General features: G+C 72.9%; 42 protein-coding genes. 14 read left to right on the forward strand and 28 right to left on the reverse strand.

Features of this window, described 5'->3' with window-relative positions; all coding sequences use genetic code 11:
• Nucleotides 1-75 precede the first annotated feature (75 nt).
• Nucleotides 76-978, forward strand: coding sequence for an ankyrin repeat domain-containing protein (locus ACFRFC_RS16730; protein WP_382685803.1), 903 nt, complete (start codon nt 76-78; stop codon nt 976-978).
• Between the two features lie 55 nt (nt 979-1033).
• On the opposite strand, the gene ACFRFC_RS16735 is transcribed toward ACFRFC_RS16730, so the two are convergent.
• The 3 genes from ACFRFC_RS16735 to ACFRFC_RS16745 form a co-directional block, all read right to left on the reverse strand.
• The gene (locus tag ACFRFC_RS16735) at nt 1034-2512 is read right to left on the reverse strand and encodes a GAF domain-containing protein (RefSeq protein ID WP_382685805.1); all 1479 of its coding nucleotides are present in this window, start codon (nt 2510-2512) and stop codon (nt 1034-1036) included.
• The gene (locus ACFRFC_RS16740) at nt 2509-3546 is read right to left on the reverse strand and encodes a rod shape-determining protein (protein WP_382685808.1); all 1038 of its coding nucleotides are present in this window, start codon (nt 3544-3546) and stop codon (nt 2509-2511) included. The genes ACFRFC_RS16735 and ACFRFC_RS16740 overlap by 4 nt, the downstream gene beginning before the upstream one ends.
• Before the next feature lie 463 nt (nt 3547-4009).
• Nucleotides 4010-4552, reverse strand: coding sequence for an ATP-binding protein (locus ACFRFC_RS16745; RefSeq protein WP_382685810.1), 543 nt, complete (start codon nt 4550-4552; stop codon nt 4010-4012).
• Between the two features lie 294 nt (nt 4553-4846).
• On the opposite strand from ACFRFC_RS16745, the gene ACFRFC_RS16750 reads away from it, so the two are divergent.
• Nucleotides 4847-5716 (forward strand): helix-turn-helix domain-containing protein, encoded by an 870-nt coding sequence (locus ACFRFC_RS16750; protein WP_382685813.1) that lies wholly within the window; start codon nt 4847-4849, stop codon nt 5714-5716.
• Between the two features lie 24 nt (nt 5717-5740).
• A complete protein-coding gene (locus tag ACFRFC_RS16755) occupies nt 5741-5920 on the forward strand; it encodes a DUF397 domain-containing protein (protein WP_382685815.1) in 180 nt (59 codons plus the stop codon).
• Nucleotides 5921-5991: 71 nt separating this feature from the next.
• On the opposite strand, the gene ACFRFC_RS16760 is transcribed toward ACFRFC_RS16755, so the two are convergent.
• On the reverse strand, nt 5992-7473 hold the full coding sequence (locus ACFRFC_RS16760; protein WP_382685818.1) for an acyl-CoA synthetase: 1482 nt from the start codon (nt 7471-7473) through the stop codon (nt 5992-5994).
• A gap of 483 nt (nt 7474-7956) precedes the next feature.
• Nucleotides 7957-9066 (reverse strand): MerR family transcriptional regulator, encoded by a 1110-nt coding sequence (locus ACFRFC_RS16765; protein ID WP_382686419.1) that lies wholly within the window; start codon nt 9064-9066, stop codon nt 7957-7959.
• Between the two features lie 170 nt (nt 9067-9236).
• On the opposite strand from ACFRFC_RS16765, the gene ACFRFC_RS16770 reads away from it, so the two are divergent.
• Nucleotides 9237-10118, forward strand: coding sequence for a RimK family alpha-L-glutamate ligase (locus ACFRFC_RS16770; protein ID WP_382685821.1), 882 nt, complete (start codon nt 9237-9239; stop codon nt 10116-10118).
• A 115-nt stretch (nt 10119-10233) separates the two neighbouring features.
• Here the strand turns inward: ACFRFC_RS16770 and ACFRFC_RS16775 are convergent, their stop codons facing one another.
• From ACFRFC_RS16775 to ACFRFC_RS16815, 9 genes are all read right to left on the reverse strand, one after another.
• Nucleotides 10234-10872, reverse strand: a complete 639-nt coding sequence (locus ACFRFC_RS16775; protein ID WP_382685822.1) for a hypothetical protein — start codon at nt 10870-10872, stop codon at nt 10234-10236.
• Nucleotides 10835-11671 carry an FkbM family methyltransferase gene (locus ACFRFC_RS16780; protein WP_382686422.1) on the reverse strand — a complete coding sequence of 279 codons (837 nt, stop codon included), beginning with the start codon at nt 11669-11671 and terminating at the stop codon, nt 10835-10837. The genes ACFRFC_RS16775 and ACFRFC_RS16780 overlap by 38 nt, the downstream gene beginning before the upstream one ends.
• An 80-nt stretch (nt 11672-11751) precedes the next feature.
• Nucleotides 11752-11967, reverse strand: coding sequence for a Trm112 family protein (locus ACFRFC_RS16785; RefSeq protein WP_382685825.1), 216 nt, complete (start codon nt 11965-11967; stop codon nt 11752-11754).
• Nucleotides 11964-12878, reverse strand: coding sequence for a hypothetical protein (locus ACFRFC_RS16790; RefSeq protein WP_382686425.1), 915 nt, complete (start codon nt 12876-12878; stop codon nt 11964-11966). The genes ACFRFC_RS16785 and ACFRFC_RS16790 overlap by 4 nt, the downstream gene beginning before the upstream one ends.
• 14 nt (nt 12879-12892) lie before the next feature.
• A complete protein-coding gene (locus ACFRFC_RS16795) occupies nt 12893-13627 on the reverse strand; it encodes a class I SAM-dependent methyltransferase (RefSeq protein WP_382685828.1) in 735 nt (244 codons plus the stop codon).
• Nucleotides 13624-14958, reverse strand: coding sequence for a condensation protein (locus ACFRFC_RS16800; protein WP_382685831.1), 1335 nt, complete (start codon nt 14956-14958; stop codon nt 13624-13626). The genes ACFRFC_RS16795 and ACFRFC_RS16800 overlap by 4 nt, the downstream gene beginning before the upstream one ends.
• Nucleotides 14955-19100: an alpha-(1->3)-arabinofuranosyltransferase family protein gene (locus tag ACFRFC_RS16805; protein ID WP_382685834.1), complete on the reverse strand. Its 4146-nt coding sequence runs from the start codon at nt 19098-19100 to the stop codon at nt 14955-14957. The genes ACFRFC_RS16800 and ACFRFC_RS16805 overlap by 4 nt, the downstream gene beginning before the upstream one ends.
• The gene (locus ACFRFC_RS16810; protein ID WP_382685837.1) at nt 19097-19897 is read right to left on the reverse strand and encodes a class I SAM-dependent methyltransferase; all 801 of its coding nucleotides are present in this window, start codon (nt 19895-19897) and stop codon (nt 19097-19099) included. Before ACFRFC_RS16810 ends, ACFRFC_RS16805 begins: the two co-directional genes overlap by 4 nt.
• A 31-nt stretch (nt 19898-19928) precedes the next feature.
• Nucleotides 19929-21101, reverse strand: a complete 1173-nt coding sequence (locus tag ACFRFC_RS16815; RefSeq protein WP_382685839.1) for a glycosyltransferase family 4 protein — start codon at nt 21099-21101, stop codon at nt 19929-19931.
• Between the two features lie 313 nt (nt 21102-21414).
• Here ACFRFC_RS16815 and ACFRFC_RS16820 point away from each other — a divergent pair, with 313 nt between their 5' ends.
• Complete coding sequence (locus ACFRFC_RS16820) at nt 21415-21567, forward strand: hypothetical protein (protein WP_382685841.1); 153 nt, start codon at nt 21415-21417, stop codon at nt 21565-21567.
• A 3-nt stretch (nt 21568-21570) separates the two neighbouring features.
• The gene (locus ACFRFC_RS16825) at nt 21571-22809 is read left to right on the forward strand and encodes a PucR family transcriptional regulator (protein WP_382685844.1); all 1239 of its coding nucleotides are present in this window, start codon (nt 21571-21573) and stop codon (nt 22807-22809) included.
• 330 nt (nt 22810-23139) lie between these two features.
• On the opposite strand, the gene ACFRFC_RS16830 is transcribed toward ACFRFC_RS16825, so the two are convergent.
• From ACFRFC_RS16830 to ACFRFC_RS16850, 5 genes are all read right to left on the reverse strand, one after another.
• Nucleotides 23140-24543, reverse strand: a complete 1404-nt coding sequence (locus ACFRFC_RS16830) for an NAD(P)/FAD-dependent oxidoreductase (RefSeq protein ID WP_382686428.1) — start codon at nt 24541-24543, stop codon at nt 23140-23142.
• Nucleotides 24544-24636: 93 nt separating this feature from the next.
• Entirely contained in the window at nt 24637-25824 is a 1188-nt protein-coding gene (locus ACFRFC_RS16835; protein WP_382685847.1) for an MAB_1171c family putative transporter, read from the reverse strand.
• A complete protein-coding gene (locus ACFRFC_RS16840) occupies nt 25821-27101 on the reverse strand; it encodes an MAB_1171c family putative transporter (protein ID WP_382685850.1) in 1281 nt (426 codons plus the stop codon). The genes ACFRFC_RS16835 and ACFRFC_RS16840 overlap by 4 nt, the downstream gene beginning before the upstream one ends.
• Entirely contained in the window at nt 27098-27601 is a 504-nt protein-coding gene (locus tag ACFRFC_RS16845; protein WP_382685852.1) for a toxin, read from the reverse strand. The genes ACFRFC_RS16840 and ACFRFC_RS16845 overlap by 4 nt, the downstream gene beginning before the upstream one ends.
• A gap of 50 nt (nt 27602-27651) precedes the next feature.
• The gene (locus tag ACFRFC_RS16850) at nt 27652-28020 is read right to left on the reverse strand and encodes a hypothetical protein (protein ID WP_382685854.1); all 369 of its coding nucleotides are present in this window, start codon (nt 28018-28020) and stop codon (nt 27652-27654) included.
• A 545-nt stretch (nt 28021-28565) separates the two neighbouring features.
• Between ACFRFC_RS16850 and ACFRFC_RS16855 the strand changes: the two genes are divergently transcribed.
• Nucleotides 28566-29024, forward strand: coding sequence for an RrF2 family transcriptional regulator (locus ACFRFC_RS16855; protein WP_382685857.1), 459 nt, complete (start codon nt 28566-28568; stop codon nt 29022-29024).
• Between the two features lie 91 nt (nt 29025-29115).
• Nucleotides 29116-30042 (forward strand): UTP--glucose-1-phosphate uridylyltransferase, encoded by a 927-nt coding sequence (locus ACFRFC_RS16860; protein WP_382685860.1) that lies wholly within the window; start codon nt 29116-29118, stop codon nt 30040-30042.
• 37 nt (nt 30043-30079) lie between these two features.
• On the opposite strand, the gene ACFRFC_RS16865 is transcribed toward ACFRFC_RS16860, so the two are convergent.
• Nucleotides 30080-30883 (reverse strand): hypothetical protein, encoded by an 804-nt coding sequence (locus ACFRFC_RS16865; RefSeq protein WP_382685862.1) that lies wholly within the window; start codon nt 30881-30883, stop codon nt 30080-30082.
• Nucleotides 30884-31137: 254 nt separating this feature from the next.
• Here ACFRFC_RS16865 and ACFRFC_RS16870 point away from each other — a divergent pair, with 254 nt between their 5' ends.
• Complete coding sequence (locus tag ACFRFC_RS16870; RefSeq protein WP_382685865.1) at nt 31138-32055, forward strand: sulfite exporter TauE/SafE family protein; 918 nt, start codon at nt 31138-31140, stop codon at nt 32053-32055.
• Nucleotides 32056-32108: 53 nt separating this feature from the next.
• On the opposite strand, the gene ACFRFC_RS16875 is transcribed toward ACFRFC_RS16870, so the two are convergent.
• The gene (locus ACFRFC_RS16875) at nt 32109-32291 is read right to left on the reverse strand and encodes a DUF397 domain-containing protein (RefSeq protein ID WP_382685867.1); all 183 of its coding nucleotides are present in this window, start codon (nt 32289-32291) and stop codon (nt 32109-32111) included.
• A complete protein-coding gene (locus tag ACFRFC_RS16880) occupies nt 32288-33073 on the reverse strand; it encodes a Scr1 family TA system antitoxin-like transcriptional regulator (protein ID WP_382685869.1) in 786 nt (261 codons plus the stop codon). The genes ACFRFC_RS16875 and ACFRFC_RS16880 overlap by 4 nt, the downstream gene beginning before the upstream one ends.
• 221 nt (nt 33074-33294) lie before the next feature.
• Here ACFRFC_RS16880 and ACFRFC_RS16885 point away from each other — a divergent pair, with 221 nt between their 5' ends.
• Nucleotides 33295-33843 (forward strand): ATP-binding protein, encoded by a 549-nt coding sequence (locus tag ACFRFC_RS16885; RefSeq protein ID WP_382685871.1) that lies wholly within the window; start codon nt 33295-33297, stop codon nt 33841-33843.
• Nucleotides 33782-34204, forward strand: a complete 423-nt coding sequence (locus tag ACFRFC_RS16890) for an ankyrin repeat domain-containing protein (RefSeq protein ID WP_382685873.1) — start codon at nt 33782-33784, stop codon at nt 34202-34204. The genes ACFRFC_RS16885 and ACFRFC_RS16890 overlap by 62 nt, the downstream gene beginning before the upstream one ends.
• Nucleotides 34205-34254: 50 nt before the next feature.
• On the opposite strand, the gene tgmC is transcribed toward ACFRFC_RS16890, so the two are convergent.
• The 3 genes from tgmC to tgmA are packed head-to-tail and all read right to left on the reverse strand — an operon-like array spanning nt 34255 to nt 36693.
• Nucleotides 34255-35451: an ATP-grasp peptide maturase system methyltransferase gene (gene tgmC / locus ACFRFC_RS16895; protein WP_382685875.1), complete on the reverse strand. Its 1197-nt coding sequence runs from the start codon at nt 35449-35451 to the stop codon at nt 34255-34257.
• Complete coding sequence (tgmB, locus tag ACFRFC_RS16900) at nt 35448-36404, reverse strand: ATP-grasp ribosomal peptide maturase (protein ID WP_382685878.1); 957 nt, start codon at nt 36402-36404, stop codon at nt 35448-35450. Before tgmB ends, tgmC begins: the two co-directional genes overlap by 4 nt.
• A gap of 25 nt (nt 36405-36429) precedes the next feature.
• Entirely contained in the window at nt 36430-36693 is a 264-nt protein-coding gene (gene tgmA / locus ACFRFC_RS16905; protein WP_382685880.1) for a putative ATP-grasp-modified RiPP, read from the reverse strand.
• 412 nt (nt 36694-37105) lie between these two features.
• On the opposite strand from tgmA, the gene ACFRFC_RS16910 reads away from it, so the two are divergent.
• Nucleotides 37106-37690 (forward strand): hypothetical protein, encoded by a 585-nt coding sequence (locus ACFRFC_RS16910; RefSeq protein ID WP_382685882.1) that lies wholly within the window; start codon nt 37106-37108, stop codon nt 37688-37690.
• Between the two features lie 36 nt (nt 37691-37726).
• Here the strand turns inward: ACFRFC_RS16910 and ACFRFC_RS16915 are convergent, their stop codons facing one another.
• The 3 genes from ACFRFC_RS16915 to ACFRFC_RS16925 all read right to left on the reverse strand — a co-directional run bounded on the left by ACFRFC_RS16915 (nt 37727) and on the right by ACFRFC_RS16925 (nt 41773).
• On the reverse strand, nt 37727-38848 hold the full coding sequence (locus ACFRFC_RS16915; RefSeq protein WP_382685884.1) for a glycosyltransferase: 1122 nt from the start codon (nt 38846-38848) through the stop codon (nt 37727-37729).
• A gap of 31 nt (nt 38849-38879) precedes the next feature.
• Entirely contained in the window at nt 38880-40142 is a 1263-nt protein-coding gene (locus ACFRFC_RS16920) for a nucleotide sugar dehydrogenase (RefSeq protein WP_382686431.1), read from the reverse strand.
• Nucleotides 40143-40309: 167 nt separating this feature from the next.
• Entirely contained in the window at nt 40310-41773 is a 1464-nt protein-coding gene (locus ACFRFC_RS16925) for a glycosyltransferase (RefSeq protein ID WP_382685886.1), read from the reverse strand.
• Nucleotides 41774-41913: 140 nt separating this feature from the next.
• Between ACFRFC_RS16925 and wecB the strand changes: the two genes are divergently transcribed.
• Both wecB and ACFRFC_RS16935 read left to right on the forward strand, forming a co-directional pair.
• The gene (wecB, locus tag ACFRFC_RS16930) at nt 41914-43002 is read left to right on the forward strand and encodes a non-hydrolyzing UDP-N-acetylglucosamine 2-epimerase (RefSeq protein ID WP_382685889.1); all 1089 of its coding nucleotides are present in this window, start codon (nt 41914-41916) and stop codon (nt 43000-43002) included.
• Nucleotides 43003-43276: 274 nt separating this feature from the next.
• A complete protein-coding gene (locus ACFRFC_RS16935) occupies nt 43277-44035 on the forward strand; it encodes a class I SAM-dependent methyltransferase (RefSeq protein ID WP_382685892.1) in 759 nt (252 codons plus the stop codon).
• The last annotated feature ends 217 nt before the right edge of the window (nt 44036-44252 follow it).

Below are 44252 nucleotides of genomic sequence, written 5' to 3' on the forward strand. Positions count from 1 at the left end.
GCAGGGGCTCGCATTCACCCCCGGCCTGAAGGCCGGGGCACCCTGCGAGGACACATGGTGGGAAGCTGGGTCTCCATGACGACCCTGAACTCCCTCGATCCGCTGGCCGTCGCCGTCACCGAGGCGATCCGCACCGGTGATCTGGCGGCGCTGCGGGCTCTGCTCGACGACCATCCCGGCCTCGCGTCCACCGGAATCGCCGAGTCGCAGGACGCGGAGCGCGCCGGGACCCGCAGTCTGCTGCACATCGCCACCGACTGGCCCGGCCACTACCCGCGCGGCCCCGAGGTCGTCGTTACGCTGGTGGCGGCCGGCGCCGATCCCGGCGCCCGGTTCGTCGGCGCCCACGCCGAGACCCCGCTGCACTGGGCGGCCAGCAACAACGACGTCACGGCGATCGACGCGCTGCTCGCCGCCGGGGCCGACATCGAGGCGTCCGGCGCGGTGCTCGGCGGTGGCTCACCGCTCGCCGACGCCTGCGGCTTCGGGCAGTGGCGGGCCGCCCGGCGGCTCGTCGAACGCGGGGCGCGGGTCGGACTGGACGAGGCCGCCGCGCTGGGGCTGCTGGAGCGGGTCGAGGAGTACGTCGGTGGGCAGGCGCCCGCCGCCGATGACATCGACCGCGCCTTCTGGAGCGCCTGCCAGGGCGGGCAGCTCGCCGTCGCCCGCTATCTGCGCGGACTGGGCGCCGACCTCGACCGGGTCGGCCACGCAGGGATGGCCCCGCTGGACGTCGCACGGTCCCAGGATGCCGACGAGGTGGTGGCCTGGCTGGTGGGGGAGGGGGCCAGGAGAGCGAGGCGGGGTGGCCGGAGGGGTGCCGGGAGGCCCGAGGGAGGGGGAGAGGGAGAGCGAGAGGGAGAGGGTGCCGATGGGGTTGCTGCCGGAGGGGTTGCTGAGGACGCTGGCGACTCGGCCTTCGGCACGGCTTCCGACTCGGCTTCCGGTACGGCCTCGGACGGGGTGACGGAGGCGTAGGGACTCGGCGCCGGGCCCGTTCCCTCGGGCGCCGGGCCGGGTACGTAGGGCCTCCTCACAGCGGGGACTGCCAGGTGACCTCCGTTCCCCTGCCCCGGCCCCCACCCCCGCTGCCGCCGTCACCGTCGTCGCGCACCACCAGGCGGACGACCTCTCTGCCGTCCGGCAGGGGGGTCGTCGTGTCGATGGTGATCTCCACGCGGGTGACGGCGGGGCGGTGGACCGCGGCGGTCAGGGCGCGGTGCAGCGTGGTGAGGAGGTGGGCGGCGGTGGGGGCGGGGACCCGGGAGTCGATCGGGCCGGTGAAGCGGACGGACGGCTGGAAGCCGAGGCGGGCCGCCGCGGTCGCCGTCTCCCTGAGGACCTTGCCGCGCAGGGTCGTGGGGGCCTCGGTCGGGGGCTGCTGGAGGGCGTAGATGGTGGTGCGGACCTCCTGGATGGTGGACTGGAGTTCGTCCACCGCGCGGCCCAGGGTGTCGTGGACCCCGGCCGCGGCCGTCCGGCGCTGGGTGGACTCCAGCATCATCGCCGTCGCGAACAGCCGCTGGACCACGAGATCGTGCAGGTCACGGGCGATCCGGTCACGGTCCTCGTAGACGGCGAGGCGCTCCTGGCGGTGCCGGGTGTCGGCGAGGACCAGGGCGAGGGCGGCCTGGGAGGCGAACTGGGTGGCCAGCAGCCGTTCGATGTCCGTGTACGGGCGGTCCCCGCGCCGGCGGGGCAGGGCGAGGGTGCCGATGAGCCGGCCGCCCGCCTGCAACGGGAGCATCATGCTGGGGCCGAAGCGGTGCCGGACATGGGTGGTCATCCGGGGGTCGGTCGCCGAGTCGTCGATGAACACCGGTTCGCCGCCCAGGAGCTGGACCAGGACCGGGCTGCCCGGCGCGATGGTCGTCCCCACGATGTCGCCGGGGTCGGCCGGGGTGGACGCGATGACGATCTCCATGCCGCCCGCGGGCGTGGGCTGGAGGATCACGCCCGCGGCGGCGTCGGCGAGCAGCCGGGCCCGTTCGGCGACCGTGCGCAGGGCGTCGGCGCTCTCGCCGGTGAGCAGCGCGGTGGTGACGGCCGCCGAGCCCTCGATCCAGCGCTCGCGCTGCCGGACCGCCTCGTACAGCCGGGCGTTGCCGATCGCGATCCCGGCCTGTACGGCGAGCAGCCCCAGCAACTCCCGGTCGCCGGGGGTGAAGTCGCCGCCGTCGCGTTTGCCGGTGAGGCGGAGGCGGCCGAAGAGGCGGGTGTCCACGTGGATGGGGACGTCCAGTGTGGTGCGGCGGGTCGAGGGGGTGGCCGCCGGTCCCGTCGTGTGGATCTCGCGCAGGCCGTCGCGGGACGGGTCGGTCATGTCCAGGGACGCGTACCGGGCGCCGGTCACCTCGGCGGCGCCGTCCACGATGTGCTGGAGGGTGGTGCGGAGGGCGAGGTCGGCGCCGACGCCGAGGATCGCGTCCAGGAGACCGTCGGGAAAGAGGTCCGCGGGAGCGGGCGGCGGCGCGGGGGGCCGCCGTGCGCCGGGGGCCTGCGGCACGCTCATCGCCCCAGCGGGTTCAGCTCCAGCGGCTGGATCCGGCCCTCCAGCATGGCGCCGAGGCCCTGTACGGCGCAGATGTCGGGGCGTTCGGCGATGTGCACCGGCATGCCGGTGGCCTGGCGCAGCATCTGGTCCAGGCCGGGCAGCAGGGCCGAGCCGCCGACCATCATGATGCCCCGGTCGGCGAGGTCGGCCACCAGGTCCGGCGGGCAGTCCCGGAGCACCTTGCCGATGCCGTCGAGGATGGCGGTGAGCGGGGTCTGGATGGCGTCCCGGACGGCGGCGGTGTCCACCCGGACGCTGCGGGCGAGGCCGGTGGCGACATCGCGGCCGTGGATCTCGGTGGAGGCCGGGCCCTGCGCGGTGAGGCCGTTGCCGGACAGGGCGATCTGGAGCGGCCGTACGGACTGGCTGGGCAGCATCAGTTCGTGGGCGTGCCGCAGGTGCTGCACGATCGCCTGGTCCACGGCCTCGCCGCCGACCGGGATCCGCTCGGCGTTGACGATCGAGCCGAGGCAGAGCACGGCGACCTGGGTGGCCGCCGACCCGCACACCAGGACCATGGTCGCCTCGGGCTGTTCGACGGGCAGTCCGCAGCCGACGGCGGCGGCGATGAGGGTGTCGACCAGTTCGACGCGGCGGGCGCCGAGCCCGACCAGGGTCTCGATGGTGGCGCGCTGGGCGAGCGGGTCGGAGCCGTGCGGGGTGCAGGCCGCCGCGCGCAGCCGGGGCTTGCGGCGCAGGGCGCGGCGGACCTTGTCGCCGATGAGGTGGCGGAGCATCCGCTGGGCCATCTCGATGTCGACCACCGTGCCGCCGGAGACCGGGCGGACCACGCGGATGTAGTGCGGGGTGCGGCCGGTCATCTTCTCGGCCAGCTCACCGACCGCGATCAGCGCGCCGGTGCGGGTGTTCACGGCGGCGGCCGACGGCTGGTCGACCACGAGCCCGTCGCCCTTGACATAGACCCGGGTCCGCGCCGCGCCCAGATCGACGGCGAAGTGGCAGCGGCGCAGTGCCTCCAGGCTGGCGGTCATGGCGGATCCTCCCGAGAGCACGGACCGGGCCGACCGGGTGGCGGGCCTCTGGTGGCATCGTGCGTGGGGGGAGGGGGGTGGCGCCTTTTGTGGGGGGCCGGGTGGGGGGCCACTGAATGGGTTATTTGTAGTATTTTGCCGGTCGTATGGGAGTGTCGGCGAGCGCGGGACCGCCTTGAGGGACTCACGTGGCGCAGCTGGCCCGCTCGACTCGCGTGCGCCGGGGTGAACGCGGGCGGCGCCGCCCCCCTGGGACGGGGGGACGGCGCCGCGCGGGACTCTTCGTACCGTCAGACCAGCCAGCCGACGAAGTGGATGAGGCCGGCGAGGATGTCGGTGAGAAGGTTCATGATCGTGGTTCTCCTTGCGGTGACGCATGAATGGGGGACCGCGCTCAACTACGGTATGCATCCCGTCGCTTGCGCACCGTAAGTATCGTCAACCGCAGGAGCCACACACCACCTCACGGGTGACGATCACCTGTTCCAGGGAACAACCGCTCGCTTGTACGGTCCTGGCCGCAGTCCCGGCCCCGGTCCACTCCGGGCAGAGCGAGACGGCACCACGTACGCTCGCCCGCGCCGTCGACTCCCCAGGTCCCGCCGTGCTCGGCGGCGATGGCCGCGACCAGTCCGAGCCCGCGCCCCGACTCCGAGGAGCCGTCGCTCGGCCGGAGCGTGGCGGCTCCCGGCATTCCGTCGGTCACGGTGATGCACAGATAGCTGTCCCGCGTGACCATGGCCACGCGGACCTCCGGGGTGCCGGTGTGCAGCACGGCGTTGGTCGCCAACTCGGAGAGGACCAGGACCGCGTCGTCCAGTACGGCTTCCAGTCCCCACCAGCGGAGTCGCGCGGCGGCGATCCGGCGCAGGGCGCCCACGCGGCTCGCGTCCTCGGGGCGGGGGCGGGCTCCGGGGCCACGCGGCTGGATCTGGATGCGTTCGTTCATCAGGTCCGTGTCGCGGAGCGGGAACGTGCGGGGCGTTCGTACGGCAGCCGTCGTCATCACGTCCTTCGGGGAAGGCGGGGGAGGGCCGGGGGTGGCCGGTGATTGGCTCAACAAGGCTGTCGGGTGGGAGAGTTACCGCGCAAGCTGAAGTGAATATTTCACCCGATCCGGCATAGTCACTCGTTCGTGTGACGGCCTTTGAGGACGGGACTGAAGGTGTCAGACTCGGAACTCACGCCAGGCCGGGACGGACTGTCAGGTCAACGCACGCGACTCGTAGGTGAGTTCAGCGGGCTGTCGACTGAGCGGACCGGGCCCGGGGCACAATCAGATGGACTCGAAAACGGAGGCATGGTGGCCGCTCCAACAGGACCGACGGTCAGGCGGGTAAGGCTCGGACAGGAGCTGGAACGCCTGCGAAAGAAGGCGGGCTTCAGCAATCTCAAGGACGCGGTCAACGGGCTGAGCATCTCCGACTCTCAGCTCTACCGGGTGGAGAGGGGGACCTCCTCGTTCCGCAAGTCCTCCGACCTCGTATTACTGCTCAAGCAGTACGGCATCACCAATGAGGAGGATGTCGAGTTCCTGGTCGACATCCATCGCGAGGGCCTCAGCCGTGGCTGGTGGTCGACCTACTCCCGAAACCTTCCGTCCGGCCTCGCGATGTACATCGGGCTGGAGGACGGGGCGAAGTCGATAAGGGCCTGGCAACCCGATGTCGTCTTCGGCCTGTTCCAGACCGAGGGTTATGCCCGCGCGTTGTTCCAGGCGGGCAAGCTCGTGGAAGAGCAGACCACTGAGTTCGTCGAGCGTGGCATCGCCGTTCGAATGGAGCGCCAGGAGATTCTCACACGGGACAACCCTGTCGAGATTCGAGCAATTCTCGATGAAGCTGTCCTACGCCGGACCGTGGGCAGCCGGGAGATCATGCTCCGGCAGTTCGACCGTCTCATCGAGGTGGCCGCATTGCCCAACGTGACGCTTCAGGTGCTGCCGGTCAACGCCCCCACGTATCGGACACACACCGACTTCACCATCATGGAGTTCGCCGATCCCATTCCGACCACGGTCCAGACCGACATGGTTGACGGCACTTCCAACCTCACCGATAAGGACACTGAGGTCTGGATGTTCGCCCGCCGGTTCGACGCGTTGAGGGACGGCGCGCTTCCGGTCGGGGAGACGCCGAAATTCTTGCACCAACTATCACGAGAGATCTGAAGAATGACCTCGAACAAACATGCCTTGGACATTGCCCCCGAAGGAGCCTGGTTCACGTCGTCGTACAGCAGCAACGGCGGTAACTGCGTGAAGATAGCCCACCTCACCACCGCCACCGCCGTCTGCGACTCCAAGCAGTCCAACGGCCCGGCGTTCGCCATCCGGCCGAACGCATGGACGGCGTTCCTCGCCTCCGTAGCCTGACGCCCCCCGGGAACGGACGAGGCCCCGCGCGGACGACCTGCCGCGCGGGGCCTCGCACGCATCAGCCCCCGTCAGCCATCGCCCAGCGCCCGCTTCATGATCTTCCCCATGTCGTTGCGCGGCAGCGCGTCGAGGTACCGCACCACGCGGGGGCGCTTGTGCGGGGCGAGCCGCCGGGCCACGTGGTCGGCCAACTCGACGTCGGTGGGCGGGGATTCGGGGTCCGTCGGGACGATCCAGGCGACGATCCGCTCGCCGAGGTCGGCGTCCGGCTCCCCGGTGACGGCCGCCTCGCGGACCCCGGGGTGTTCCAGGAGCGCGTTCTCGATCTCGCCGGCGCCGATCTTGTAACCGCCGGACTTGATCAGGTCGGTGGCCTTGCGGCCGACGATCCGGACATAGCCGTCGGGGTCACGGACCGCCATGTCCCCGGTGCGGAAGAAGCCGTCGGCCGTGAAGGCGGCGGCCGTGGCGTCGGGGCGGTTGAGGTACTCGGTGAAGAGATTCGCGCCGCGCACCTGGATCTCGCCGACCGTCTCCCCGTCGTACGCCGTGATCGGTGAGCCGTCCTCCTCCACCAGCCGCAACTCCACCCCCGGCAGCGGCACCCCGACCGTCCCCGCCCGCGCCTCCCCGTCCGCCCGCACGCTGGTGTTCATCAGCGTCTCCGTCATGCCGTAGCGCTCGATCACCCGGCGGCCGGTCGCGGCGGCGATCCGCTCATGGTCGTGCACCGGCAGCGCGGCCGAGCCGGACACCAGCAGCCGCGCCCCGGCCAGCGCCTTCGCCAACTCGGGTTCGGCGGGCAGCGCTTCGGCGATCCGGTGGTACATCGTCGGGACCGCGAACAGCATCGTCGCCCCGCCGTTCAGCTCCCGCGCCACGCCCTCGGTGTCGAACCGGCCCAGATGCCGCACCGACCCGCCCCGCCGCAACGGCCCGAGCACGCCCAGCACCAGCCCGTGCACATGGAACAGCGGCAGCCCGTGCACGAGTACGTCCGCGTCCGTCCACCCCCACGCGTCGGCCAGCGCGTCCAGGGTGGTGGCCACGGCCCGGCGGGGCAGCACCGCGCCCTTGGGCGGGCCGGTGGTGCCCGAGGTGTAGACGACCAGCGCGGGCGCGTCGGCGCCGGCGTCGTCGGCGGGGACCGGGCCCGTCGCGTGCACGTCCACCTCGATACGGGGGAGCGCGGCGAGCGGGGCGGGCAGTTCGGTGCCGGGCGCGGTCAGTACGGCGTCCGGGGCGCTGTCGGCCAGGATGTGCCCCAGCTCCTTCTCACCCGACCTCGGGTTCAGCGGCACGGCGGCGACCCCGGCGGTCAGTACGCCGACCGTCGCGACGGCCGTCTCCAGCTCCGGCGTCGCCCAGACGGCCACCCGCCGGGCCCCGCGCACCCGCCCGGCGACGGCCCCGGCCGCTCCGGCGAGCCCGCCGTACGTCAGGGAACGCGCGCCGAACCGCACGGCGGGCCGCTCGGCGGGCGCGCGGCGCAGGGCCGGGAAAAGTGCCGGAGAGGGGGCCAGGGAAGGTGCAGGGGAGGGTGAGGACACGGGGTGTACTCCTTGGATCGGTCAGACGGTCATCGGTCGTCGGTGTGGCGCAACGTTCCCACGAGGGTGGCCAGATACGGCGCCAGGCGTAGCTCTGCCGTGTGCAGCGCGGGGTGGGTGAGCCAGTGAGCCGGGCCGTGGCCAGCAGGTCGGCCACCGGCGCCGGATCGTCCCCGGGTGTCTTGCCCTGGCCGCCCCCGTCGAGCACCAGCAGGGCGTACGGGGCCCGCTCGGCGATCCGCTGCCAGTCGCCGGTGAGGACGGTGACCTCGGGCCGGTCCACGAACACCTCGGCCGCCACCCGGGCCCGTACGGGATCCCGCTCCACGCTCACCAGCCGCACCCCGGCCGGGGCCCCCACACCAGCCACGCGAGCCCCACGCCGCAGCCCGTCTCCGTCTCCCGATCGCCCGTCATCGACATGGGGCGATCCTGCCCCGGCGGGCCCGCCCCCAGCCCCGTGGGTCACGCCGCAGGCCCGCGTCAGGCCGTTGCCGCCGGTGTCACCTCCGCCACCACACAGCTGACGTTGTCCGGGCCGCCCGCCGCGTTCGCCGCGCCGACCAGGGCGTCGACGGCCGCCTCGGGGGTCCCGGCCGCCGCCAGCGTCGTACGGATCACGGCGTCCGGGACGACCGCCGGGAGGCCGTCCGAGCAGAGCAGGTAGCGGTCGCCGGGGTGGGCGTCGTGCAGGTGGAGGTCGGGGGTGGGGTGGCCGGTGCCGGTCAGGGCGTTGAGGAGCAGGGTGCGCTGGGGGTGGCTGGTGGCCTCCTCCGGGGTCAGCCGGCCCTCGTCGATCATCGACTGGACCACCGTGTGGTCGTGGGTGATACGGAACAGGCCGCCGTCGCGCAGCAGATACGCGCGGGAGTCACCGATGTGGACCAGGGCGAGGTGCGAGCCGGTCCAGAGGAGTGCGGTGAGGGTGGTGCCGGCCTCCTCCCTGCCCTCGGCACCCCCGGTGCCGGCCTCCTCCGCCCCGGTGCCGGCGTCCTGCACAGCCAGCGCCGCGTCCCGCACGGCCGCCTCCAGCAGGTTCAGCACCTCACCCGCCGGGACCTCGGTCTCCCCCAGCGCCTCCAGCGCCTTGAACGTCTCCACGGCCGCCGTGCTCGCCCGGCCGCCGTCCGGGCCGAAGCCGTCGGCCACCGCGAGCAGCCGGGTGCCCGCGTAGGCGGTGTCCTGGTTGACCGGGCGCACCCGGCCCCGGTCGGAGTGGGCGGCGTAGCGCAGGGTGAGGGGCGTCGTCATGGCGGGGGCCTTCCGCGGTCGTGTTGTCAGGTGGTCCACGAGGAATCCGGCGAGGTCGCGGCGCTCGGCCGTCTCCGCCTCCACCCGGGCCCAGTAGGCGCGGATCTCCCCGGCCGCGGTGGCGGGCGGCAGCGTGCACACCTCGCGGATCCGGGCCAGCGGCATCCCCAGGCGGCGCAGCCACGCCACCAGCCTGGCCTGTTCGAGCTGGCCGGGCGCGTAGTAGCGGTAGCCGTTGTCCGGGTCGACGCGCGCCGGACGCAACAGCGCCAGCTCGTCGTACAGCCGCAGCGCCTTCGGCGACAGCCGGGACGCCCTGGCGAAGGCGCCGATCGTCAGCATGTGTTCCACCTGGAAACCTCCTCCGGTTCCGGCACCGATGCTCGGGCTTGACCGAAGGTGAAGGTCAAGCGGGCCGCCGGGGTTCGCGTTCGATTGTTAGCCTGACCGCTGTCCGATCATCGGGTACGGGCCGTGCGCGCGAGCGGCGGCCGTGGGGAGAGCGAGTCGCCGTGAGCCGTGTAGCCCTGGTCACCTGCCGTCCCGGCCCCGAGGTGGTGGCCGATCCCGATCTCCCGGTGCTGCTGGCGGCCCTGCGGGACGCGGGCGCCCGCGCCGAGGCGGTGGTCTGGGACGACCCGGACGCAGACTGGGCCGCCTTCGACCTCGCCGTGATCCGCTCGACCTGGGACTACAGCTGGCGGGCGACCGAGTTCCTGGCCTGGGCCGCCCGCTGCGGCAGGCTCACCCACCTCGCCAACCCGGCCGACGTGATCCGCTGGAACGCCGACAAGCGTTACCTCGGCGACCTGGCGGCGGCGGGCGTCCCCACGGTCCCGACCCGGTACGTGGCCCCCGGGGAGCCCTACGGGCCCGCCGAACTGCCCGCCGACCATGAGTACGTCGTCAAGCCGACCTCCGGCGCGGGCGCCCGCCTCGCCGCCCGCTACACCCCCGACGAGCACGCCACCGCCGTACGGCAATTGGAGCGGATGCACGCCGAGGGCTTCACCGCGATGATCCAGCCGTACGTCCGCGCCATCGACGCCACCGGCGAACGCGCCCTCCAGTTCTTCGGCGGGCGGCTGCTGCACGGCATCCGCAAGGGCCCGGTGCTCGCGCCGGGCACCCCGTACGACGCCCGCAAGACCGCCCACCCGGGGGTACGTGCCTGGCAGCCCACCGACGCCGAACTGGCCGTCGCCGACCGCGCCCTGACCGCCGTACCCGACGCCCCCGACCTGCTGTACGCCCGCGTCGACCTGGTCGACGGCGAGGACGGGCAGCCGTGCGTGATGGAACTGGAGCTGGTCGAGCCCCATATGTTTCTGGACCTGCATCCGGCGTCGGTGGGGCGGGTGGCGGAGGCGGTGCTGAGGGCGGCGGGGGGTTGAGGCCGACCGGGGTGGGTTACGCGGATGCGCTGGGTGCCTCAGCCGGTCACCACCGTCCGTGTCTCACCCCCGTCACCACCGTCCGTGTCTCACCCTCGTTACCACCGCCCCTGCCTCACCCCGTCACCGCCACCCGCTGCAACAACCCCCACGTGAACTCCGCCACCACCTCCCGCCGTACCCCCTCCGTGTCCGGGGCCGTGAAGGCGAGGCCCCAGCGGGTGGGCGCGCTGCCCTCCAGGGGGCGGGCCGGGGCGAAGGCGCGGGCGGCCTCGTCGACCGTGCAGGACCAGGGGGTGAGGTCCGCCAGGTGGTGGAGGGGCGGGGCGGGCGCGTCCGGGGCGCGGACCAGCCATTCGTTCCACACCGCCCGGTTCGGGCCGACCAGCACCTCGAACCGCAGGTCCGGCCAGAGCGGCAGCGGCCACTGCCACGCCTCGCAGTCCAGGTCGCCGATGCGGCGGGCGGCCGTCGACGCGGGGGCGCCGAGCACCGAGCGGTAGCGGGACGCGGCCGAGCCGGAGCCGGAGCCAGAGCGCGACGCGGTCGAGCGGGAGCGCGGCGAGCGGACCATCGCCTGCCAGCGCTTGTTCGCCGCGCGCATCCCGGCGAGCGAGACGCCCAGGTGCCGCCGGGCGTCCTCCACCAGGTCCGGATTGTGGTCGGCCATCCGGCGCAGCAGCACCAGCTGGAAATCGAGCGGGGTGAAACGGCCGTCAGCGCCGGGCGTGGAATCCAAGGACATACAGACCATCGTGGCGTACGCCGCCCCGGCCCGACCTGCGCCCCGGCGGCCGGCCGCCCGTCCCCGGCCTGCGGCCCTGCGGCAGGAACAGCACCGAGTTCACATAGCGGGCGCGACCCCGCAGCGGCAGCACCCGGCGCAGCAGGCCCTCGGACGCCAGATGGGCCGCGCCCTCCTGATGGCTCTCCAGGGGGAAGGCGTCGAGCGGGACCCACCGGTCCGCCGGGAGCACCCACCCGGTGTAGCCCAGCGTGCCGAGGTACGTCACCACCGGGCCCACCGGCTGGATCCGGGCCTCCAGCTCCACGAAGAGGGCCGGACGGTCCCGGGTCAGCAGCGTGGTCGCGCCCCGCAGCACCGCCAGTTCGCTGCCGTCCACGTCGATCTTCACGAACCCGACGTCCCTCAGGCCCAGATCGTCCAGCGCGACACAGCGCACCGGCACCGCGCGGGCGTGGATGTCCCGCCGGACCAGCGAGGACACCCCGCGGTCACCGGCGTCGTCGGCGGGCAGCCAGAGCCGGGCCGTGCCCGGACCGTCCGAGGCGGCGGCCTGGATCACCCGGACGTTCGGCGGGGCGGTGCGCGCCAGCAGCCGGGCCAGCCGTGGCACCGGCTCCACCGTCACCACCCGCCGCGCCAGACCGCTCAGCCGCCGCGTCCAGGGGCCGTACCAGCCGCCCACATCCACCGCCGTACCGCAGCCGGGCGGGCACAGGTCGGTGATCCGGGCCAGCTCCGGCTCGAAGCGCGGGTACACCGCCCGCGCGGTGGCCGCCACCAGCCGGTCCGGGAGGTACGACGCCATCCGGTGGGCCAGGGTCCGGGGCGGGGCGACGGGGGACGCGGTCCCGGCGAGGCCCGTGACGTCCCGGGCCCCGGGCCCGCTCACGGCGCCATCCGCTTCAGCAGCGTCTCGTGCTCGTCCTGCGGGACCTGCTCCCCGGACGACGGCAGCAACTGCGGCACCCCGTCCACGATCGGATAGCGGCGCCGCAGCCGGGGGTTGTACAGCGACTCGCCCCCGTCTCCCGCGAGCAGATGCAGCGGTCCCTTGTCGAGCGGGCAGGCGAGGATCCTCAGCAGCGGGTCGTCCGGCTTCATGGGTCGGTCAGCTCCTTGTCCGTCTTTTCGCCCAGGGGCGGTCGGGGGGCGGCGTCATGCGTGGGCATCATCAGCAGCACAGCGACCGCCAGACAGGTCCCGGCGATCCGCAGCCCGAGCCGGGCCGGATCGGCGGGCAGCGCCTCACCGAACGCCAGGGTGCCGAGCACGGCCGTGTACAGCGCGGTCACCGTCGTGCACACCGGCACGATCAGCGAGGCCCGGCAGCGCTGGAGCGCGGCCTGCGACATGATCAGGCCGAACGCGCCGGTGAACAGCAGCAGATACGGGTAGGGGGAGCCCAGCACCCCGGTGAGCGCCGCGCCGGGCCCGTCCGCCGTGAGGTACCCGGAGACGCCCTTGATGGCGAGCGAGCTGACCCCGTAGAGCAGCCCGACCGCGACCCCGTACGCCACGCCGGTCGTGGGCCGCCGGTGCCGGTGACCGGCGCCGCGCTCGGCCGACCGGTACAGCCACACCCCGGCCGCCAGCGACGGCACGCACACCAGCAGCACCAGCGGATAGGAGGCGCCCCGGCCCACCGTGTCGGCGCTCTCGTCCAGCGACAGCACCACCATCAGCAGCGCGAGCAGGATCGCCGCGAGCGCGTACCGCTCCCGGCCGCTGGTCTCCTCGCCGAGCAGCCGCGACGACAGCAGCACCAGCAGCACCAGACCGGCGACGAAGATGCCCTGCGCGGCGGCGATCGGCAGCGTCCGGTACACCAGCAACTGCGCCCCGAAACCCGCCGCCAGCGCCAGCGAGCCCGCGATCCACAGCGGGCTGCCCAGCACCAGCCGCAGCAGCCGCGCAGGGCGCCGCACACTCACCTCCGGCAACGCCCCCAGTGCCCGCTTCTCCAGCACGAACCCGGCGCTGTACAGCACGTTCGCCAGCAGGGCCGCCGCCACCCCCCACCACATGCTCAACGCCGGCGGGCGTGCAGCAGCAGGATCGACGCCAGCGGCGGCCGGGCACACGCCAGCCGGTCCAGCGGGCGCAGCACCCGAGGCACCCCGTGGAAGGGCGCCCCCGCCAGCCGTACGACGTCGAAGCCCGCCGCCGTGACGAACTCCCGCAGCGCACGGGCCGTGTACAGCCGCAGATGCCCGACCACCTCCGAGCCCGGCCGCCCGTGGATCGCGCGCAGACTCACCTCGGAGAACACCGGCTGCACCCCGGCCAGCAGCAGCCCCCGGTTGTACCAGGCGGCCAGATTCGGGGTGGACAGCATCAGATGGCCGCCGGGGCGCAGCACCCGCCGGATCTCGTCCAGCGCCGCGTCCGGGTCGACCAGATGCTCGACCACCTCACTGAACAGCACCGCGTCCGCCGCCCCGGCCCGCAACGGCAGCCCGCCGCCGGTGAGTTCCCCGCGGATCACCTGCGGCAGCCGGGTCCGGGCCCGTACCAGCGCGTCCTGTGACCAGTCGACGCCGATCAGCCGGTGGCCGCGCAGCAGGGGGGCGGCGGTGGCGGCTGCCGTGCCGTCGCCGCAGCCGATGTCCAGGACGGTCCGGTCGGTCGTCCCGGCCAGGGCCGCCGCCAGCATGCGGGCCTGGCGCAGTGAGCGGGCGGCGCCGGAGGCCACCGGCACCGCCGGGTTCTCGTAGAAGTCGCGCAGGTCGGGTGGGGTGGTGACGGGCGCGGTGGTGCTCATGGGCCGGCCTCCGTCGTATGCAGGTGGTGCGCGAAGAGGTCCCGCAGCCGGTCGCCGTCGTCGGGGCCGAGCAGGGCGCGCGACCAGCGCAGGGCCAGATGCAGCCGGCCCGCCGTGGACGCCGTGGTGACGGTCAGGCCGCGTGGCATCCGGGCCGGCGCCGAGAACCACACGGCGTGCGCCCGGCCCGCCTCCGCGCCGAAGTCCAGCGGGTACGGGATTCTGCCAATGTTGCTGAGCAGGGTGGTGGACGTCCAGGGGGCGGCGGCCCGGCGGAGCGTGCGGGTGAGCGCGGCCCGCCAGGCGACGGGGGCGACCGGGGCGGTCAGCAGGGTGGCGCCGTGGCCCAGTTGGGGGCTGGGGAGGGCCTTGAGGGCGCGGGTTCTGGTGGCCGTGCGGTGGAGGAGGGCGGGGATGTCGTCGGTCTTCAACTCGTCCGGGGAGAAAGGGACTTCGACCAGTCGGGTGCCGTTGCCGATCGGCATGGTGGGGTCGCGGGGGCGGTCGTCCACGGGCATGGTGATGCGCAGGGGGCGCGGGGGCGCTCCGTGTTCGCGGTTCCAGTGGGCGAGGGTGCGGGCCGTGGTGACCATCAGCTGGTCGTTGACGGTGTAGGGGGCGTCCTTGGGGCGGCGGGGGAGGGGGAGTTCGGTGACGAGCAGGCCGTTGCCGGGGGAGGTGTCGGGGGTGCCTTGGGCCACGCGGGCCGGGCGGGACCAGGTGGCGGGGGTGTCGGGGGTGGGGGGTGGGGGTTGATGGGGGCGGGTCGGGGGTGCGGTGGGGGTGTTGTCCTTGCCGCCGTACAGCTCCGCTGCCGTCGCCAGGATGCGGAGGCAGGCGGGGCCGTCGAGGGCGGTGTGGTTGAGGGTGAGGATCAGGGCCGTGGGTGCGGGGGTGGTGGGGAGTGCTTGCCCGCGCTTGCGGGGTGCCGCTGGGCCCACCCGTGCCGCCCCAGCGGCACGACTGCCCGCAGCTAGGAGAGGTACGACTTCCAGGCGCACCGGGGGTGACTTCGACAAGGGTGGGGCCTTGGCCAGGGATCTGGCTCGCGCGTCCCGCAGAGCGCCTTCCCCTGGGTCGGTGAACCGCACCACCTCCACCTCCGGTTCCCCCGTCAGTTCCCACTCGTAGCGGCGGCGGTACCACGGCCCGGGAGCCTCCCGCATCAGGACGCGGGGGTGGCGTTGCAGGGCCTCGGTGAACGCCTTGCGCAGGCGGGGTGGGTCGATGGGGCCCGGGAGGTGGACCTCGATGTGGACAGTCTCCGGCTCCTCCTCCTGGAGGCAGTGCCGGGCGATCTCATCCACCACGGGGAAGGGGATCCTCGTCATGGACGGTCCCCCGTCAGCCGCTTCGGTTGCCCGTCCCGCACCCGTTCCCGCACGCTCACCAGCGCCGCGAACAGGCCGATCAGCGTGAGGAGTTGGGCGACGGGACCGAAGGAGCCCGAGCCGTCGCCGACCGGCTGACCCGCGCCGGTCGCCGCCGTGATGCCCGCGAGGGCGAGGGAGCCGAAGGCGATCGGGACGAGGAGCCGGTGTCGCCAGTGGGCCAGCAGGGCGAGCGCCGGGACGAGCAGCGCCAACCAGCCCGCGATGACCACCGCGACCAGCGTCAGCGCCACCGTCCCCAGCCACACCCCAGGCGGCGGCGGAGTCTCCTGCGGGGCGTCGGTGCTGGGCTCGCGGCGCCGCCACAGCGCCAGGCCCACCAGACCTGCGAGCCCCACCCCGCTGCCGATCAGGGCGGCGTCGTACGTCGTGGCGGGACTGTAGGACAGCGTGAGGGTGCCGCCCTCGCCGGCCGGGATCAGCCAGCCCTGCTGCCAGCCGTCGAGCCGGACGGGGGTCAGTTCACGCCCGTTCAGGGTGGCCTGCCAGCCGTCATTGAAGTTCTCGTACGTCGTCACGTACGAGGCGTCGCCCGCACCGACGCTCAGTTCGCGCTGGTCGCCGAGCCAGTCCCGTACCTCCAGCGCACGGTCGGCGGTGGCCGGCGCGGTCACCGTGCCCCGGGTGAGGGTGAGGTCGGTCAGGAGCAGCGGGCCCGCGTCGCCGGACTCCACCTGGTGGTCGCCCGCCGCGAGGTCGAGGCGGTTGTCGTCGGCGCCGCACAGCGTCACCGGGATGCGGCGCCGCTCGGTCAGGTCCCGGACCAGGCCCTCGACGCTGGTCTCGTACAGGGTGCCGTCGATCGCGACGACGGGGCCGGAGCCGCAGGGCAGGGCGAAGGTGCGGTCGGGGTCGGGCTGCGGGGTGCGGTAGCTGTCCAGGGCCGGGATGTATGCCTCGGTCAGGCCGACCGGGAGGCGCAGATCCTCGTCCACCAGGGGGTTGTGGAGGGTGATCGGCGCGGTGTCGGTGATGGTGATGTCCAGCCGGTCGGTGGTGATCGGCGGGAAGCGGACCCAGCCGTTCTTGTCCACGGCGGCGGTGGTCGCGCCGCCGGGCGAGTCGATGGTGACCTCGGTGGGGCGGGTGGTCAGGCCGCCCGCCCCGGCCAGCACCAGTTCATCGATCGGCTGCAAGCCTTCCCAGCTCAGGTGGATCGTCGGGGTGTCGCCCGCGATCCAGGCCGTGGTCAGATCGCCGTCGGTCAGATTGCGGGCGGACAGGCCGACGCCGAGCCGGGCGGTGGAGTCGGCGGTGGCGGTGATCCGCTGGGCCTGGTCGGGGGCGATGTCGTAGAGCATCCGGTCGAGTTCGGCGCCGGGCACGGCGACCGCGCTCGCCTCGATCTCGTAGGTGCCGTCCGTGCCGGTGGTGAAGGCGCGGTGCAGGCCCGCTTCGGAACCGGTCGGGGACATGCCGGCCGGGTCGGCGACCCGGTGCAGGGAGACGACCTCGCTCGCCGCGTCGCTGTCCGCCGAGTCCGCCGGGAGCGCCAGCATCCGGGTCACCGTCACCTCAGGGAGGGTGATCTCGGCGAACCCGGCGCCGAGCAGCCCCGGCCGCCGCTCCACGGAGTCCAGGATGGTCAGCTTCATCCAACTGGTCGCCCCGGCGGGCGCCTTGACGGACTGCGCGGCCCCATTGGGCTGGAGATAGCTGGTCTCCGACCCCCGCTCGGTCTCCACCCGCACCCGCGTGGGAGCCGACCGCACACTCTCCTGCGGCAGCGGCGTCACCCGGAACGACGACGGCATGTCGTACTCCTCGGCGAACCCGATCCGCAGCCACTCCCCGTCCGGGGTGTCCGCCGAACCCTCGGTCCAGGCGGTGTCGGGGTTCCCGTCGAAGGCGTTCACCGGGTCGAACTGCGGCAGATGGAAGAACCAGCTCCCGTACGACGAGGCGGTCACCGACTCCGCGCCCCGCAGCTCGGCCACCGTCTGATGGTCGATGCCGGTCAGCGGCAGGATCTGGTGCGGTGCCTCGCCCGCGTCCTGATAGGCGTCCGGCGCGTTGCGCTCGTCACGGGTGTACGTGTACGAGGTGTTGGCGCTGACCAGCCCGAACCGGGTGTCCGCGCGCCGCAGCCCGTCCCCGCTGATCTGCAACGGGGGTGAGCCGAGCCCCGGATGCCCGTCGCCGGTCAGCACGCTCGCCCGGCCACGCAGGTCGGACGCCAGCGGCAGCAGCGCTTCCGGGCCGCCGGAGACCTGGGCCGTGTCGGCGACCGGCGCCAGCCCGGCCTGCCCCGGCCGGGGCACGCCCGGATCGGCGGGCCGGTAGATCTCCACCGCCCGCTGTACCGGATACAGCCCCTCGACCTGCAACGGTGTGTCCTCGGCGATCCGCCCGCCGGTCATCATCGGCCCGTACCCGGCGACCCGCTCGTACCCGGACTGCTCAAGGGTCCGCTTCACGGTGGTGGTCGGGGTGTAGCCGACCTGGTCCGGATCGAGATCGTTGCGGACGACGACGTAATAGACCCCGGCGCGGCTCAGATAGTCGGCCAGCCCCGGCACCTCCACCCCCGTCTGGAGCGCCTGTTCCACCGCGTCCATGGCGCGCCGGTTGCCGGGCTGCCCGAACGGCACATAGTCCCGCTGGCCCCACCGGGATCCGGCGAGCACGTCCAGCGGCTGGTCGATGGTCGAGCCCCAGGTGTAGACGCCGTGCGCGGTCGCCGGGACCACGAGGGCGCGCGAGTCGGGCGACCACTCCTCCAGCCGGTCGGCCACCGTCTGCCAGTACGCGGGAACCTCCTGGAACGAACCCTGGTTGAGGATCGACCCGTTGAGATACGGCCACACCAGCCCCGGCAGCACCAGTACCGCCGCGATCAGCGGCGCGAGGCGGCGTCCGCGCACCGGACGGGCCCCGCTCGGCTCGGCGGCCACCGCCACCAGGTGCGCGAGCCCCAGGACCAGCGCGAGGGCCACGCCCGTCTGGAACTTGTAGATATTGCGGAACGGCGCCAGCCACCCGTCCAGCCAGTCCTGCACACTCCCGTGGAAGAGGCCGCCGAACGTGCCGCCGTACCCGGCGAGCAGCACCAGCACACACACCAGCACGGTCAGCACCAGCCAGCGCCGCTCGGGCACATCCCGCCGGGCCAGCCCGGCGAGCCCCAGCCCGGCGGCCAGCGCCGAACAGACGATCACCACCACCGCCGACGCCACCACCCACCCGGCCGGCAACCACGCCTCACCGAAGTGCAGATACGCCACCCAGTTCCCGGCGCCGCGCAGTGCCTCCGTCGCCGCCATGGTGTCGGTCGTGGTCCGCGCGCTCTCCACGTACGGCAGGAAGTTCTCGCCGTAGGCGCCGAGCAGCAGCAGCGGGATCCACCACCATGCCGTCGCCACGATCACCCCGGGCACCCACCAGGCGATCAGCCTGCGCTGCCGGGGCCCGCGCGGCCGGGTCAGCAGATAGAGACCGACCGGCACCAGGGACGCCAGCGTCGAGGCCGCGTTGACCCCACCCATGAACGGCACGAACAGTACCGACCGCAGCGCCGCGACCCGGGCGCTGTAGCGCGGGTCGGCCAGCGGCAGCAGCACCCACGGCAGGAACGCGCCGGGCAGCGCGGCGGCCGACGTGGAGCCGATGACGATGGTGAACACCGGCCACAGCGCGTACGCGAGGGCCGCGAGCAGCCGCGAGGCCCCGTTGCCGACACCCAGCCGCTCGGCCAGCCGCAGGGCACCCCAGAACGCCACCGACACGATGACGGACATCCACAGCCGCTCGGCCAGCCACACGGGCAGCTCCACGGCACGGGCCAGCCAGTGGAACGGCAGCATCGGCCACAGATAGCCCACGTACTGGTCCTGGATGCCGCCGAAGCCGCTGCGGTCGTGCCACAACTGCCCCAGATCGGACAGGAACTGCCCTGGATCGACCGTCACCCCGAGCTTGGTGTCGAAGGTCTGCCGTCCCGGCTTCACCGCCAGGAACAACACCAGGACCACGGCCCAGAATCCCAGCAGCCAGCGCCGCGACCGGGGGCCCTCGGGAGGGCCCGCGCTGTTCGCGGTGGTGGGGGTGGCTGCCGGGGGAGGAGCCTGGACCGTGGTCGTCATGGGGGACACCGCCGGAGGATGAGGAGGAGATTCCAGGTGGCTATCTCACGGAGACCGGGGACCTTGACGATCCACTCCGTGAGGAAGGGCCAGTAGCGGGAGCGGGCCGAGACGACCGTCAGATCGTCGCGGGCGCGCACCTGCCGCAGGGTCGTGCCGATGTGCACGGCGAACAGGTTCTCGCCGAGGGTGTGCTTGGCGGCCTTGCCGGTACGCCGCCGGTACCGCGCGCGGGCCCGCTCGGCACCGAGGTAGTGCCAGGGCGCCCACTCGTGACCGCCCCACGGGGACAGCCAGTTGGTGAACGACACATAGACCAGCCCGCCGGGCCGGGTCACCCGGGCCAGCTCACTGAGAAACGTCTGGGGATCGGCGACATGCTCCAGCACGTTCGAGGTGAAGGTCACGTCCGCGACCCCGTCCCCGAGCGGCAGCAGATACCCGTCGGCGATCACGGATCCGGGCGGCGGCTCGGCCCCCAGCTCACCGACGTCGGGTTCGAAGAGATAGGCATCCGCCCCACGCCGCCGAAACTCCTCGGTGAAGTACCCGCTGCCACCACCGACATCGACGACGACGCGTCCGGCGACGGCTCCGTAATGCGCCTCGACTTGATCGACGGCGTCACGGGCGAGCAGCGAGTAGCACTTCTCGGGCTCCTCCTGCTCACGAAGAAAGGCCCGGAACAGGGCGAGGGAGCGGGCGAGGGACGGGTCCTTGAAACGCGGCTGGGCTGGATTGGCGTCTGAGGGGCGCGGGGCCGTGACATTTGCGGCTCCGCCGCGTGGGCGCGACAAGCCACAACGCACCCGCACTCGAAACACATCGTCACCCCCCCACCGCATAGCCGCCCCTCCCCAACCGATACGCCTCCCCGGCAACCGCCCGAAACCCCCGAACAGTCCGCCCCCACCGAAACCCCGAGGCCAGCGAAACCCCCGCACCCCCCATAGCCGCACGCCGCTCCGCCGACAAGGCCAACGAACACCAAGCCGCGGCGAACGAGGACTCCCCCCGAGCCAAAACCCCCGTCTCCCCATCCACGACGGAGTCCCGAAGCCCCGGCACATCGAACGCGACCGTCGGCGTCCGCCGAGCCGCCGCCTCGGTCACCACCAGCCCCCACCCCTCCACGGCGGACGGATGCAGCAGCAGCCAGGCCGCGCACAGCAGCCGGTGCTTCTCGGCCTCGGAGACATGCCCGGTGAACTCGACACCGGGCCCGGCGAGCCGTTCCAGCCGCTCGCGTTCGGGCCCGTCGCCGACGATCAGCAGCCGCCCGCCGGTGACCGGGCGCACCCGTTCCCACAGCCGCAGCAGCAGATCGATGCGCTTGTACTCGACGAGCCGTCCGACGGCCACGAACAGCGGCTCGGGGGAACGCGCGGTGCGCGGCCCGGGTTCCGCGACGCCGTTGTGCACGACCCGGATGCGGTCGTGGGCCACGCCGAGCGCGTGCAGCGCCTGGGCGGTGGACGGGGACACGGCGACCAGCAGACTGTTGTGCCGTACCGCTCCGCTCAGCGCCCAGTGCTCCAGCCGCCGGCCCAGTCGGGCGGCCGGGGCCAGGGGGCCGCCGAACCGCATGCCCCACAGATCGCTGTGCACATGGTTGACCAGGCACATGGTCGGCCCGCGATGCCAGAGGGGGGCGAGGTAGGGCATGCCGTTGCAGACCTCCACCAGCAGATCGGTCTCGCCGACCTCGCGGGCGAACACGGACCGGGCGCGCAGGTAGTGGCCGTAGGCGCCGCCCGCCGACACCGTCCGGTAGGCGGCCGGCGGGGAGGCGGGCCCGCCGCACACCAGGGTGACCTGGTGGCCGAGGCGGGTCAGCCCGTCGGCGAGCCGGTCGACCAGCAGCTCGGAGCCGCCGGCGGCCGGATTGCCGAGGTCGCGATGGGCGAGGAAGGTGATGCGCCGCGGCACCGCGAGCGGGGCCATGGTGTGCTGCGGCCGGGAGAGGGTGGCACGCGGCGGGGACGGCACGTGCTGGGGCATGGGAGCTCCAACTCGTCAGGGTGCGGAACTCGGTGGGGGAACGCGACAGGGGGCGGAATCGGGGGATACGGGACGTGTCTTCTGGGAGTCGACTGTGAACGGAGTGTGCGGGGGTGGGGTGGCACAGTTTTCGCTTACGCGTTCCGTACGGCTACTCACGGAGGTGACAATTTCGGGGTCCGGGGGAGCTGACGTCACGTCATTTCATGAGTGTCGGGAGGTATGGCCCCTTGACGGCACGTGCACACGCATCAACACTGACTCCGACAGGCAGGGGTGGGACGACCTCAGGACCAGAGAGGCTGACCCTGCGATGTCCAGACTGCTCGCCGCATCACTGACCGTCGTGGCCGCCGCCGCGCTAGCCGTGGCCGCCGCGTTCGGCGTCGTCGCGCTGCTCGAAGCCACGCCCGAGCAACCGAACACACCACTGATCACCTACGAGCAAGCAGGTCAGGGGAGCTGAGCCGTGACCACCCGCCCGGCTGTCGCCCCCGCCCTCACCCCCCGCTCCGCCTGGCACGACGTACCGCGCTTGCAGGTGCGCAGGTTCGCGTCGATCGCCCTGGCCGAGGCCCCCGGCCTGGCCGAGGACATCATGCGGGAGATCCGCCGCGAGTACCCGCATCTGCCCGTCGTGCTGGACGAGAACGGCGAGCCGATGGCGCTGGTCGGCATCCGCCGCGCCATCGAGGTGTTCGTCCAGCACCTGGAGAAGTCCGAGGGCCGCCCCACGGTCCCGCCCGGCGTCTTCCACGACTTCGGCCGGGGCGAGGGCCTGGGCGGGCGCAGCCTGGACTCGCTCCAGGCCATCTACCGCATGGGCGTACGTCTGGCCTGGCGCCGTTTCGCCGACATCGGGCAGCGCGTGGAGATCCCGCCACCGGCGATGTACGAGCTGGTGGACGCGGGGTACGAGTATCTCGACGGCCTGGTCGACCAGTCGGTACGGGGGTACGCCGAGGCCGCGGCGCGGCAGGCCGGGGAACGACTGCGTCTCCAGCGCCGCCTGATGGAACTCCTCCTCGTCGAACGCCACCGGGGTGACCCGGCCGAGGCGCTCGCGGAGCGGGCCGCGCAGATCGGGTGGCCGCTGCCGCGGAGGGTGGCCGTCGGGGTGCTGCTGCGCCCGGCGCGGGAGGCGGTGGCGCCGGCCGTCGGTCAGGGGGTGCTGCTGGACATGGAGTACGAGCAGCCGCGCATGGTGGTGCCCGAGCCGGGTGCCGCCGGCCGCCATGAGCTGCTGCACCGGGCGCTCGCCGGGTGGGCGGGGGCGATCGGGCCGCCGGTCGCGCTGGCCGACGCGGCGAAGTCGCTGCGCTGGGCGGAGGCGGCGGTACGGCTGATGGAGCGGGGGTTGCTGCCGGCCGGGGAGGTGGTGTTCTGCACCGAGCACACCGAGGCCCTGGTCCTGCTCCAGCCCGAGGAACTGATCGACGACCTAGCCCTGCGGGCGCTGGCCCCCCTGGTGCACTGCGGCCCGACCCACGGCCGCCGCCTGGCGGAAACCCTGCTGGCCTGGCTGGAGACCCGGGGCGGCGCCCCCGAGGTCGCGTCCCGCCTGGGCGTCCACCCCCAGACCGTCCGCTACCGCCTGCGCCAGATCCGCGAACTGTGGGGCGACGAGATAGACAACCCGGACCGCCGCTTCGAACTGGAGCTGGTCCTGCGGGCGCAGCGGCTGAGAGGCCGACTCGGCGAGTCGTAGCTGCCGCCGGCTTGGGGGCGGTGGTGGTGGGTGGCTGCGGTGGTGGAGCGGCTGGGGGCGGGTGGGGGCTGGTCGCGCAGTTCCCCGCGCCCCTGAGGGCGTTGCCGCGCCGCCACTCCCACGCTAGCCCGCGAGCAGTCGTCCCGCCCTCCCCGTCAATCCGCGGGCAGTCGCCCCGCCCGCCCTCGTCGATCCGCGGGCAATCGTGCCGCCAAGGGCGGCACGGGTGGGCTCGGGCGGCACCCTGTTCTCGCCGGGCTGCGCATCGTCCCCCCGGTCACCCGAACCCACCCGCACGCTCAAGGACCCGCAACCCCAACGCCCGTACCCTCAATGCCCCGCACCCTCATCCCCCGCCCCGGCAACCCCCGTACGGTCCAGCCCGCGCAGTACCCCCCGCTCCTCCGGAGTCAACGGCGGTCCCGCCAGGGGTGGCAGGGGGGAGCCCAGCGTCGCTGCCAGTACCGCGCCCGGTCGGAGCAGGCGGGTCGGGCCCGCCGTCAGGCTGGTGACATCCCACAGTGCGGACGCCGCGACGTAGGACCCCGTCGCCGCCCCCGTCAGGCGGCGCGAGTACGCCGCTGTCAGGCGGTCGGTGAAGCCGGGGCCGCCGCCGCGTGCCTCGGGGTACCAGACGTCCTGGCTGACGGCCATCGTCCAGGCGGCGTCCACCGTCCGGGCCAGCCTCCGCTGGACCCGCCGCGCCAGTTCCGGCGCCGCCAGTCCCGTACGCCGTACCTCCTGGGACAGGACCCGCGCGCCGAACGCGGCGACCGACATGCCCTGTCCGTACGCCGGGTTGAAGGTGGCGACCGCGTCGCCGAGGGCCACGAAACCCTCGGGCCAGCGCCGCGCCTTCTCCAGGTACCGCCGCACATTGCTGGTGCTGTGGCCGATACGGACGTCCGTGAGCGGCTCGGCGCCGGAGATCAGCCGGCCGACGATGGGGTCGGGCAGGTCGAGCGTGTACCGGAGGAAACCCTCCGGGTCGGCGGGCGGCTCACCGCCCCGGGTACCGGCGAGGCTCACCATCCAGCGGTCCCCCTCGATCGGCAGCACCATCGCGCTGCGGCCGGGCCGGGACGCGTACGGGTCGGCTTGCACCATCGTGAGCGGGAAGCGCTCCGCGCCGGGCGGCGTCCGGTAGATGCGCGTCGCGTTGACCAGCCCGGCGTCCACCGTCCGCTCGGTGATCCCGGAGATCCCGATCACTTCGAGCCAGTGCAGCACCCGCGACCCACGTCCGCTCGCGTCGACCACCAGGTCCGCCCCGAGGTCCTCGCCGGCCTCGCCGGACCCATTGGAATCCGACCCCGACACCCGGACGCCCGTCACCCGCCCCCCGTCGCCCAGCAGGCCCTCCACCCGTCCCCGGCGGATCTCCACTCGGGTGCTCTCCACCACCGTCTGCCGTACCGTCCAGTCCAGCAGCGCCCGGGTGCAGGTGATCATGTGCGGCCCGTCGTGCCGCCAGCGTCTGAGCCAGCCGTGCGGGGTGAGCGCCACCATGCCTCTGCCCAGCGATATCTCGTGGGCGCCCGCGGCGAGCAGCGCCTTGCGCAGCCGCCCGCCCGGCACCAGTTCCTCCATCGCGGCGATGCCCCCGGCCATCAGCAGATGGGCGTGGCGTCCCTGCGGCAGCCCCCGGCGGTGCTCCGGTCCCTCGGGCAGGTCGTCGCGGTCCAGCACCAGCACCTCGTCCACGACGCCGTCCAGGGCCGCCGCGGCCAGCATGCCCGCCAGCCCGGCGCCGATGACGACAGCTCTACGCGACGTGGGACGCGACGACATGGGACGCGACGACATGGGACTCCCTAAGGATCAGAATCAGCCATGGTTCAGGCCATGGGAAGTCCTCACCGTACCTTCGCAAGCTGTGTCGGAGACCGGTGACTGCCGTACGGCGTGGGCCAGTTCGACCAATCCGCTGCTGTCGCAGACCTCGGTGGCGTAGAGCCGGTACGTACTCGGTGGTTCCAGCGGCTGCTCCCCCGCAGCGGCCCGCCGCGCCGCGTCGGTGAGCATCGCCGCCTCGGCGGTCATCCGCGCCTCGTGCGCCGGGCGCCCGGCCCGCACCGCGGTGTCCCGGACCCGCTCGCGCACGCTGTCGTCGAAGTAGGGCGCGAGCGCCAGCAGCGCGTCATGTATGGCCACCTCACGCCAGTGCAGCCGCTGCCGCGGCGACTGCCACCAGCCGCCCGGCGGCAGGGGCGCGACGGAGACGGACCGTACCCGCGTCCACAGGGGCCGCAGCCTGCGATGGTCGCCGAGACAGCGCCAGTGCGCGCGGGCCGGCGGCAGCAGCCGGGGCAGGGTGAAGCCTGCCGAGCACAGCAGCGCGGCGAGGGAGGCCATCGGCGGGGCCACCGACGTGGACAGGAAGTCGAGGTCACCGCCCGCCCAACGCGCCGCCACCGCCGTGTACTTGGCCAGCTGGAACCCCACCAGGTCCACCGCCGAGCCCGCCATGATCAGCAGCAGCCCGGCCCGCAGCAGCCCGGTGACCTCACGCAGCCACTTCAGGCACAGCGCGCACATCACCACGGTCGACACACTGTGCCCGACCAGGTAGAGCACGGTCATCTCGCGCATGAACGGGGTGGTGGCGTAGTACGTGTCGAGGTCGGCGAGCCGCTCGACATCGGCGTCGGCGTGCACGAAGAGGACCACGATGACGACGATGAGCGCGCCGTAGGCGGTGACACAGCGCAGCACCGTCCGCCGGACCCGCTCGGGCGGGCCGCCCCGCCAGTGGATCAGCAGGATCAGCAGCGAGCAGCTGTACGCCGACAGCAGCCCGTACGTCAGCGGCGCACCGAAGTTGGGGACGCCCGTGAGGTCGTTGACCACGGCCAGCGTCAGCGGGGCCGAGCAGACGAACACCAGGGCGCCCAGGGTGATGGACATACAGGTCGAGACGGTCAGCGGATTGCGCGTGGTGGCGAGGGGCCGCCGGAACAGCACCGCGGCGGCCAGCGCGAGCAGTGCCGCCGCGAGGTACACCACGAGGCTCATGCGCCGCGCCCCTCGCGCAGGCCCTCGCGCAGCCCCTCGCCGCCCCGCGACTGCCCGCCCCACCCCCCGCTCACCGGGCCGGCCCCGTTGAGCGCGCCGGCCTGCGCCGCCGCAGCCGCCCCGTCGGCCGCGAGCGCGCCGAGGCGGGCGGCGGCGACGAGCGGGGAGGTCGCCAGGGCGCGGGCGATGGCGACCAGGGCGCCCGCGGCGGGGCCCTCGCCGGGCAGGCGTCCGGCGTCCGGGGGTGGGCCGCCACCGCGTTCGTCGTGGGCCGCGGCGGCGATGACGGCCGCCCAGGCGGTGGCCTCGGCCCGCCGGGGATCGCCGGTGGCCCGCAGTTCGCCGTCGAGGGCACGGTCGTACAGCACCCGGTCGAAGAACGCGTCCAGGTAGCTGAGGGCGTTGTGGATGCTGGTCTGGCGCCACATCAGCCGGGTGGCGGGCGCCGCCCAGCGCGGGCGGGCCAGCCGCAGCGACCGCCGGGTGAGCACATCGTCCAGTTCGCGCTCCAGCGGGGCGAGCCGGGCGTAGGTGCGCCAGGACGCGAGCCAGCGGGTCAGCGCGGGCCCGGCCAGCGGGATCAGTACGCCGATGGACGTGGCGAAGGCGCCGAGCCCGGCCGCCGCGCGTGAGACGTCGGTGTCCAGCGCGGACCAGTCGTGGCCGAACCAGCGGGCCGCGACCGCGGCGAGCTTGGCCAGGCTGTAGCCGGAGGCGCACAGGGTGCCCATGCCGAGGATGACCAGCCCGGCGCGCAGCCAGCCGTGCACCTGCCGGGCCCAGCGCAGCGCGGAGACGGTGGTGACGGCGACCGCGAAGAGATGCGTGACCAGGTACAGCACGATCATCTGGGCGATGAACGGGGTCGTGGCGTAGTAGGTGTCGAGGTCGGTACGGCGCTCCACCGGGGCCTCGCCCAGCGTGAACGTCACGGCGATGCCGAGCACCACGAACGCGTAGGCGACGATCCAGCGCCGGGAGATCCGGTGCGTTCGGGGCCCGCCCCGCCAGCACACCACCAGCACCTGGGAGGCCGCGCTGTACGCGGTGATCGTCGCGTACGTCATCGGCGCGGCCAGGTTGGGTATCCCGCTGAGGTCGTTGATCGCGCCCACCGTGGGCGGCGCCCCCAGCACGAAGGACAGCCCGGCGAGACCCAGCACCGCGCAGATCGCCCGCAGAAAGGGGTCCTGGGGATGGCGGAGCAGGTCCGGCAGCTTCACCGCGAGGCCGAGCCACAGCATCGCGCAGCTGATGTAGTTGACGAGGCCGCTCATCCCCGGTTCCCCCGGTAGTTGAGGGCCGCCCCGATCCGTCCGGCGAGCCCCGCCGGGCCGTCGTCGGCGTCCGGGTCGGGGCCGGGCGGCGACTCCAGGAGGGTGCGCAGCCGTTGCCCCATCAGCATGCCGAACCGGTCGGCCTCCTGCTCCTCCGCGAGACAGAAGTCGGTGCGCAGCGCGGCCGGGGCGTCAGCGGCCGCCGCGGGGTGGGGTTCGCGGTGCATGTGCCACACCTCGTGGCAGAAGATCACGATCTGGTGCCAGACGGCGGCCCGCCGGTCGACCACGATGTCGTCGCGGGCCTCCCGGTTCAGCCACAGGCCGCTGGCGGTGTGTGGCGGGAACACCTCCCGGTGCAGCACGACCTCGCGCCCCCGCCACTGCCCGACGGCGGTGACCAGCGCGGCGAACAGGGCCTCGGGGTCGGCCGGTGTGGGTACCGGCAGGGACGCGATGAGGGCGTCGGCGAGCCGGCGCATCTCCTTCTTCGTACGCACGTTTCTTCCCCGGGGTCGTCTGGTCGTTCGGCGTCGCTGTGGTGGTGGGGTCACTCATGGCGGAAGGCTCCGCCGGGCTCCGCATCGGCGGCATCCGCCCGACGCCTGGTCAGGGCGTCCCGCACGGTCGCGGCGGGCACCCGCACGGGCCCGGAGCCGAGGACACGGGCGGTGCCGTACGCCGGCCGCGGCGGCTCCACACCGAAGTGCGGGGCGGGTGGCGGCGACGGCAGCGGGTGGCGCGTGGGCGTCGGCAGCAGCGGGTCGCGGGTGGGGCGGCGGGGCCTCGGGTCCTTCCGGAGTCGCGGAGCGGCGGGTACCCCGATCGCCGGCACGGCCTCGGGGACCCGGACGGACGAGCCGTACAACTCGCCCGTGCGGGCGGCGGGATCCAGCGCGAGCGTGCCCGCGATGCTCATCGGACCCCCTTCTCACCGCCGTCCGGCAGCTTGTCCGAGGTTACGCGGCTGGCAGTGTCCGCGTCACGCGCGAGGCCCCCGATGACCGGCCCACCGCCAACGGTACGGCCGGAAAGCGCCGTTGCCGCGACGGCCCGGTTCGGTGCTCGATGCGGAGCTGAGCGGCATGACAGGGGCAGCCGGAGCCGCTTCCCACGTCCCGGTGCCCGTCGGCCGAACCCGGTACCCGCGCGGCTGCGCCCGTCACCGCCGGGGTGGCGCCCACGGGACCCCGTTCGCCCACCCACGCGCCGCCGGAGCCGGCTCCCACGTCCCGGTGCCCGTCGGCCGAACCCGGTACCCGCGCGGCTGCGCCCATCGCCACCGGGGTGGCGCCCACGGGACCCCGCCGCCGGAGCCGGCTCCCACGGCCCGGTGGCCTCGGCCGAACCCCGTACCCCGTACCCGCGCGGCCGCGCCCCTCGCCACCGGGATGGTCCCCACGGCACCCCGTTCCCCCACCCACCCGGCAAGTTCCAGTCCCGCACGCACCGCACAATGGGCGTATGAGGATCTCGGCTAGGGCGGACTACGCGGTGCGGGCGGTACTGGAACTCGCCGTACGGGCGGGCGGTGAACCGGTGAAGGCGGAGACGGTCGCCGCCGTCCAGGACATCCCGCACAAGTTCCTGGAAGGAATCCTCGGCGATCTGCGGCGCGGCGGCATCGTGGAGAGCCGGCGCGGCGGAGGCGGCGGCTACCGCCTCGCCCGCGACGCCGCGAAGATCACCGTCGCCGACGTGATCCGCACGGTGGACGGCCCGATCGTCTCCGTCCGCGGCGAACGCCCCACGACCCTCACCTACACCGGCTCCGCCGAACCCCTCCTCCCCCTGTGGATCGCGCTGCGCGCCAACGTCCGCAAGATCCTGGAGGGCGTCACGATCGCGGACATCGCGGGCGCTTCCCTCCCGGACCCGGTCCGGGAACTCGCGGCGGACCCGGCGTCCTGGATCAACCCCTGACCGCCCGCCGGTCCGGGCCGCGCATTGGTAGCGTCAAAGACGCCCCGCCGTCCCCGCCGGGCCGGCGTGCCGACCGACCGAGAGAGACCTGATGCCTCCGACGATCCGCAGGGCCGTGATTCCCGCCGCAGGGCTCGGTTCCCGTCTGCTGCCGCTGACCAAGGCGACCCCGAAGGAGATGCTGCCGGTCGGTGACAAGCCGGTCATCGAGCACACCGTGCGGGAACTGGTGAACTCCGGCATCACCGACATCACGATTGTCGTCAGCGGGGGCAAGTCCCTGATCCAGGACCACTTCCGGCCCAACCCGGGCCTGGTGGAACAGCTGCGCGCCGACGGCAAGACCGCGTACGCGGACGCGGTGGAGGAGGTCGCCGGGCTCGCTCGCAGCGGCCACATCACCTACCTCGACCAGTACGGCCCGTACGGCAACGGCACCCCCGTACTGAACGCCGCCCGGTCCTTCGGCGACGAGCCCGTCCTGGTGCTGTGGCCCGATGACGTGTTCGTGGCGGAGGTGCCGCGCGCCCAGCAGCTGATCCGCGCCTATGAGCAGACGGGCTGCCCGGTGCTGGCGCTGCTGCCCATGGACCGGGGTGAGTCCCAGCGCTACGGCGTGCCGATCGTGAAGGAGGACCTGGGCGGCGGACAGCTGAGGATCACCGGGCTGGTGGAGAAGCCCAAGCCCACCGACGCGCCCTCCGCGTACGCGGCCATCGGCGGCTATGTCATCACGCCGGGCATCGTGGACGAACTGCGGGAGCAGACCCGCCGCTGGTACGAGGCCCGGGAGAAGGGCAAGCCGGTCGGCGAGGTCTATCTGACCGACGCGATCAACGCGTACGCCGTCGGCCGCGCGGTCTACGGCCAGGTCATCAGCGGCACGTGGTACGACACGGGCAACCCCGCCGACTACCTGGTGGCCCAGATGGCCCACGCCCTGGCCCACCCCGAGTACGGCCCGCTCCTGCGGGACCTGGTGCAGCGGCTGGACAGCCCGGCGCCGGCCGGCGACTGAGCCGCCGGCCGGCCATTCGGCCTCGGTTCCAGCGGCCTCAGTTCCAGCCGATCACCTCGAAGTCCTCGTTCACGAACACGTGGTGCGGCCAGTTCACGCTGATGTTGTGAACCTCGTACTCACCGTTCGACAGCTCCACCACCCGGTCGTTGACCCCGCCGGGGACGACCTCCTGCGCGGCCTTGACCGCCTTGTCGGCCACCGTGCCGCTGAGGATGGTGCCCTCGCCCTCGGTGTACTCGGGGATCTCACCCACCGACTGGTCGGGGGAGGGGGTGCCCTGCTGGAACTCGATCACCCCGGCCGCTTCGGCGGCGGCCACTCCGCCGTCGCCGTTCGGCTGGACGTTGACCTTCGTGGCGTCGATGGTCGCGCTGTCGACCGTGCCCAGCACCAGCACGCTCTCGCCCTTCTTCACCACCTTCTCGGTCGCGCTCCGGCTGCCGTTCGTGTACTTGGTGGACGACGACTCGTTCACGGTCACCGTCACACCCGCTGCCGTGGTGAAGGTGAAGCTGTCCTTCGAGGTCGTCGCGACGATGCCGGTCGCCCCGCCCGCCGCCGGACCCGCGACCGCTCCGCCCTCCGGCGCCGTGGGCGTCGGGGACGGGGTGACGTCCGCCAGCACCGCCGAGGTCGTGGTGCCGGACGGTGACGCGGACGCCGCCGACGTACCGGCGAATCCCGCGACCGCGCAGGTCAGCCCGGCGGCGACAAGCGCTCCGCCGGTCCTCCTGGTCAGCAACCGGCGTGCGCGCGGGGGGCGTACGCGCACATCGGTCGTCGTGGTTGCCGGCTCCGACTCCGCCGGGGTGGCGTTGGTCGGGTCGTAGTCGTTCATCCAAGAACTCCTCGCTCTGTGACAACGAGAAGATCGTGTTCCCCGGGCCTACGAGGAGCCTGTGGGCTGGGTGAGTAAGTACTGACAACCATCGGGGTCATCGCTGAGAAAGTCTCATTGTCGCAGGTCAGAGAATTCCGAATGCACTCAAAGCGTCCTGACAGGCACCCCGTCTAAGGTCCGTGACCGTGCATTCCTACCCACCCGGTGGGAATACAGGGAATCGAATACGACGACGACGGACGGACGCCGCCATGCGCACCTTGATCCTGCTCGCCCTCGCGGGCTTCGGAGCCCAGTTGGTGGACGGCAGCCTGGGCATGGCCTACGGGGTGACCTCGACCACCCTGCTCCTGGCCCTCGGCACCAACCCGGCCGCCGCCTCCGCCACCGTGCACCTGGCCGAGATCGGTACGACGCTGATGTCCGGGGCCTCGCACTGGCGGTTCGGCAATGTGGACTGGAAGGTCGTGGCGCGGATCGGGGTACCGGGAGCGGTCGGCGCGTTCCTCGGAGCGACGGTCCTGTCCAACCTCTCCACCGATGTCGCCGCCCCCCTGATGTCCGTCATCCTGCTGGGCCTCGGCGCCTATGTCCTGATCCGCTTCACCCTGCGCGGCCTCCCGCGCACCCGCCTGGGCGCCCCGCTGCGCCGCCGCTTCCTGACCCCGCTGGGCCTGGTCGCCGGTTTCCTCGACGCGACCGGCGGGGGCGGCTGGGGCCCGGTCGGCACGCCCGCGCTGCTGGCCTCCGGCCGGATGGAACCCCGTAAGGTCATCGGCTCGATCGACACCAGCGAATTCCTGGTGGCGGTGGCCGCGAGCCTCGGTTTTCTCTTCTCCCTGGGCTCCCAGGGCATCGACTTCGCCTGGGTCGCCGCGTTCCTCATCGGCGGCCTGCTGGCCGCGCCGCTGGCCGCCTGGCTGGTACGGCTGCTGCCGCCCCGCATCCTGGGCTCGGCGGTGGGCGGCGTCATCATCGTCACCAACGCCCGCACGCTCATGAACAGCGACTGGCTCTCCGTCTCCGACACCACGAGGGTCCTGGTCTACATCGCCGCGTACGCGCTGTGGGCTGCCGCCCTGACGTACTCGATCCGGGCGCATCTGCGCGAGCGCGACCTGACCGACCAGGTGGACCCGGAACCGGCCGAGGTCAGCGCCGCCCACTGAAGTGACATGCGTGCGCCCCGGGTACCGGTTCCGGTGCCCGGGGCGCAGGGTGTTCAGTGGGTGAGCTGGGTGAGGAAGTTACCCCAGGTGGTGGGGGAGAGGGCCAGGTGCGGGCCGTGCGCGTTCTTGGAGTCACGTACGTGGATGGTCTCCGGGCACGTGGCGACCTCGACGCAGTTGTCTCCGGAACCGCTGCTGTAGCTCGACTTGAACCAAGTCAGTTCGGGCGTGCTCATAGGGCTCCTCGCATCCGGTGTAGCAGGCTCACGGACTCCTCAAGGGGGAGAGCCTGTGAACGCATCCTGGCATACCGTTGCTGGAGCATGCTCACGATCTTGCGGTCGGAGATCAACTGACCGCTCTCCGGTGCTTCCGTGTACGCGAACCACTTGTTCGCCGGGGTCTCCAGCAGCCACATGGGACCTTGCATCCCGGCGTGTGATTCCCTCACGAGCGGCATGATCTGGATCTCGACATTGCGTAGCTCCGAGATCTCCAGGATGTGATCGATGAGTTCGCGGGTTACGTCTGTTCCGCCCGTACGCCGCAGGAAAAGGTGCTCTTCCAGAATGAAGCCGAACGCGGTGTTCGGCCGCTCGTGCAGCACCCGTTGCCGCTTGGCGCGCGCCACCCACTGCTTCTCGATCTGGTCGTCCGTCAAGGGAGGCAACACGTCGGCGAACAGCTTCCGTGCGTACGCCTCGGTCTGGAGCATCCCCGGAACAACTCGGGAGTCATACCCGTACAGCGTGATCGCAGTGGCCTCCAGTTGCGCCCACTGGCTGAACCACGCCGCCAACCCCGGCTGCCGTGCCACGTGTTCCAGGGGCTTCCGCAACGCCCCCGTGTTCCCCAGAGCCGCCTCCGCCATCTCCACGTAGTCCGGGTCCGGCATCCGTCGTCCCAGCTCGACCGACGCGACCGTGTGTTTGGAGAAATTGACCAGATCGGCGAACTCCTCCCTGCTCAGGCCCGCGTGCTCGCGCAGTGCCTGATGCACCGCGCCGAACGTCCGCATACTGTCCGAGGATTCCGGCTCACTGCCCTTCCTCCCACTCGCCCCCGACGCGTTACCACCGCTCACCTTTGGCCACCTCTCGCACACGTCCCCGCTGCATCTTGACACCCAGCATCGTTACGGGACGTGACCGGTACTGTCCAGAGGGTAACCGCGTACGCTCGCGCAGCGTACGCGGATTTGCCCTAGTGAAGTGGCTCACAGCGGCCGACATTTAAGTCATGGCCACTCCTCTTTCTCCCCAGCAACAAGCCGCCGTACGCGTGTTCACCGAGCGTTTGCCCGCAACACCGCGTTGCGCCAGGCTGGCGCGCTTCCTCGCCCGGACCCGGCTCGACATCTGGGGCATCCCCCACGGCTCCGACGTATCCGAGAGAGTCGCCCTCGTGGTGGCCGAACTCGCGGCGAACGCCGTGACGCACGGGCGGGTGCCCGGGCGGGACTTCGAGCTGCGGCTGTCGGTGGTGACCGGCAGCGTGCGGATCGAGGTGACCGATACGAGGAGCGAGTCCCATCCGCCGGGGCCGGGGGAGGTCGGGGCCCCGGGTGAGCTGGACGAGTCGGGGCGCGGGCTGATGCTCGTGGCGGCGGTCGCGGACCGGTGGGAGGTGCTGGACCGGCAGCCCGGGAAAACGGTCAGGGCCGAGGTCGATGTGCCGGGCTGGCTGAAGCTGTTCGGGACGTCTCAGCCGCGTAGGGTCGGCGACCGTGAAGAGACGCGAGAGCAAGAAACTGTCCGCCAAGCTGGACCGGGCGGCGAGGACGGGTGACACCAGGACGGCGACCGCCCTGCTGCGCTCCGGCGCCGACGGCACGGCCGCGCTGTACACGGCCTCGGTGCAGGACGAAGCGGAAGCGGTCCGCGTCCTGCTGACCGCCGGCGCCGACCCCGACGTCGAGAACACGGGAGTCGGCGCCGACGGCACCCCGCTGTGCGCGGCGGCCTGCTGGGGCCACACCGACGTCGTACGCGAACTCCTCGCCCACGGCGCCGATCCCGGCCTCAGGGAGGAGCAGGGGAGTGGCCGTACGCCTCTGGAGTGGGCGTTGGCGGGCCCGTACCCGGAGACGGTCGCGCTGCTGCGCGCGGCGCTGGAGCCGTCAGTCCCGCTGGACGCCCAGCGTCGGTGAACCCGAGTACCCCGCCCGGATGTCGGCGCCGGGGTTCGGGGGCCTTCTGCTCATTCAAGGGGGATGGCGGGCATCTCCGGATGCTGGAGGTACTGCCCCACCGTGTCGACGCTGAGGCGAAACGCGGCAGGACCGGGCCGACCCGCCGCCGCGTGCGCGCTGAGGACGTCCTCGGCGCGGTCCCAGAGGCGGATGGGCCCGGCCTGCCGGACCCGCAGTTGATCGCCGTCGGGAGTGAGCGCGGCCACGGAGCCGGTGGTGATGTCGATCAGACAGGTTGTGCCGTCGACGGTGGTGATCTGGCTGGTCGGCAGGGCCGACTGGACCAGGAAGCGGGTGAAGAACGCCTGCTCCGTCTCGGCGGTGAGCCAGTCGATGGTGTGCCGGGCGGTGGTGGGAACCGCGTCGGCCAAGAGGGAGTTCCAGTGGGCGGGGTTGCCGAAGGCGGGGGCCTGGTGGGGGCGGGCGAGCATGAAGGACACGGTTCCCGGCAGGAGCGGGCCGCTGGCGGTGCCGTCGTCGTGGACGGTGAGCAGGGTGCGGCCGAAGCCGAACTGCCAGCCACCGAGGGTCACCAGGATCTTTCCTCCGGGCCGGGTCTGCGCGATCCACGCCCGGGGGACGGTACGGACGGAGCAGGCGGCGACGATCCGGTCGAACGGGGCCGACGGCCAGTAGCCGTACAGGCCGTCCGCGACCGCCAGGTCGGGGGTGTAGCCGAGGCTGTACAAGGCGTTGGCCGCCTGTTCGAGCCGGTGGTTGTCGACTTCCAGGGTGGTGACGGTGTCGGACCCGTACCGTTCGCAGACCAGCGCGGTGGAGTAACCGGTGCCCGTGCCGACCTCCAGGATGTCCTGGCCCTCGGACAGGTCCGCGTCCGCCCACATCCGCAGGACCAACGACGGCAGCGTGGACGAGGAGGTGGGGGAGCCGCCGTCGCGGGGCTCGGGACGGTCCCAGTCGGGCTCATCGCCGTCGAGTTGGGTGACGAGGCTCTGGTCGGTGTAGGCCGCGGTGAGCCACCGTTCGGGGTCCGACTCGGGGGTGACCGGTTCCCACCACGTGAACCCTCGGGGAGAGGGCTTCTCGGCCGGCAGGTAGAACCCGGGCGCGAACCGGTGCCGAGGGACCGTCTCCACAGCCGGACGCCACCCATCGGCCCAGCCGTCGCGCACCACGGCGGCGGCCAGTTCGCTCCGGAGCCGCGCCGCTCGCTGCTCGCGCTCGGGTTCGCCTGCGCTGGTCATGGTCGGGGTCCTTCCAGCAGGAGGCGGGCGAAGGCTACGGCGATGTCGGCCGAGTCCGGTAGCCATCCCCACTGTCCATTGGGGTTGCACTCGATGAACGTGAACCGTTCCCGCGCATTCTGGGGAAGATCCTCCCGCAGAGCGAAGTCGAAGCAGCCGAAGACGAGCCCGAAGGCGTCCAGGTACGTGACCAGGGCCTCGGCAACTACGGCCGGAACGGCGAGCGGCTGGTACTCCAGCGCGTCCCAGTCGCCCCGGCGCCAGTCCAGGACGCCGTCGGGGGCACAGATCCGCTGGGCGAAGACCTTCCGCCCCACCACCGTGATCCGGGCGTCCGCTGTCTTCGGCACCTCGGCCTGGAACAGATGAGCCGTCAGGGCGACGGACTCGTCCAGCGTCTCCGGGTCGATCCGCTGAGCCCAGATCGCACCGGCCTGCCCGTCGTCCGAGACGGGCAGACCCCGGAAGGGCTTGTAGACCACCGGGCCGTGCTCGGCGGCGAAGGCGCGCGCCCGCTTCGCGTCATTGGCGATCAGCGTCGGGGGCACCACCAGACCGATCTCCACGGCCGTCTGGAGCTGGGCCGCTTTGAACTCGGCCCGAGTGACGGCAGCCGGATGGTTCACGTACCTGCACCCCGGAATGTTCGTCAGGACGCCGCCGAGGCCATGCTTCGCCTCCACCGCGGCGAACGCACGCGTCCGCTCATCGGCTCCCGCAAGGTGGGGCATCTGCCAGGGGCCCGGCCTTCTGTAGTACACGGCCCCGATTCTCTCCAGCGCCACCACGCGGCTCGGCGTCGTCACCGAACCCGTCCAGCCGCGGGGGCCCAGCGCTGCCCCGAACATCAGATCAGGGCCGATATCCGCCGGATCGACCCGCACGACCCGGGCGCCGAGGCTGTTCAGCTCCTCGATGACGAGGTCCGCGGTGACATCCTCCAGGGACGTCACCACCAACACCGTAGGGCCCACCGGATCAGTCGGCGTCGTAGTCGGTCGTCACATCGTCCTCGACCTGGGGCTTCGGCGCCTGGCCGTCGGTGCCACCCGATCCCCCGGATTTCGACGTGGTGCCCTTCGTCCTGCTCGTTCCGTGCTTTCCCAGCTCGACGACCTGCCCGGCTGTGTCGGTGTAGCGGGCAAGCTGCGTCAACGGGTCCAGCTCAACCCGCGCGTAGGGCGGCGCCGACACCGGCAGCCGGTCAGTCACCAAGCGCAATCCCCAAGGCACGTTCTGCATGGACACAGCCTCTCGCTCCGCCGGTGCACAGTACGGTCCCGACCGCTCCGGGAAGTCCAGTTGACACCACCGGCCCGCCTCTATGCGACCCCACGAACGCGCCAGGCGACTCTCGGCCAGGCGACCTCCGTACGGGCGGGTGCGGGATGGGGCGAGGGCCGTTCAACGGATGTGAGAGAAGTGTGACGCCCGAGGGTTTGTTCGATACTTCGACACAACCTTCACAGCCGGGCCTAGGAACCCGACCACCGCGGAACCTAACCTTCCCGGCGTCATGGATTACTGCCAGCCGTGCCACAGGCACCTCAACGGCGCCCTCGCCTGCCCGGGGTGCGGCGCCCCCGCCGAACAGGAGACGGGCGGGGCTGCCGTGTCCGATGTCCACGGCGATGCGCCTGATGGGGCTGGGCTCTTGGCCCGGCCCGAAGAGGGCCGTCCCGCCCGCTCCCGCCGCGCCCACCCCTCCGGCGCCGGTCGTCGGGACCGCAAGGCCGCCGCGCATCGCCGCCGAAGGCGCCGGGTGCTCCTCGCCGGTGCCGGGTTCCTGCTCGCCGCCGGTGGGCTGAGCCTCGCCGAACTCGGGACCGACGGCTCGGGCCGGGACCCTGAGCCCGCCGTCGCGGAGGACGGGTCGGGGGCGGACGGGTCGGGGGCGGGCGGCGCGTCCGGTGAGGTGACCGCGAGCGGGTGGCCCACGCCCGGGGTGTCCCCGGACGGATCCCCTGATGACGGACCGTCACCGTCACCCTCGCCGTCCCTGTCCCCGTCCGGTACGTCATCGGTGTCCCCGGAGGAGCCGGAAGAGCCGGAGACCTCGGCGCCGCCGCCCACCACTGACCCGGGCGGCACGGTCCCCATCGCGCATCCGACCACGCCCGCCGGCGAGTCCCCGTCCCGGCCCACCACGGCACCGCCGCCCGCCCCGCCCAAGCCGGACCCCACCCCGGAGCCCACCCCGACACCGACCTGCGAGCGCTTCCTGTGGTGGTGCTCCTGAGGGAGTGGAGAGCAAGTGCGGAGGCGTGACCGTGCGTCAGACGAGCACACCCTCCGGTTCCTTCGCCCACCGCTCCAGCAGGTCCACGAACTCCGTGCCCCGCCCGGTCCAGTCCAGCTCGGACAGGGCCGCCTCCCGGCCGCGTTCGGCGGAGCCGAGCCGCAGATCGGGGTCGGTGCGCAGCCGCCGTACCGCCATCGCCGCCGCGGCCGGATCCTCGTACGGGACGACGAGTCCGCAGCGGTGGCGCCGCACCAGATCGACGGCGAGCGGGTTCGGGGTGGTGACGACGGGGACGCCGTGGGCCATGTACTCGACGACCTTGGTGGGCCGCGAGTGGCGGTAGTTGGGCTGGTCGTGCAGGAGGGAGAGCCCGGCCAGGGCGCCGGAGAGCAGACCGAGGGCACGGTCGTTGGGGAGGTAGCCGTGCCAGCGCAGCACGCCGTCGCGGTCGGCGGCGGTGAGCGCGTCGCGGACCTCGGGGTCGGCGGCGCCGACGACCTCGACCCGTACCTCGGGGGCCAGCAGCCGCGCGGTCTCGATCAGGTCGAGCGCGCCGCGCGCCCGGGAGAGATGGCCCAGATAGACGGCCCGGTCGGGGCCGGGCGGCGCGGGGTGCTCGCGGGGCACGACCGGGAGGTTGGGGACGACGGGGTGGGGCCCCCGGAAACGTTCCTGGTAGGCGTCCTCGGCGAGCAGCAGCCGTACATGCCGTTCCGCGAGGCGCTCCGCGGCCCGTACCGCCGCCCGCAGCGGGAGCCGCAGCGGGGCCGGGACCCAGCGTTTCATCACCAGGGCCGCCGCGGTGTCCTCGTGCACGTCCCACACCGTGACCGGGGCGCGGCCCTCGCGGCGCCAGCGGCGCAGGGTGCCGGGCAGGGCGAGCAGCAGTTCCGGATCGTGCAGGATCACCACGTCCGCGTCGGGGCCGCGTTCGGCCAGCAGGGTGCGGGCCGCGCGCAGGGCGGCGCGGCGGTCGCGTCCGGCGGCCCGGGGCAGGTCCAGGCCCTCGATGCCGGGGCGCGGGGTGACCTGGCGGGCGGCGAACGGGGCCGCGAACATCACCTGATGGCCGCGTTCCCTGAGCGCGGCGATCTGCCGGTGGAGGATGCGCGCGTCCTCCGGATGGTGGACGACGGTGACCACGAGTATCCGCATCAGAGCAGCACCTTTCGGCTCCCGCGCGAGGTCAGAGCACTTCGACGCCGGGCCGGAAGATCCGCCCCCGGGTGTCGAAGAGCAGCCGGGCCGCGTCGGACAGGGCGGGCAGGTCGTAGGAGGAGTGGTCCTGGAGGAGGATCGTCAGATCGTGGTCGGCGACCGCGGCCATCGGGTCGTCCACGCGCGGGACCGGCACACCGTCCACGGTCCACTCGGGGACGTACGGGTCGTGGAAGCGGACGTCCGCCTCCCGCCGGCGCAGCAGCCGGGCCACCGGCACCGCGGGGCTCTCCCGCTGGTCGGCGATGTCCGGCTTGTAGGTGACGCCGAGCAGCAGCACCCGGGAGCCGTGCAGCGGCCGTCCGGCGTGGTTGAGCAGATCCTGGGCGCGGCGCACGACGTACTCGGGCATCCGCCGGTTGATCTCCTGCGCCAGCTCCACGAACCGGAACTCGTAGCCGAGCGAGGAGCGCACCTTGTACGAGAGGTAGTTCGGGTCGATGGGGATGCAGTGGCCGCCGACCCCGGCGCCGGGGCGGAAGGCGTGGAAGCCGAACGGCTTGGTGCTCGCGCAGCGGATCGCGTCCCACAGGTCGACGCCCAGTTCGTGGCTGATCACGGCCAGCTCGTTGACCAGGGCGATGTTGACGTGCCGGTAGGTGTTCTCCAGCAGCTTGGCCATCTCGGCCTCGCGGGTGCCCTTGGCCTGGACGACGGTGTCGACGAGCTTGCCGTAGAAGGCGACCGCGCGGGCCGCGCAGGCGGGGGTGCAGCCGCCGACCACCTTGGGGGTGTCGCGCAGCCCGAAGCCGGGGTTGCCGGGGTCGATGCGCTCGGGGGAGAAGGCGAGCGAGAAGTCCTCTCCGGCCCGCAGCCCCGACACCTGCTCCAGCAGCGGCCGTACGACCTCCTCGGTGGTGCCCGGGTAGGTGGTGGACTCCAGGACGACGAGCTGTCCGGGCCGCAGCCGGGCGGCGATCTCCTCCACGGCCGCGGTGACCGCGCTCAGATCGGGCCCGCCGTCGCTGTTCAGCGGCGTCGGCACACAGATCACCACGGTCTGGGCGCGGGCCAGGCAGCCGGGGTCGGTGTGGGCGCTGAATCCGGCGGCCAGCATCGCGCGTACGTCGTCGTCCGGGACGTCGTCCACATGGGAGCGTCCGGAGTTGAGGGACGCGACGATGCCGGGGTCCCGGTCCAGGCCGACGACTCTCAGGCCGACCGTCGCGGCCTCCCGGGCCAGCGGCAGTCCGACATAGCCGAGCCCGATCACCGCCAGCTCGGCCGTGATCTCCGGGTCCGTGGGTTCCGGGGCGGTGAGTTCCGGTTCGGTGACCGTCGGATTCGTGACCGTCGGATTCGTGACCTTCGGGTCCGTGGTCTGACTACTACTGCGCGCGGCCTGCATGGGCATTCCTCCCCGTCAGCGGTGGTGGCTGCACCTGCGCGGCCCGCGCCTCAGACGGCGCCGAGGGCGCGGTACGCCTCGCGGGTCGTCTCGGCGACCCGCGTCCAGGTGCGGTCGCGGGCCACTAGCTCGCGCGCAGCCGATCCCCATTCGAACCGGTTCTGACCGTAATAGAGTTTTTCCATACTTTCAGTCCAGGATTGCGGCGAATCAGGTGGAATCAGCTGTCCGGTCTCTCCCGGCTTGACGAGTTCCCGCAGCGCCGGGAGGTCGCTGGCGGCCACCGGCAGCCCGCTCGCCATCGCCTCCACCGGCTTCAGCGGGGTCACCGTCCGGCACACCCGCTGATCGGTGCGCGGCACGGCGAACAGGTCCAACACCGCGTGATACGCGCGTACTTGGGTGTGTGGAACGCGGCCGGTGAACAGCGCCGTACCGTCGTCGAGACCGAGCCGCGCGGCCAGCGCCGCAAGCTCGGCCCGCTGCGGTCCGTCCCCCACGATCAGCAGCCGTACCGGCACCCCGCGCCGCCGCAGCGCGGCACCCGCATGGAGCAGCGTGCCGATTCCCTCATGTGGCGCAAGGGTGCTGACCGTGCCGACGACGAAGTCCTCCGGCGCGATCCCGAGCCGGGCCCGCAGCGCGGCCCCGTCCGGCGGCGGGGCGAGGAACGCCGCGTCGACCGCGTTCGGCACGATCAGCACCCGCTCCTCGGGCACCCCGCGCCCCACGATCTCCGCCTTCATCGCCGCGCCCAGCGTCAGCACCAGGTCCGCCTCGCGCATGACGGAGGTCTCCAGGTCGCGCCGGGCCCGGTAGCTGGGGTCGGCGGGGGTGCGGCCGGGTGCCTGGGTGAGCCAGGTGTCCTCCAGGAAGCCCCGTACCTCGTACACCACCGGCAGCCCGTAGGACGCGCGCAGCGCCAGCGCGACCCGCCCGTTGCCGTGGTCGGTGGCCGGATGCAGCACCGCCGGACGCAGCCGCTCGACCAGCCGCCCGGCCAACTCCGCGTTACGGGCCAGCAGCGCGGACTGCCCGTACGGCAGCCACCAGGGCAGCAGCCGGTGGTGCGGCACACCGGCCACCGATTCCACTCCCCGGGCCGCCACTACCCCCTGCGCCACGGGGAACCCGATCCGGGTCACCACCTGCGGGTCGAGCCCCAACGCCCGCTGTGCCTCGGCGATCTTCTGGGTGCGCACGGTGTATCCGGCGTGCTTGACCGGCAGTGAGTTGGTCACCAGGTGCAGCACCCGCCCCGGCACCGGCCGTACCGCCGAGCGGGGGATCGGCGGGGGCACCCGTCCCCCGTCCGGAGCAGCCGCCGGACCCGCCGCCCGGGCCCGCGCGGCGAGCCGCCGTTCGAGCGCCCCGGCCCGCCGCCGCACGGGCGGGGGCAGCGTCCGCACCCCGAGCAGCATCGCCCGGACGGGGTCATGACGCAGCTCGCCCCAGGCGACGGAGGCGGCCAGACTGAGCGTGCGAGGGGACGGTGTGGGGATATGCCATGACATGACATAACGTTAGATGGAAAAACAGGACAAGTGCGATATGAAGCATGGAGTGGGCCATGAGGTGGGCCATGAGGTGGGCCACGAAGTAGGTCATGAATTGGGTCATGCACTAGGTAGAGGGACGACATGAACGGGGTCACATGAACGGGCGCGTACTCCACGTCGTCGGCACCCGGCCGAACTTCGTCAAGGCCGCACCGGTCGTGGCCGCGCTGCGCACGGCGGGCTGTGATCAGGTCCTGGTGCACACCGGCCAGCACTACGACGAGCGGATGTCGGACATCTTCTTCCGGCAGCTCGGTCTGCCCCGGCCGGACACCGACCTGGGCGTGGGCTCCGGCAGCCAGGCCCGTCAGACGGCCGAGCTGCTGATCGCCCTGGAGGGCGAGCTGATCGCCCGGGATCCGGCGCTGGTCATCGTCTACGGCGATGTGAACTCGACCCTGGCCGCCGCGCTGGTCGCGGCCAAGCTGGGCATCCCGCTGGCCCATGTGGAGGCCGGGCTGCGCAGCTTCGACATGGCGATGCCGGAGGAGGTGAACCGGCGCCTGGTCGACCAGCTCGCCGAGCTGCTCTTCGCGACGAGCCCCGAGGCGATCGGGCATCTGGCCCGCGAGGGTGTCCCGGCCGACCGGATCCACCTGGTCGGCAACCCGATGATCGACACCTTGCTCACCCACATGGACCGCTTCGACCCGGCCGCAGCGCGTACGTCCCACGCCCTGCCCGAGCGCTACGGCGTGGTCACCCTGCACCGCCCGGCCAACGTGGACGACCCGGAGGCGGTACGCGCCGCCGTGCACGCCCTGACCGAGGCGGCCCGGCTGATCGACCTGGCCGTGCCCCTGCACCCCCGGGGCCGGGCGGCCCTGGGCGCGGCGGGCCTGGCCGACGCCCCCGGCATCCACATCCTGGACCCCCTGGGCTACGTCGAGTTCATGAGCCTGGTGCGCGGCGCCGCCGCTGTGATCACCGACTCGGGCGGCGTCCAGGAGGAGACGACGATCCTGAACGTCCCCTGTCTGACCCTGCGCACGACCACCGAACGCCCGGTCACGGTCACCCACGGCACCAACCGCCTGGTCGCCCCCACCGAACTGGTCCCCGCCCTGCGTAAAACCCTGGACACGCCGCCCCACCCCCCCACAGAGGGCCCACCCCTGTGGGACGGCCACGCGGGCCCGCGTATCGCGACGACCATCACGCGGTGGCTGGACCACCATGGCTGAGGGCGCCGGGCTTCTTGGCGGCGGTGGGGCGGGCCTCCCTGCGGCGGGGGGTGCTGGGCCGTACGGGAGCGGGCGTGCGGGTGCGTCCATGGCGGAGGGCGCCGGGGCCCGTGGGTTTGATGGCGGTGCGGCTGGGGGCGCTGGGCGTCACGGCAGTGGCGGCGGGACGGGCTTCTCCATGGCCGGGGGCGCCGGGCCATATGGCGGCGGGCGCACAGGCGCGTCCATGGCGGAGGGCGCCGGGCCTCCTGGCAGTGGCGGGACCGGCGCTTCCGTGACCGGGGACGCCAGCCCCCAAGTCACCGGCGGGACGGACCCCTCCACGGCCGAGGGCAGCGCCCCCCACGACAGCCCCGGGGTGTTCTCCTCCACGCCCGAGGACACCCGACCCCCCGAGACCTCCGGCAGCGCCGTGACCCGTTCCTACTGGGACACCCGTCACCGCGTCCATGACCATCTCGCCTCCGGCGGTCACATCGGCCTGGACCGGGCGGGCAACGAGATCTTCTACGCGCTGCGCCTGGGCGCCCTGCTCCCCCTGATCGGCGATCTGGCCGACCCGACGGCCCCGCTGTTCGTCCTGGACGCGGGCTGCGGCAAGGGCCACTTCGCCCGCGCCCTCGCCCGCTGCGGCCACCGCGTCGACGCCTTCGACACCAGCGAACAGGCCGTCGCCCACGCCCGCGCCGAGGGCGGCGGCCCGCGCTACGCCGTCGCCGCGCTCGACGCCTGGCGCAGCCCCTGGCCCTACGACACGGTCCTGTGCCTGGACGTCCTCTTCCACGTCCTGGACGACGAGGAATGGTCCGCCGCCCTGCGCAACCTCGCCTCCCTGGTCCGCGTCACCGGCCGCCTGATCATCACCGACGAGAACGCCCCGGCCCGCCGCCCCCGGGGCGACTACATCGTGCACCGCCCGGCGACGGAGTACGCCACCCTCCTGACCCCACTCGGCCTGCGCCACACCACCTTCACCCCGTACGGCTTCCGCGAGAACGAGGTCGGCTTCCACGTCTTCACGAGGGTCCGCTGATGCGCGGGGGCGCCCGGCCGCCGGCCGCGCCACGGCGTCCAGCCCGCCGACTGCGGGACGCACCACGCCGATCTCGCCGCCACCCGGCTGACGCCACGCCAACCTCCGGCCGCTGCCCGACGGGGCCACCCTCTCGCCCGCGCTGCTGCCCGGCGGGCGGGTTGCCTCGCGCCTACCCCGCCTTGGTGGGCGTGCGGCCTCACGGCCACCGTCCCCC

The sequence above is a fragment of the Streptomyces sp. NPDC056734 genome (genome assembly GCF_042790455.1).
Classification (GTDB): domain Bacteria; phylum Actinomycetota; class Actinomycetes; order Streptomycetales; family Streptomycetaceae; genus Streptomyces.

What these genes read in the sequence shown, in the direction of transcription:
- ACFRFC_RS16730 (WP_382685803.1), top strand. Translation starts at nt 76, where the DNA reads ATGACGACCCTGAACTCCCTCGATCCGCTGGCCGTCGCCGTCACCGAG.
- ACFRFC_RS16735 (WP_382685805.1), bottom strand. Translation starts at nt 2,512, where the DNA reads ATGAGCGTGCCGCAGGCCCCCGGCGCACGGCGGCCCCCCGCGCCGCCG.
- ACFRFC_RS16740 (WP_382685808.1), bottom strand. Translation starts at nt 3,546, where the DNA reads ATGACCGCCAGCCTGGAGGCACTGCGCCGCTGCCACTTCGCCGTCGAT.
- ACFRFC_RS16745 (WP_382685810.1), bottom strand. Translation starts at nt 4,552, where the DNA reads ATGACGACGGCTGCCGTACGAACGCCCCGCACGTTCCCGCTCCGCGAC.
- ACFRFC_RS16750 (WP_382685813.1), top strand. Translation starts at nt 4,847, where the DNA reads ATGGTGGCCGCTCCAACAGGACCGACGGTCAGGCGGGTAAGGCTCGGA.
- ACFRFC_RS16765 (WP_382686419.1), bottom strand. Translation starts at nt 9,066, where the DNA reads ATGCTGACGATCGGCGCCTTCGCCAGGGCGTCCCGGCTGTCGCCGAAG.
- ACFRFC_RS16775 (WP_382685822.1), bottom strand. Translation starts at nt 10,872, where the DNA reads ATGGTCTGTATGTCCTTGGATTCCACGCCCGGCGCTGACGGCCGTTTC.
- ACFRFC_RS16780 (WP_382686422.1), bottom strand. Translation starts at nt 11,671, where the DNA reads ATGGCGTCGTACCTCCCGGACCGGCTGGTGGCGGCCACCGCGCGGGCG.
- ACFRFC_RS16785 (WP_382685825.1), bottom strand. Translation starts at nt 11,967, where the DNA reads ATGAAGCCGGACGACCCGCTGCTGAGGATCCTCGCCTGCCCGCTCGAC.
- ACFRFC_RS16795 (WP_382685828.1), bottom strand. Translation starts at nt 13,627, where the DNA reads ATGAGCACCACCGCGCCCGTCACCACCCCACCCGACCTGCGCGACTTC.
- ACFRFC_RS16800 (WP_382685831.1), bottom strand. Translation starts at nt 14,958, where the DNA reads ATGACGAGGATCCCCTTCCCCGTGGTGGATGAGATCGCCCGGCACTGC.
- ACFRFC_RS16805 (WP_382685834.1), bottom strand. Translation starts at nt 19,100, where the DNA reads ATGACGACCACGGTCCAGGCTCCTCCCCCGGCAGCCACCCCCACCACC.
- ACFRFC_RS16815 (WP_382685839.1), bottom strand. Translation starts at nt 21,101, where the DNA reads ATGCCCCAGCACGTGCCGTCCCCGCCGCGTGCCACCCTCTCCCGGCCG.
- ACFRFC_RS16820 (WP_382685841.1), top strand. Translation starts at nt 21,415, where the DNA reads ATGTCCAGACTGCTCGCCGCATCACTGACCGTCGTGGCCGCCGCCGCG.
- ACFRFC_RS16830 (WP_382686428.1), bottom strand. Translation starts at nt 24,543, where the DNA reads ATGCTGGCCGCGGCGGCCCTGGACGGCGTCGTGGACGAGGTGCTGGTG.
- ACFRFC_RS16835 (WP_382685847.1), bottom strand. Translation starts at nt 25,824, where the DNA reads ATGAGCCTCGTGGTGTACCTCGCGGCGGCACTGCTCGCGCTGGCCGCC.
- ACFRFC_RS16840 (WP_382685850.1), bottom strand. Translation starts at nt 27,101, where the DNA reads ATGAGCGGCCTCGTCAACTACATCAGCTGCGCGATGCTGTGGCTCGGC.
- ACFRFC_RS16850 (WP_382685854.1), bottom strand. Translation starts at nt 28,020, where the DNA reads ATGAGCATCGCGGGCACGCTCGCGCTGGATCCCGCCGCCCGCACGGGC.
- ACFRFC_RS16855 (WP_382685857.1), top strand. Translation starts at nt 28,566, where the DNA reads ATGAGGATCTCGGCTAGGGCGGACTACGCGGTGCGGGCGGTACTGGAA.
- ACFRFC_RS16860 (WP_382685860.1), top strand. Translation starts at nt 29,116, where the DNA reads ATGCCTCCGACGATCCGCAGGGCCGTGATTCCCGCCGCAGGGCTCGGT.
- ACFRFC_RS16865 (WP_382685862.1), bottom strand. Translation starts at nt 30,883, where the DNA reads ATGAACGACTACGACCCGACCAACGCCACCCCGGCGGAGTCGGAGCCG.
- ACFRFC_RS16870 (WP_382685865.1), top strand. Translation starts at nt 31,138, where the DNA reads ATGCGCACCTTGATCCTGCTCGCCCTCGCGGGCTTCGGAGCCCAGTTG.
- ACFRFC_RS16875 (WP_382685867.1), bottom strand. Translation starts at nt 32,291, where the DNA reads ATGAGCACGCCCGAACTGACTTGGTTCAAGTCGAGCTACAGCAGCGGT.
- ACFRFC_RS16880 (WP_382685869.1), bottom strand. Translation starts at nt 33,073, where the DNA reads ATGCGGACGTTCGGCGCGGTGCATCAGGCACTGCGCGAGCACGCGGGC.
- ACFRFC_RS16885 (WP_382685871.1), top strand. Translation starts at nt 33,295, where the DNA reads ATGGCCACTCCTCTTTCTCCCCAGCAACAAGCCGCCGTACGCGTGTTC.
- tgmC (WP_382685875.1), bottom strand. Translation starts at nt 35,451, where the DNA reads ATGACCAGCGCAGGCGAACCCGAGCGCGAGCAGCGAGCGGCGCGGCTC.
- tgmA (WP_382685880.1), bottom strand. Translation starts at nt 36,693, where the DNA reads ATGCAGAACGTGCCTTGGGGATTGCGCTTGGTGACTGACCGGCTGCCG.
- ACFRFC_RS16915 (WP_382685884.1), bottom strand. Translation starts at nt 38,848, where the DNA reads ATGCGGATACTCGTGGTCACCGTCGTCCACCATCCGGAGGACGCGCGC.
- ACFRFC_RS16925 (WP_382685886.1), bottom strand. Translation starts at nt 41,773, where the DNA reads ATGTCATGGCATATCCCCACACCGTCCCCTCGCACGCTCAGTCTGGCC.
- wecB (WP_382685889.1), top strand. Translation starts at nt 41,914, where the DNA reads ATGAACGGGCGCGTACTCCACGTCGTCGGCACCCGGCCGAACTTCGTC.